This window comes from Streptomyces djakartensis (assembly GCF_014651075.1).
Lineage (GTDB): Bacteria > Actinomycetota > Actinomycetes > Streptomycetales > Streptomycetaceae > Streptomyces > Streptomyces djakartensis.
In genome coordinates this window covers 623,053-678,196 of sequence record NZ_BMWE01000001.1, presented here as the reverse complement: position 1 = coordinate 678,196, position 55,144 = coordinate 623,053, and the positions used below count along the sequence as shown (strand labels likewise).

Sequence of the window (55,144 nt, the reverse complement as noted above, 5' to 3'; positions counted from 1 at the left end):
GCGCCGTCAAGGTCCTCGACGGCTACCGCGACCCCCAGGGCAAGAAGGAACAGCTCGGCTTCAACGCCTTCTTCGTGCCGACCTTCGGCGGCGCCGCCAGCGGCACGATGCTGTCGCAGTTCCCGGCGCTGGACTCCCCGGTGCTCGCGCTGTCCGCCTACCACGGCGACCTGGGGGCCGACTCGGGCATCCCGCAGAGCGTGTACCAGATGGACAAGACCAACATGAAGGAGTTCAAGGACTCCCAGGGCAAGCTGTTCAAGAAGCTGCTGCGGCCCGGCGAGACCATGACGCTCCCGAACGGCGCCGGTTCGGTCACCTTCGGCAAGGACGTCAAGGAGTGGGCCGGCTTCCAGGTCGTCCAGGAGCCCGGCGGCGGCTGGGCCCTCACCGGGGCGATCGCCGCCATCGGCGGTCTCGCCGCCTCCCTGTTCATCCAGCGCCGCCGCGTCTGGGTGCGCGCGGTCAAGGGCGCCGACGGCGTCACCGTCGTCGAGATGGCGGGCCTCGGCCGCAGCGAGTCCGCCAAGGTGCCCGAGGAGCTCGGCGAACTCGCCGGGACGCTCTACGACCGGACACCGGCCGCGCCCGACGCCGACGGTCCCGCAGATTCGCCCGACCCCGACCCCGACCCCGACCAGGAGCCGGGCCACGACACCCCCGTACCCGCCGAAGGGGCTGAGCAGCAGTGACTCTCGCCGCCGCCACCAACGAAAACCTCGCGAACATCAGCAACGTGCTGATCTACTCCGCGATGGCCGTCTACACCCTGGCGTTCTTCGCGTACATCGCCGAATGGCTCTTCGGCAGCCGCAGCAAGGTCGCCAGGACCGCCGCCGCGCTCACCGCCGGGCCGGCCGGGGCGAAGCAGGCGCCCGCCGTCACCGCGAACCAGGCCGGCGGCACCGCCGTCCTGGAGCGGCCCAAGGTCACCGTGCGGGCGTCGGCCGGTCGGCGGGACGTGCCGGACGGGCCCGGGGCGCACGGCGGCGACGCGCAGGGCGACCTGTACGGCCGTATCGCCGTCTCCCTCACGGTCCTCGCCTTCCTGGTCGAGTCCGGTGGTGTGCTGGCCCGTGCCCTGTCGGTGGAGCGGGCGCCGTGGGGCAACATGTACGAGTTCAACATCACGTTCTCCACGGTCGCCGTCGGTGTGTACCTCCTGCTGCTGGCGCTGCGCAAGAACGTCCGCTGGCTCGGCCTGTTCCTGATCACCACGGTCCTGCTGGACCTCGGCCTCGCGGTCACCGTCCTCTACACGGCCAGCGACCAGCTGGTCCCCGCCCTGCACTCGTACTGGCTGTACATCCACGTCTCGACCGCGATCTTCTGCGGCGCGGTCTTCTACGTCGGCGCGGTCTCCACCGTCCTGTACCTCTTCAAGGACTCCTACGAGAACAAGCTCGCCACCGGCGGCCGTCCCGGCACCTTCGCCACCTCCGTCCTGGAGCGGCTGCCGTCGTCGGCCTCCCTCGACAAGTTCTCCTACCGCGTCAACGCCGCCGTCTTCCCGCTGTGGACGTTCACGATCATCGCGGGCGCCATCTGGGCCGGTGACGCCTGGGGCCGCTACTGGGGCTGGGACCCGAAGGAGACCTGGTCGTTCATCACCTGGGTCGCCTACGCCGGCTACCTGCACGCCCGCGCCACGGCCGGCTGGAAGGGCCGCAAGGCCGCCTACCTGGCCCTCCTCGCCTTCGGCTGCTGGCTGTTCAACTACTACGGCGTGAACATCTTCGTCTCCGGCAAGCACTCGTACGCGGGCGTGTGACCGGGGCACGGACAGCATGGATCCGGCTCACCCGAACCTCGCCCCAAGCCGGCGCCTCGGCGTCGGCGGCCGCCGCGCCGGCTTCCGAGGCGCCCCCTCCCCGCACCTCACCTGATCTCCTCCTGCCGTGCCGACAGGACCATCGACAGCAGATCGGCCACCCCCTCCTCCTCGTTGCTGGGGAGGATCAGGTCGGCGCACCGGCGCACCGACGGGTGGGCGTTGGCGACCGCAGCGGCGAGGCCGGCCGCGCGCAGCATCGGCAAGTCGTTGGGCATGTCGCCGACCGCGGCAACAGCGGCGACCCGTATCGCGTGGTGGTCGGCCAGCCAGCGCAGAGCCGCCCCCTTGTCCACGCCGGTCGGCGCGACCTCCAGGAAGTAGGGCGTGGACCAGGTCGCGAGGACGCCGTCGCCGGGGTGGACCAGACGACGCGCCAGCGACGGTCCCACCAGGTCGGGGTGCACGGCCAGAATCTTGAGCACGCCGTCGCCCGGGATCGGCACCTCGGCGACGTCCGGAACGCACGCGTGCTGCCAGCAGTCCGGTACCAGCTTCTCGAATCCCCGTTCCAGGAAAAGTCCGTGCAAGGTGTCCACTCCGAGCACCACGCCGGGCAGCCGGGCGCGCAATCGGGCGAGGGCCGTGCGGGCCCGGCGGCGGGAGAAGCCCCGGCAGCGCAGCGGCTTCCCGGTCGCGACCTCCGCCACGACTGCTCCGTTGCTGCACACCACCAAGCCGTCCGTGCCGATGTCACGGCAGACGGACAGCGCGTCGCGCAGGGGACGGCCGGTCACACACACCACTGGGACGCCGCATCGCGCCGCTTCGGTGAGCGCGGCGTGGGTCAGAGGTCCGACGGCGCCCCGCTCATTGAGCAGTGTGCCGTCGAGATCGGTGCAGACCAGACGGATGCGGTCCGGCGCGCTCACGGTGTGGACCGCCTGGCCGATACGGGAGTTCCGCGGACCGGCGCCCGCACCTTGAGACGCACGGGCCGGTCCTGGTGCAGCCACACCTCGACCCAGCCCTCGCGGACAAGGCGCTGCCGCGCGGGCGCCGCGATCAGCGCGATCCAGACCCAGTTGCTGTCGGGGTCCAGGAGCCAGGGGATCGTGCCCGGCGGTGCGGCGGGCGCGCCTTCCTCGCCGCGCCGGGCCGGCGGCACCATGCCCACCAGGATCGAAGGGACGTCGAAGACGTCCAGGGAGACCGGGCGTCCGCTGATGTCCAGGGAGATCCACAGGCGGGAGGCGAAGCCGATCTGCACTCCGCCGCTCGCCGAGAACGGCGCGTCGGACACGTTGCCGACGGCGGAGATCAACCCCACTGCGAGGTCCCAACTCGTGTCAACGGTGCTCTCTGCGGTGACCGCGTCCAACTGCTTGTTCTGCTCGGTCATGCCTCTCCTTCGCCACATCGGTGTGCGGACGTCCCAAGGCGGACGGACGACAAGGCCGTGCGTTCGTACGCGTTGCGAAGCGGCTTCGTAAGGTGCCGCGCGCTGTCAGACGGCCTGAAGCCGGTCCAGCCCGGACACCGCCGGGCGGGCGGGGATGCGGGCGGGCCGGAGTTCGAGCTCGCCGACGACAGTGTCATCCGGCGCCTCCAGCGCCCAGCGCACGGCCTGTGCCACTGACGAGGTGGCCATCTTCATCGGTGAGTCGTCACCAGGTAAGTTGGCGATGGCCCCCGGGCTGATCAGGGTGGTGCAGACGCCGTGCACTCGTTCCTCCAGCAGCAGCACCTCGGCGAGTGCCTTGAGCGATGCCTTCGTCATGCAGTAGGCGGCCCCGCCTTCGAAGAAGCGGCTGCCCGCGTGGCTGCCCATCAGGACGATTCGGCCCCCGCCGCGGCGCAGGTGCGGCAAAGCCGACTGCACCAGTGCCAGCACCGACGTGAGATTGACGTCGACCGCCTCCCGCCAGTCGTCAAGGGGGAGCGAGGCGACGTCGCCGAGGGCGCGTACGACTCCGCCGGTCACCACTGCGTCCAGGCCGCCGGCGGCCTTGGCGACCCGGTCGACGGCGAGGCCGACCTGCTCGGGATGTCGCAGGTCGCAGATGACCTCGTGCATCCAGGGCAGTCGTGCGGGTGTCCGGGAGAGGGCGTGAACACGCCACCCAGAGGCATGCAGCTCCTCGGCCACCGCCCGGCCGGTGCCGCGGTTGGCCCCGGTCAGCAGCACGACGGGATCATCCGTGTGGGGCGCGCGGGCGTCCTTCCTCGTCGCGCCGATGTCGTCCGCGGCCGCGCTCATCCCCGTATCCTGCGCACCAGGTCCGTCCAGGCACGCACCACTGTGCTCTCGTCGGCGCCCTGCCGGAACAGGTCCTTGTCCAGTGGATTGCCGGCCTCGTCACGCAGCCGCATGCAGTCAGGCGACACTTCGGAATTGACGACGGGTCCACCGTCCGCGCCGACACCCACCACCAGGCAGAAGTCCCACAGGTCGAGCGGCGCCAGCCAAGACCGCAGCGCGTCGTTGCACTGGAGCGCGCACTCGCGGAAGGCCGTGACGTCCACGCCCGCCGCGCGGAGGTAGTCCTCGCCGATCGGCTGATCCTCAGGATCGATCCGGTAGTCGAACTTCACCACCGGGGGCTGGAACCGGTGACCCTCAGGGAAGAGCCCGGGGTACTTACGCACGGTGGAACCGGTGGCGACGTTCTTCACGATGACCTCGAACGGCGGTGCCGGCACGTAGTCCGCCCGGTAGGAGATGGAGTCGAGCCGTTCCCTGAAGACTGTTCTCACGCCCTTGCCGGCGAGACGTTCGGCCGCTGCCTCGTAGAAGTCGAGGCGGAGCGCCGCGGTCTGCGGCATCAGGGCGTCCCGGTCGTACGTGAAGCTGCGCAGGCTCGGTATCAATTCGACATCGCAGGTACCGTCGCCGTTCATCCAGAGTTTCTTACTCCGGCCCTCGACATCGGGCAGACGTGTGCGCTTCGTCATCTCCGCATCTCCTTTTACGGTTCTGTCGATTGAGCGGGGAATTTACCTCATCGGACAGGCCGCTTCCCATGGTGTCTGCGGAAATGTACGCAGCCTGTACGGGGCTTGTACGTGGCCGAGGCAATATGGCGGAGGCACATCGCGGAACGTTGTCTTCCCTTAGGAGGGAACGTCGGAATGGCGCAGGGCCAGAGTGCGCAGCACAGCAACACTGAAATACCTGACGAGCTACGAGGAAAGACCCCCGGCCGGCATTACGGGACGGCCGGGACGAAGCTTCTGTTCGAGGATGACAGCACTCGGGTGTGGCTGCTTGAGCTGCAGCCGGGCGAAGCCAGCGAATGGCACGAGCATCCCTGGGACTACGTATTCGTTGTCGACCACCCCGGTCAGGTGCGGCTGGAGTACGAGGACGGCGAAATAGAGGACCAGGATGACTTCATCGGCGAGGTGGTGCACCGTCGGCGTGGAAAGCCGCACCGGTTGGTGAACCGAGGTGACCGTTTCTACCGGAACGTGGTCATCGAATTCCTCGGGCAGGCTCCGCCGGCGAAGTGGCCGCCCGCCGACACGAAGTGAACGCACCGCCGGCTGGAGCGTGTCCCCACGGACCGCCGAACCGGCCGGAGAAGACGACAGCGAAGTCGATCCCACAGCAGGAGGCCCAGCATGACCAGCATCGCTCAGTGGCTCGAAGAGAACGTGACGACCGACAAGCGAGCCCTGGACTGGTATCAGGAGGAGGAGTGCGAGCCCCGCATCGTCCGTGCCTACCGCGAGCTGCTCAGCGGTTACGACATCGACACGTCGAAGATCCTCAAGACGACCGTCGAGATTGAAGGTGAGCATGCGGGCGTGGTCCGGGTGCACGACATCAACTACTTCTCCATCTGCGCCCACCACTTCCTGCCGTTCTTCGGAAAGATAGCCATCTCGTACGTCCCCGGCGACCGCATCCTCGGCCTCGGCAAGTTCCCGAGGCTCGTGCAGGCGTACAGCAGGCGGTTCCAGATCCAGGAGCACCTGGTGAAGGAGATCGCCGAGGAGATCATGAGCTCCGGGGGTGCTCGCGCCGCGAGGGTCGTCTCCAACGGACGGCACATGTGCATGTGCAGCCGTGGCCCGTCCGATCAGACCGTGATCACCGACACCTCCTACGTCACCGGTGACAAGGATCTGTTCATCCGCTACGGCCTGGACGTCTGACGACCCGTCCCCGCCACGGGCACCGCGCGGCAGACATGCCACAGGGCTGTCTGCCGCGCGGCCGAGTACGGCGTCCGTCCCGGCCGGCGACTGTGTGAGGAGAGGCGATGCGGCTCGACTTCCTGCCCCCGCGAGCACTGACCGACGGGGCCGTGCACCACTACTGTCTCCAGTGCCACGAGGACGCGGTTAAGTGGCGCACCACGGACGGCCGGCGGCACTGTGTGTGCGGTGCCTGCGGAGCGGTGCGGGACCGAGCGCTGGTACTCGACCCGGCGGTCACCTGGTGGACGGATGAGGACGGCGAGTACTGGCACGCTACGGCGGGCGTCTTCGTGCGGGACCCGCGCGGACGCTTCCTCTTCTTCGACCGGACGGCGTTTCCTTTCGGCCTGACGATCCCGGCCGGACACGTGGATCGGGGCGAGGCGCCGCACCTGGCCGCGGCGCGCGAACTGGAAGAGGAGACCGGACTGGCCGCGCGCCCATTGAGGTTCGTCGGCCGAACACCCATCCTGGGCGATGGGTGCCGCCGGGGTGCCGACGCTCATGTGTGGCAGGTCTACCACTGTGAGGCAGGCGACGGCGGCGAGGCCGCGGTGCGCCTCGGCCCGGAGGGTGCCACCGCCGTCTGGCTCACCCCGGCAGAGGCGTTGAAGCGCCCCCTCACTCTCGCTGTGCGTAAGGTCCTTGGCACGCACATGCATGAACTCGCCACTTTCTGACAGGGGCCGACGAGCGCCAGTTCTTTGACCAGCATTCTTGCGGTCAGAGGGGTGCGACCGGTGGCCGGTCTCTCACGGGCCCCACTCCACCGACGGACCAACGCGCCTACGATTGCCCGGAGTTCGATCAAGCCCGGAGGCGTCCTGAGCCGTCTGGGTGAGCGGGGAAAGGTTCCTTCGGTGACTATCGACGAACCAACGCGAGCAGGTCGGCGGGAGTGGATGGGACTCGCAGTCCTTGCGCTGCCGACGATCCTCATCGGTCTCGACATGTCCGTGCTGCACTTGGCCGCCCCTGAGCTCAGCGAGAGTCTGAGGCCGAGCAGCGCGCAGTTGCTCTGGATCGTCGACATCTACGGGTTCCTGGTCGCGTCGTTCCTCGCCACCATGGGGACTCTCGGGGATCGGATCGGCCGGCGGAAACTGCTGCTCATCGGCGCCGCAGCGTTCGCCGCCGCGTCGCTGCTCGCCGCCTATGCGACCGGAGCGGCGATGTTGATCGCGGCGCGGGCCCTCCTGGGTATCGCGGGTGCGACCCTCATGCCGTCCACCTTGTCGCTGATCAGCAATATATTCCGCGATCCGAACCAGCGACGGTTCGCCATCGCGGTGTGGATGACCAACTTCAGCGTCGGCGGGATGATCGGCCCAATTGTCGGCGGCGTGCTTCTGGAGCACTTCTGGTGGGGGTCGGTGTTCCTGGTCGGTGTGCCGGTGGGAGTGATCCTCCTGATCGTCGGCCCCGTACTGCTGCCCGAGTACCGCGATCCCCAGCCGGGCCGGTTGGACCCGCTCAGCGTCGTCCTGTCCATCGTGACGGTGCTGCCGGTTGTCTACGGCTTCAAGCAGGTGGCGCAGGACGGTGTCCGCGCGACGTCGCTGCTGGCCGTCGCCCTCGGAGTGGTTTTCGGAGGCGTCTTCGTACGCCGCCAGTTGCGGATCACCAACCCCATGCTCGACCTGCGGCTCTTCAGCCGGCCCGGATTCTCGGTGGCGCTCGGGGGCCAGACGATGGGTCTCTTCGTCGTGACCGGGACACAATTCCTGGTCCTCCAGTACTTTCAGCTCGTTCTGGGGCTCTCCCCCCTCGCCGCCGGTCTGTGGGCGCTGCCCGCGATGGTGGCGGGGGTGGTGGGCACCCTCCTCGCGCCGGCCGCTGCCGCCAAGCTGCATCCCGGCAGGGTCATGGCGGGCGGCTTCGCGCTCGCCGTGCCCGGGCTCTTACTGATCAGCCTGGCGGGCCCGGTCTCCGGCTTCGCGCTCACCGTCATCGGCTTCGCCGTCCTTTCCTTCGGGGTCCAGGCGGCACTCGCCCTCACCAACGACGTCATCATCAGCAGTGCGCCTCCGGAACGCGCGGGCAACGCCTCGGGCCTTGGGGAGACGGGCGCCGAACTCGGCAACGCACTGGGCGTGGCAGCGTTCGGCTCGGTGGCCACCGCGTTCTACGGAGCACGGATGATCGGCGACGCCCTGCCTGAGGGCGTCCGGCCAGAGCTGGCCGATCTCGCCCGGTCCACGCTTGCGGGCGCCACCGAGGCCGCCGGCCGCCTGCCGGACGCGGTCGGCGACGAGATGCTCGCGACCGCCCGGGCCGCCTTCACCGGCGGCATGCACGCGTCGGCGCTGTGCGGCGTCGGCATCCTGGTGCTGCTGACGCTGGCCAGCCTGAACCTGGCGCGCCGGTCCCTCGACGACGCTGCGGGAACGGCGAAGGACGTCACGGGGACGGAGCCGGACAAGACGGCGAAGCGGGACGAAGTGAACGGGGACCCTCCGGTGGAGGCGGGGACCGGCAGAGGGGCTCCGCCCGGCCGCCGTTCCCCCGACTGACCGCCGGACAGCGGAAGAACCGCAGTCGCCCCGACCGCCCGGCCACGCCGCTACCGCGAATTACGCACTGGTGCAATACGGCGCGATGGAACCGGTCCGGCTTCGGAGGGCTCTCTTCGGCATGCCTGTCAGCGCCCGAAAGGAAGTAGATAACTGCATCTACGATCCTTCGGGATGAGATCGTCATTGTTTAAGTCGGGAGGGTGTGGAGATGTATTCTCGGGTGCCGCTGTACAGCGGGACACCCGTGCAAGAAGAGTGATGGAGGCTGCTATGAGGTTCAGTGTCCTCGGCCCGCTGGAAGTGTCTTCCGACGACGGAATTCCTCTGAGACTCGGTGGTTTGAGACAGCGAGTCGTACTGGCCACGCTTCTGATAAATGCGAATCACTTGGTGGCAGTGCCCCATCTAGTGGAAGCCGTGTGGTGCGAAAAGCCTCCGCCCTCGGCGGCCGTCAACATCCGAGGATATATCAGCGCGTTACGCCGATTACTCCGAGATGGTGAGAACGACGAGGGCCATGTACAGCCGCGGCTTGCCACGCTGACGGGCGGATACCTGCTGCGCGCGGGCACGTCCGAGCTGGATTTCTCCTTGTTCATGAACCGATTACGGCAGGGCGAGCGGGAGATTGCAGCGGGACAGGTCGAAAAGGCTGCCCAGAGCCTCCAGTCCGCCCTGGACCTCTGGCGCGGGAATCCGCTCGAAGGGCTCCCCGTGCCGCTGACCGTCCATGCCGAGCTGGAACGCATGACGGAACTTCGACTGCTTACCGTGGAACGCGCCGCCCAGGCGCGACTCGATCTGGGACAGGCGGACGCTCTCGTACCGGAGCTGTCCACTCTCACCAGACAGCACCCGTTCCGAGAACGGCTGTGGGAGCTGCTGATCGTCGCCTTGCACCGGACGGGACGCCAGGCGGACGCCCTCGCCGCATACGCACGGGTGAGGCGAATGCTCGTCGAGGAGCTGGGGATCGACCCGAGCGACCGGCTGAAACGGCTGGAGCAGCAGATTCTCCGCGGCAACCCCAGTCTGGACACCCTCGCGACGGCGGCCAACCCACCAGTCGTATCAGGACCGCCCCAGTGGCACGCCTCCCATCGCACGGTCCGCCGTGTCAGGGTGCCGTCCGGGGCCCCCGGCTGCCCCGACTGGGCATGCGGCCCGGAGCTACTGGAGCGCTGCAGGCCATGAGCCTCGTCGCGGAGCCGGGGAGTCGCGCCGCTGGCGCGGTGACCCGTCGATCGAGGCTGCTGCGCATCCCCGTTGGAGGCAAACGCTTCAGGCCGTGCATCGAGGACGTCATCGAGGAGCGTCTGGAGGACCTCGGCGAGTAGCGCGGGCGAGGTACCGCGTGGCAGGGCCGGTTCGACGCCCCACTCGACCTGGCCGGGCGGGGCGTCGTGCCGTGCCGCTCAGAGCTGACGAGCCGTGCCCGCCACGATGTCCCGCAGCCGCTCGACGTACAGCCGCATGTTCTTCTGGGCGATGTCGGTGTCCGGGTAGCGGGCGGCGAACCACAGGCCTTCGTGGAGGCGGGTGATCCAGGCGCAGACCTGGTCGCCGTAGGACACCCGGAGCAGCCCGTACGCCGTCCGGTCCGTCCAGTCCTGAGAGCCGGGGATGGCGCGCGTGTCGACGAACGACACGATCGAGTACAGGTCGGGGGAGGTGGGGCGGAAGTCGGCGCCGAGCAGGTGCAGGACGCGGGCGAGGGGGATGCGGGCCAGCCTGCGGTTGGCCTGGAGGGCGGCGCGTACGGTGCGCAGGGCGCTCGGGAAGTCGGACGCCTCGGACAGCGGAACCTCGATCGGGGCGCCGCCCACGTACCAGCCGACCGACTGCGACCACTGGGACTTCACCCGGGTGTGGAACGGCACGACCGTGCGGTAGACGGACTCGCCGCCGACCTCGTGGACGAAGAGGGCGGTGGCGGCCAGAACACCGACCAGGCTCCCGCCGTACGGGCGGCAGTACGACTCGAACGCGGCGGCGGCGTCCGCGTCCACCATCATCTCGCGCATGAACTTCTGCGTGGGCAGCCCGCCGCCGGGTTCCAGGCCCAGATCCACGGGGAAGGCCGGCAGCCGTCCGTCGCAGCGCTGGATGAACTCCCGCCAGCGGGCGACGATCTCGTGGTCCGCGTCGATGCGGTCCGCGTCCGCGCGCTCGGCCTCGCAGAAGTCGACGTAGCTGCTCACCGGCTCCGGCCCCACGGCGCCGCCCGCGACCGCGGCCCGGTACAGCTCGTGGATCTCGGCGGGGATGCGGTGGATGGAGTAGGCGTCGACGTTGCTGTGGTCGAAGGCCATGTACACGCTGGTGCAGTCGTCCCGGACGACCGCCGTGTAGATGAGGTTGGGCCAGCGCAGGGCGTCCGCCGTGGTGTCGAAACGGTCCTGCAGGTGCTGGGCCAGGGCCGCCGCGTCGGTGAAGTCGCCGACGTCCTCGCGGTGCAGCCAGACGGCGTCCGGGTCGAGCGTGAAGCGGCGGATCGAGTCGCCGGGCCCGCCCGCCCAGCGGAAGCCGCTGCGCAGCGTCTCGTGCCGCAGCGTCCAGCCGCGCAGCGCCTCGCCCAGCGCGTCCAGGTCGGCCCGCCCCGGGATGTCGAACGCCGCGCCCAGCCAGGTCGGCACGAACAGACCGTCCTCGCGCACGGACCGGGCCGTCCGGATGTGTGACTCCTGGATGTACGCCGGTGGTCTGGAGTCCTCCGGCAGGGCCTTCGCCGTCGCGACGGTCGCCGGACTGAGTGTCCACTCGAAGAGGCGCCCAGGTCGGACCTCGCAGCGCTGGATATCAGTCATTCGCACAGGACGTCTCCGTTCGCAGGTGGGATAGACCCGACCAAACGAATGGCGGACCCTGCCACCGGCGACGCCGGGTGTCGCCGCAATTCAATGGAACGGATGGCTTCTCGAACGGAAATACGGGCCCGGCGGAGTGCTCAGGTGACGCCGATGTCCTCGTTCCACAGCGCCGGGTGGCTCGCGGTGAAGTCCCGCATCAGGGCGACGCACTCACCGTCGTCCAGCACCACCACCTCCACACCGTGTTCCGCCAGCCAGTCGTGGCCGCCGTGGAAGGTGACCGCCTCGCCGATCACCACACGGGAGATGCCGAACTGCCGGACCAGCCCGGAGCAGTACCAGCAGGGGGACAGGGTCGTCACCATCGTGGTGCCCCGGTACGAGCGTTGCCGGCCCGCCGCCCGGAAGGCCGCCGTCTCCGCGTGCAGGCTGGGATCGCCGTCCTGGACGCGCCGGTTGCGGCCACGGCCCAGCAGGGTGCCGTCGGCGCCGTAGAGGGCGGCACCGACCGGGATACCGCCCTCGGCGAGACCCGCGCGGGCCTCCTCGACGGCGGCGGCGAGCCATACGCGTGCCTGTGCCTGATCCATGACCTCATGCATGACCGGGCCCGGGCTCTTCGTAACCTGAGCCACTGCTTGAGCCGTTGCCTGAGCCGATACCTGCGCCGATGTCCGCCGCGCCTGCGGCATCGAGCCGCTCCAGGTAGGCGTGGAGGGCACCCGCGCCCTCGATCATGGCCCTGCCGCGGGCCGTCAGGGCCGCACCGCGCGCCGCGATCGCCGCCCGCAGGGCAGCGCTGCCGCCCTCCCGGCGCAGCCCCTCCAGAACCGGCCTGATCTGGTCGAACAGATAGTGACTGCGGCGCAGGATCTGCACCAGCCGGGCGTCGCGCACATCGGCGGGCCCGTAGACCCGGTAGCCCGTGCCCCGCTCGCGCCCCGGCGTGAGCAGCCCGGCCCCCTCCCACACCCGCAGCGCGGACGTCCGTACACCCAGCAGCGCCGCCACCTCCCCGATGCGCAGGCCGCCGGAGCGGGGCAGCGGGGCGGGCGGCTCGGCCGCCAGGAGCTCCAGGGCCTCGCTCGCGGCCCGCAGGGACACCCGCTCCTCGTGCAGGGCGGCGTGCGCCGCGTCGACCAGCGCGAGCGCGCCCGGGACGTCACCGCCGTGCAGCGCCCGCATGACCGGCGCCGCCGTCACCGGCCCGTACCCCCGCAGCAGTGTCCGGTACGCCAGCAGCGCACCGCGGTGCAGATCGGTGTAGGCGCGGTAGCCGGACGCGGTCCGCGCCGCCGGCGGCAGCAGGCCGGCGTCCTCGTAGTTGCGGATCTGCTGCGTCGAGACCCCGGCCAGGCGGGCCAGGTCGACGGGGCGGAGGCGGCGTGCGTCGGTCATCGATTTGAAGGTTACGGCGCAGCAGGAGCAGGACGCGCCTCAAAAGTCTCAACACAGCACTTAAATGGAAGACTTGAAGGAATGGACAACTGCATCCGGGTCACCGGCGCCCGACTCCACAACCTCCGCGACGTCTCCCTCTCCCTGCCGAAGAACAAGCTGGTCGTGCTGACCGGCCTGTCCGGCTCGGGCAAGTCCACACTCGCCTTCGACACCCTCCACCAGGAGGGCCAGCGGCAGTACCTCGAGTCGCTGGGCATGGTCACCGGCTGGACCAGCAAACCCGCCGTCGACTCGATCACCGGCCTGTCCCCGTCCATCAGCGTCGACCAGCACCTCACCAACCGCAGCCCGCGCTCCACGGTCGGCACGGTCACCGAGGTCTTCACCTACCTGCGGCTGCTCTGGTCCCGCATCGGGACACGGCCGTGCCCGGACTGCGGCAAGAGCATCCCGCCGTCGTACGCGAACGCCGCCGAGGCCGCCGACGTCGACGAGGACGCCGAGGGCGAGCAACGGCCCTGCCCGCACTGCGGCTGCCTGGTGCCCGAACTGGTCATGGGCTGCTTCTCGTTCAACAAGCCCGCCGGAGCCTGCCCCGCCTGCACCGGCCTCGGTGAGGTCATCCGCCCCGACATACGGCGCCTGGTCGACGGCACGAAGTCGGTCGCCGAGGGCGCGGTACGCGGCTGGAACGCGAAGTACACCGAGTGGAGCCTCCCCCAACTGCGCGCCGCCGCACAGCACTACGGATTCGCCTTCGACACCGGCCGGCCGGTCGGCGACCTGAGCGATCAGGAGCGCGACCTGCTGCTGCACGGCGTCGAAAGCCCCGAGTTCCGGCGGCACTTCCCCGGCACCGAACCGCCGAAGACCGTGTCGGCGGGCCGCTTCGAAGGGGTCGCGACAGCACTGCTGCGCCGCTACGACGACCGCGCCGACGACCCCGAGTACCGCGAACGCGCCGAACAGCAGGGCCTGGTGAAGCAGCTCTGCGAGGAGTGTGGCGGGGCCCGGCTGCGGCCGGAGAGCCGGGCGGTGACCGTGCACGGCCTCACCATCGTCGAGGCCACGCGGCTCCCGCTGACCGACCTCGGCACCTGGCTCGCCGGTCTGCGCGAGCGGTCCGACGAGGACGAGTGGCTGCTCGTGGAACCGGTCGCCGCCGACCTGGAGGAACGGGTACGGCGCCTGACGGACGTCGGGGTCGGCTACCTCACCCTCGGGCAGGCCACCCCCAGCCTCTCCGCCGGCGAGACCCAACGTCTCCGGCTGGCCGCCCTGCTCGGCTCCGGACTGACCGGCGTGCTCTACGTCCTGGACGAGCCGACCATCGGCCTGCACCCCCGCGACACCGCCCGCCTCGTCGGCGTCCTGCGCCGCCTGCGGGACCTCGGCAACACCGTGCTGGTCGTCGAACACGACCTCGACGTGCTGCGCGCCGCCGACCACGTCGTCGACGTCGGCCCCGGCGCGGGCCGGGACGGCGGCCGGATCGTCGCCGCCGGCACTCCCGAGGAGGTCGCCCAGACCGAGGGCTCGGTCACCGGCGCGTACCTCTCCGGCCGCCTGTCCGCGCCGAGTTCACGCCGACGCGGCGACAGTGACCAGGCGGTGGTGATCCGAGGGGCCAGGGCCCACAACCTCAAGGACCTGACCGTGCGGATCCCGCTGCGCCGCCTGGTGACGGTCACCGGCCCGTCCGGCTCGGGCAAGTCGACGCTGCTGCTGGACACCCTCGGCCGGGCCGCCCGCCGCCACTTCCACCGCGCCGGAGACCCGCCCGCCGAGCACGACGGCATCGACGGCTGGGAGCACCTGTCCAAGGCCGTCCTCATAGACCAGGAGCCGGTCAGCCGCGTGCCGCGCTCCAACGCGGCCACCTACTCGGACGTCTTCACCCCCATCCGCGAGGTCTTCGCCGCCCGCAGCCGCGGCGCCTTCACCGCCGGCCACTTCTCCTTCAACGTGCCCGGCGGACGCTGCGAACGCTGCGAGGGCGCGGGCGTCCTCACCGTCCGCATGCACTTCCTCCCGGCGGTCGAGGTGCGCTGCCCGACGTGCAGGGGCCGCCGCTTCCGGCCGGAAGTCCTGTCGGTCCGGCACGAGGGCCACGACATCGCCGAGGTGCTGCAGGCGACGGTGGACGAGGCCCTGACCGTCTTCGCGGACGTCCCGGCGGTCGCCACCCGGCTGCGCCGCATGGCGGACGTCGGCCTCGGCTACCTCCCGCTCGGCCAGCCCGCCACCACCCTCTCCGGCGGCGAGGCCCAGCGCCTGAAGCTCGCGAAGGAACTGGGACGGCGGACGACCGGCCGTGTCCTGTACCTCCTCGACGAACCGACCACGGGTCTGCACTCCGCCGACACCGCCCGCCTCCTCGACGTCCTCCAGCGCCTGGTCGACGCCGGGCACTCGGTCGTCACCATCGAGCACAACACGGATGTCGCCCGGGCCTCGGACTGGCTGATCGACCTGGGGCCGGAGGGCGGCGCGGGCGGGGGCCGGGTCGTGGCGGAGGGGACGCCGGAGGACGTGGCGGCCATGGGGGCGTCCGGTTCCTCTCTGACGGGTGGGTTCCTGACCGGGTGACGTGCGCAGTGCTCTCGGGCCGCCCGCTTCTTTGCCAGTGTCGTGCTTCCACGGCCTGCGTCAAGGGCGCTGCACTCCGCTGCGCTGCGTTCCGCGTCGCCTTCGGCGATGGCCCTGCGGGCCACCCTTGACCCAGTCCGCTCCAGCACGCGAGAGAAGCGAGCGGGCGGCCCGGGGAAAGCGGGGTCCCAGGTTCCTTGCCCCCTTAGGCCGGCTGCGTGGCCGCCCGGCGATCGGGGGCGCGGTCGCACCTCGCCAGCACACCGGGTGGGCTCAGCGGCCATCCGTGGGTGGGTGGTGTGGCGGCGCCCCCCTGCCGCGTTGGGTGGGTGGGGGCACGCCGGGTGGGATCGGCGGCCTTCGGTGGGTTGGTGGGCTTGGCGGTTATCGGTGGGTTGGTGGGGCCGCTTTGCGGGGTTCGTTGGTGGTGTGGGGTGCTGATGGGGTCGGGAAGTGGCGTGGGAGTGGGGAATTGGAGCATTTGTGCCACGGGCTCTCTCCCTGACCTGCGCTTTCGCACCGGCCCTTGGCACAAACGCTCCACTTGCTGCTCCGGACCCCCGAATCACCCCGTGCCCGTGCCCGTGCCCGTTTCCGTGAGACGAGCCGTGCCGAGCCGACGCACCCACCGATCACGGTAGGCCGAACTCCCACCCACGGTTCGCCGCCAAGCCCACCCGGCGTGCTGGCGAGGCGCGACCGCGCCCCTCCTCGCCGAGCGGCTACGCAGCCGACCGAAGGGGGCGACGTGCCTTGGCCACCCGTTCCTCCCCGGCCGCTCGCTCGCTTCTCTTCCCGTGCTGGAGCGGACTGGGTCAAGGGTGGCCCGCAGGGCCATCGCCGAAGGCGACGCGGAACGCAGCGCAGCGGAGTGCAGCGCCCTTGAGGCAGGCCGTGGAAGCACGACACTGGCAAAGAAGCGAGTGGCCCCGACAGTCACTTCGTCGTCCTCGTCTTCTTCGTCAGTGGTGCCTCTCCAGCACGGCGTAGTCGGCGAAACTGCGCCGGTAGCGCAGGTGGTGGGTCTCCTGGGTGTGCCTGCGCTGCCACTCCTCGACCTCGCCGGGTGACCGGCACGGCCCCGACGTCGCCCCGCAGTCCGCCTCCTCGCCCGAGACGCAGTACGCCTGGTACTCGGGCAGCGCGGACGCGTCCTGCACGATCGAGTACGGCACGTACCGGAAGACCCGGCGTCCCGCCGACTCCCCGCCGTGCTCCTCCCGTTGGTGCTTGCGCAGCAGAACGTTCGCGTCCGTCACGGCACTCGCGTCGAACGCCGCCCGCGCCCTGTCCCGCCGGACCGACAGCTCCTCGCACGCCGCGCACCCCCGCACCGGCAGCGGGGGCCGGGCGGGATCGGCAGACAGCCCCTCCCTGGAGCGGTCGTTGACGGCCCGTACGCCCGCACTGAGCCGCTCGTCCAGGGTCGCCGGCCGGATCCTCTCCGGGTCCGCCTGCCACTCCCGGCCACCGCCGACCGGGCGCAGCATCACATGCGGGCCGGTTCTGTCCCGATACTCGCCGACCCTGTTCGTCTGCGGGTCGTAGACGAGCGTTCCCGGTTCCATTTCGCGCACCTCCGTAACTCTGTGTGCATAGAGCGTTGCGCACCGGAACGGCACGGTTCAATGCTTTGCGTGTGACACCGGTGCACTGTCACGGAGGGGGATGCCGTGAGCCGACGGAACGGCGGGGCGGAGTCGGGAGCGAGCACGGCGGCCGTGTTCGGCGAGGTGCTGCGGCACTTCCGCGAGGCGGCACTGCTGACGCAGGAGGGGTTGGCGAGGCAGATTCCGTGCGACCGTTCGCACGTGGCGCGAGTGGAGGCGGGCACGCGCGTGCCGCAGGACTCCTTCGCGAAGGCGTGCGACGAGCTTCTGGGCACGGGTGGGGTGTTGGCACGGTTGTGGGGGCGGATCGACTGGTATCCGCAGGTGGAGCATCCGGATTGGTTCCGGCGGCGGGCCGAGATGGATGAGGAGGCCGTGAGCCTGCGGGAGTACCAAGAGCGTCTGGTTCCGGGGTTGTTGCAAACAGGTGATTACGTCCGTGCGCTGTTCGCACGCGTTGCCAGCGGCGACGAAGTCGAGGAGCGGGCTCGCGCCCGACTGAGTCGGCAGCGGCGGTTTCTGGCTGAGGATGGACCCCTGTACATCGCCATCCTGGACGAGAGCTGCCTGCGCAACGTGGTCGGTGGGCCGGGAATCATGCGGGACCAGTGTGCCCACTTGCTCACTGTCGCAAGGCGCCCCAACATCCGTCTTCAAGTCGCTCCAGCAAGCTTCTCGGAACTGCTCCGGCCCAACGTCTCCATGTCGCTGATCGAGCTGCCGGACGGGCATCGGTGGGTGTATTCGGAGTCGTTGGACCGAGGCCACTTCAGCGACGATCCGGCCGTCTTCAGAAGGCATAGCCACGCCTATGATGTGCTCAGGGCAGACGCTCTGTCGGTCCGCGAGTCGGTCGCCCTGATCAGCGACGCGATGGAGGGGTACGAGCAGCATGAACAGGCACGAACTCTGCGCGGCGAACTGGATCAAGAGCAGCCACAGCGGCGAAAACGGCGGCAACTGCGTGGAAATCGCCCCCGATTTCCCCGCCGCCGTCCCCATCCGCGACAGCAAGACCCCTGACGGACCGGTCCTGGTCGTGACCCGGTCCGCCTGGTCCTCGTTCCTCACAGCCCTGCGCTGACCTACTGCCCGCCCCGCATCCGCCGATCTGCCCTCAGAGGCTGCGGGCCGTGATGTCGCCCTGCGCGGTGGTCGCGTGGATCGTGAGGGCGGCGTCGGCGCCGTCGGAGTTCTTGAGGGTGTTGCTGATGCGGCCGTAGCCGGTGCCGGCGTTCAGGGAGGCGGAGACGCCGGGAGCGGCGCCGATCGTGATGTCGCCCTGCTCGACGCGCAGCGTGACCGTGCCGCGTACGGCCTCGGTGACCGTGATGCCGCCCCGTTGGGTGCTGATCTCCGCGGGGCCGGTGAGGCGGCCGACTGAGATGTCGCAGTCATGGCCGGTGAGGCGGGCACTCGCGGCCTCGTCGAGCTTGACCGAGCGGTAGCCGCCCTCGAAGGCGACCTCGCCGAGCCGTCCGACGCCACGCAGTTCGGCCGCGTGCGTCTTCGCCTCGATGTGGGAACCGGCCGGCAGCTGGACCGTCACCTCGACGGATCCGACGTCTCCGAGGATCCGGTTCTTCGCCTCCGGTGCCTTGACCCGCAGGACGCCGTCGCCGTAGGTGACCTCGATCTGCTCCGCCGTTTTCATGTCGCGGCTCTTGGTGGCGTCCGTGGGCCGGACCTCGACCGTGCTGTCGGTGCGGTCGGCGGCGATGACCTGGATGCGTCCGGCGGGGATGTCGAGGACGGCGGTCACCTGGGCGGGGGTGTCGAACTTCTGCATCGTGCGCTCCTTGGGCTCGTTGTTTCCGATGTTTCCGATGACAGAAACGCTACGTTGCGTTCGAGAGTGCGGCAACTAGTTCGTTGCATGTATCGGGAATAAGTGCAGTTCAAAGCTGAGAAATCATTGCAATGGATGGAAAGCTAACGCAATGAAGGCCAGCTAAAGCGTTGCAATGGGCTGCAAGTGAACGCTATGCTGCGGGCATCAAGGACGACGAAGGAGACCGCGATGCCGGGAGGCAGGCTCACCCAGCAGGAGCGCCAGCAGATCGCACTGGGGCTGGCCGACGGCCTGGCCTACGCGGAGATCGCCAGGCGTCTGGACCGCCCGACCTCGACGATCACACGCGAGGTCATGCGCAACGGCGGCCCCGTCTCCTACCGCGCGGATCTCGCCCACCGCGCCACCGAACGCCGCGCGCACCGTCGCAAGCAGGCCACGCCCCGGGCGTCCACCGCGACACCCCCGCAGCCACACGGGCGCGACCCCCAAGCGGTGCGCGACTACGAGGAGTTGTTCACCACCGTCTTCATGGCTCAAGGCCTGCCCAAGATGACAGCCAGGGTGCTGACCTGCCTGTACACCACCGACGAGGGGAGTGTGACCGCGTCAGAACTCGTCCGGCGTCTCCAGGTCAGCCCGGCGTCCGTGTCCAAGGCGATCGCGTTCCTGGAGAGTCAGGGCCTGGTCCGCCGGGAACGCGGCGAAGGCCGCCGCGAGCGCTACACCGTCGACGACGACGTCATGTACCAGTCCACGATGGCCGCCGCCCGCTCCACCGCCCAGCTCGGCGAGATCGCGCGGCAGGGCGTCGGCGTTCTCGGCCCCGGCACACCGGCCGCCCACCGCCTCGAGAACATCGCCCGGTTCCTCGACTACGTCTCCGAGAGCATCACCCGCGCCATGGAACAGGCCCGCGACATCCTCCACACCAAACCCGAACCGAACCTCGAACCCGAACCGGCGTCAGAGCGCACTGAGGAGCCATAGCGCTACCTCAGGGCGGCCACCTCAGGGCTCGTCCCGGTTCGGGTCGTCGTCCTTCTTCTTGTCCTCGTCGAGCTTCTTGTCCCCACCGAGCTTCTTGTCCTCGTCGAGGGACTTCAGGAAGTCGGGGTTGTCGTCGGGCGCGACCCACTGCCGGGAGCGGCCGCCCCTGACGCCGGACCAGCCGTCGGCGGCGGGGCTGCGCTTCTTGCCGGCGATGAGCCAGGAGATCGAGCCGACGAGCGGGAACACCAGGACGAGGAGCGCCCACAGCGGCTTGGGCATGTGACGGACGTCGTCGTCCTGGGTGCTGATGCAGTCGATGAACGCGTACACGCTCAGCGCCAGTGGCACGAGGAACATCAGTACCCGGAGCATGCTGCCTCTCAGCGAAAGCGGTGGGCGGTTCCAGGCCAGGGTAGCCGCTCGGGGATACTGGACCGCATGGCTTACGACGATCTTCGCTCCCTGCTCAGGGCGCTGGAGCGCGAGGGCGACCTCAAGCGCATCAAGGCCGAGGTCGACCCGTATCTGGAGGTCGGGGAGATCGTCGACCGGGTCCAGAAGGCCGGCGGCCCCGCCCTGCTCTTCGAGAACGTACGCGGGTCGGCCATGCCGCTCGCGATGAACGTGTTCGGAACCGACCGGCGTCTGCTGAAGGCGCTGGGCCTGAAGTCGTACGGCGAGATCTCGGAGAAGATCGGCGGGCTGCTGAAGCCCGAACTGCCGCACGGGTTCGTCGGCGTGCGCGAGGCCTTCGGCAAGCTCGGCTCGATGACCCATGTACCGCCGAGGAAGGTGAAGGACGGCCCCGTCCAGGAGGTCGTGCTCACCGGCGACGACGTCGACCTGGAGCAACTGCCCGCCCTGTTCACCTGGCCGAAGGACGGCGGCTCCTTCTTCAACCTGGGGCTCACGCACACCAAGGACCCCGAGACGGGCATCCGCAACCTCGGGCTGTACCGGCTGCAGCGGCACGACAAGCGCACCATCGGCATGCACTGGCAGATCCACAAGGACAGCCGGAACCACTATCAGGTGGCGGCCCGGCGCGGGGAGCGGCTGCCCGTCGCGATCGCCTTCGGATGCCCGCCGGCCGTGACGTACGCCTCCACCGCGCCGTTGCCGGGCGACATCGACGAGTACATGTTCGCCGGGTTCCTCGCGGGCAAGCGGATCGAGATGGTCGACTGCAAGACCGTGCCGCTGCAGGTGCCCGCGCAGGCCGAGGTCGTGATCGAGGGCTGGCTGGAGCCGGGGGAGATGCTGCCGGAGGGGCCGTTCGGCGACCACACCGGTTTCTACACGCCGCAGGAGCCGTTCCCCGCGCTGAAGATCGACTGCGTGACGATGCGGAAGCGGCCGCTGCTCCAGTCGATCGTCGTCGGCCGCCCCCCGACGGAGGACGGCCCCCTGGGCCGGGCCACGGAGCGCTTCTTCCTCCCCCTGCTGAAGATCATCGTGCCGGACATCGTGGACTACCACCTGCCGGAGGCGGGCGGCTTCCACAACTGCGCGATCGTCTCGATCGACAAGAAGTACCCGAAGCACGCGCAGAAGGTCATGCACGCCATCTGGGGCGCGCACATGATGTCGCTGACCAAGCTGATCGTGGTCGTCGACTCCGACTGCGACGTGCACGATCTGCACGAGGTCGCCTGGCGGGCGCTGGGCAACACGGACTACGCCCGCGACCTCAGCATCGTCGAAGGGCCCGTGGACCACCTCGACCACGCTTCCTACCAGCAGTTCTGGGGCGGCAAGGCCGGAATCGACGCGACGAAGAAGTGGCCCGAGGAGGGCTACACGCGTGACGGCGGCTGGCCCGACATGGTGGAGTCCGATCCGGAGACGGCGGCGAAGGTGGACCGCCGCTGGAAGGAGTACGGGCTGTGACCTCCGCTTCCGCGGCCATTCCGCAGCCGGGACGCACCAAGGCCTTCCTGCGCCTGGTGATGATCGAGCACTCGGTCTTCGCTCTGCCCTTCGCCTACATCGCCTCGCTCACCGCGATGTACCAGTGGGACAGGAACGTCCACTGGGGACGGCTGCTGCTGGTCACCGTCTGCATGGTGGGCTTGCGGACCTTCGCGATGGCGGTCAACCGGATCATCGACCGGGAGATCGACGCGCGGAACCCGCGTACCGCGCACCGCGAGCTGGTGACCGGCGCGATGTCGGTGAAGCACGCCTGGACGGGTGCGCTGATCGCCCTGGCCGTCTTCCTCGGCGCGGCGGCCCTGCTGAACCCGCTGTGCCTGGCGCTGGCTCCCGTCGCGGTGATCCCGATGGTCGTCTATCCGTACGGCAAGCGGTTCACGAACTTCCCGCAGGCCATCCTGGGCCTGGCCCAGGCGATGGGCCCGGTGGGCGGCTGGCTGGCGGTCTCCGGCTCCTGGTCCTGGGAGGCGGTGATCCTCGGTCTGGCGGTGGGCGTCTGGATCGGCGGCTTCGACCTGATCTACGCCTGCCAGGACGTCGAGACCGACCGTGAGATCGGCGTCATGTCCGTCCCGGCGCGCTTCGGCGTCCCGGCGGCGATCTGGGGAGCGCGGGTCTGCCACGCGGTGACGACCGCCCTGTTCGTCTGGTACGCCCTGGCCACCGGCGCCGGCGCCTTCTTCTGGCTGGGCCTGCTGATCGTCGCGGGTGCCTTCCTGTACGAGCACACCATCGTCCGCCCGCACGACCTGTCCCGGGTCAACAGGGCGTTCTTCAGCGTCAACGGCTTCATCGGGATCGCCCTGTTCGGGTGCGCGCTGCTGGACCTGCTGGTGCGCGGACTCACCGTGTGAGCGCGGGCGCGGTGGCGTGGCGGCGGAACACGAACGCCGCCGCCACGCCCGCCACCAGTCCCAGCAGATGCCCCTGCCAGCTGACGCCCGACTGGGTCGGGGCGAGGCCCGCCAGTATCGAGCCGCCCCAGACCGCGGCGACCAGGACGCCGGCCACGACGCCCAGGGGGCGGTGCTCGACGAAGCCGGTCACCAGCAGGAAGCCGAAGAGGCCGAAGATCAGGCCGGAGGCGCCCGCGGTGTTGGTGTGCGCCGGGGATACGAGCCAGACGCCCAGGCCGTCCACGACGACGATCAGCGCGCACACCAGCAGGAAACGGCGCAGCCCCGCGAGCGCGGCCAGGAAGCCGAGGACCAGCAACGGCACCGTGTTCGCGGCCAGATGGGCGAAGCCGAAATGGATGAACGCCGACGGGACGACGTCGACCAGCTCGGACGGGACACGCGGGGTGACGCCGAAGCCGTCCAGCGCGTGGCCGGTCAGGACATCCACCAGCTCCAGCAGCCACAGCAGCGCGACCCAGACGAGCATCAGCTTGCCCGCGGCCAGCGCACGGTCACCTCTCGACCACCCGGCTTCCGGACCCGGCATGTCGGCCCCCAGTGCTCGCTCGTCCTCTCCGTGCAACGGCCCGCCCCCCTGGACCGGTTCCCACCCTGCGACGCCCGATAGGCTCAGTGTTGTGAACCCAGCCAAGCCAGGCGAGACGCCGCGTGCGCCTTGGATCGTAGGGGTGTCCGGCGCCTCCGGCACCCCCTATGCCGCTGCCGTGCTGCGGGCCCTCCTCGCCGCGGGCGAGAGCGTCGACCTCGTGGTGTCCCGGGCCTCCCGGCTCACCCTGCTCGACGAGACCGGGATCTCCTTCCGGGACGCCCACTGGCGTGACGACCTGCGCGAATGGCTGTCCCGGGGCGCCGACGGCAAGCCGGGCACCTTCTCCGTGGACGTCGACGCCGTACGCCACTGGAGCGCCGGCGACCTGGCCGCCGGACCGTCCTCGGGGTCGTACCCCGCCAAGGGCATGCTGATCGTGCCCGCCTCGACCGCGAGCGTGGCCGGAGTGGCGCTCGGGTTGTCGAAGGACCTGTTGCAGCGCGCGGCGAGCGTGACCCTGAAGGAGGGGCGCAAGCTGGTCGTGGCCGTACGCGAGACCCCGCTGAACGGCCAGACCCTGCGGCATCTGGTCACTCTCGACGACGCGGGCGCGACCGTCGTACCGGCCTCACCCGCCTTCTACGCGGGCGCGACGCACATCCAGGACCTGGTGGACTTCGTCGCCGGACGCGTACTCGACGCGGCGGGCGTGCCGCACGGGCTCTACCGCCGCTGGCAGGGGGAGCTCGGCGGCGGGCAGGACCGCGCCGGCTGAACCACCCCCTCCGGACCTCACCACAACCACAGACCTACTTCAGCGGAAGGCTTCGATCGCAATGGACGCGGTGGACAGGCAGCTCATCCAGGCCCTGAGGGAGAACGGCCGGGCCTCCTACGCGGAGCTGGGGCGCCTTGTCGGCCTGTCGGGACCCAGTGTCACCGACCGCATCAACCGGCTGGAGGCGGCCGGGGTCATCACCGGCTACCGGGCCACCGTCGACGCCGCCTCGCTGGGCCTCGGCGTCATCGCCCTGATCGGCATCTCGCTCTCCGACGCCGCCGACCACGAGGACGTGGCGCAGCGCCTGAGGGACCTGTCGGAGATCGAGGACTGCTGGTTCATCGCGGGCGACGACTCGTACATGCTCAAGGTGCGGGCGACGGACGTGGACGGCCTGGAGAAGATCATCCGGCGGCTCAGCGGGACGAAGGGCGTCTCCCGGACGCGTACCACCATCGTGCTCTCCACGAAGTGGGAGAACCGGGTCGGGGAACTGCCCGAAGAAGAGTAGCCGTACGGTTGGGACGTCGTCGTAGAAAGGTGTGGGCATGGATCTCGGGCTCAAGCGCGAGCTGGAGGAGAAGGTCAGGGCGGGCGTCCGCCTGAGCCGTGAGGACGGCATCGCGCTGTACGAGTCGGACGACCTGGCCTGGCTCGGCGGCCTGGCACACGAGGTGCGCACGCGCAAGAACGGCGACGTCGTGCACTTCAACGTCAACCGTCACCTCAACATGACCAACGTGTGCACGGCCTCCTGCGCGTACTGCTCCTTCCAGCGCAAGCCGGGGGAGAAGGACGCGTACACGATGCGCATCGAGGAGGCCGTGAAGCTCGCCAAGGCGATGGAGCCGGAGAACCTCACCGAGCTGCACATCGTCAACGGCCTGCACCCGAACCTGCCGTGGCGGTACTACCCGCGTTCGCTGCGGGAGCTGAAGGCCGCGCTGCCGAACGTCTCGCTGAAGGCCTTCACGGCCACCGAGATCCACCACTTCGAGACCATCTCCGGGATGAGCGCGTCCGAGATCCTGGACGAGCTGATCGACGCCGGTCTGGAGTCCCTCACCGGCGGTGGCGCGGAGATCTTCGACTGGGAGGTCCGGCAGCACATCGTGGACCACCGCACCCACTGGGAGGACTGGTCCCGGATCCACCGGCTCGCGCACGAGAAGGGCCTGAAGACTCCGTCCACCATGCTGTACGGGCACATCGAGGAGCCCCGGCACCGGGTGGACCACGTGCTGCGGCTGCGTGAGCTCCAGGACGAGACCGGGGGGTTCCAGGTCTTCATCCCGCTGCGGTACCAGCACGACTTCGTCGACATGCGGGACGGCAAGGTCCGCAACCGGTTGCAGGCGCGGACGCAGATGGCGACGGGGGCGGAGGCGCTGAAGACCTTCGCGGTGTCGCGGCTGCTGTTCGACAACGTGCCGCACGTGAAGGTCTTCTGGGTGATGCACGGTGTGCAGACGGCGCAGCTCGCGCTGCAGCATGGTGCGGACGACATGGACGGGTCCGTGGTCGAGTACAAGATCACACATGATGCGGACGACTTCGGGACGCCGAACAAGCTGACGCGTGAGGATCTGCTGGACCTGATCCGCGATGCGGGGTTCCGGCCGGTGGAGCGGAACACTCGGTACGAGATCATTCGGGAGTATGACGGGCCTGACCCGGAGCGTCGGGAGTCGCCGCAGCCGATGCGGGTGTGACTCCGTCGGTTCCGGGGTCTTCGGTTCCGGGGTGTGCCGGTTCGGTCTCGGGTGCGGGCCGTAGGTGGTGCTCGCGCAGTTCCCCGCGCCCCTGGGGCGTGATCCGGCTGCCTGTGGAAGGGCCGGGCGCGCCCCGCGGCGGAGCCGCATATCGGCAGGGTCCCGCGCCCCTGGGGTGGGTACCCGGAGGGCATGGTCAGGACCGAGGCGCCTGAGGACGCCTATACCGCTGAACCCTTCGTTCCTGGTCGCGGTGGGCTTCCCGCCCTGCGCAGGGCCGCCGCCGAGTGCCGGGGCTGCCCCCTGCACCGGGACGCCACCCAGACCGTCTTCGGTGCCGGGGACGAGGACGCCCGGGTGATGCTCGTGGGTGAGCAGCCCGGCGATCAGGAGGACCGGCAGGGGAAGCCGTTCGTCGGGCCCGCCGGACGGTTGCTGGACAGGGCGCTGGAGGAAGCCGGCATCGACCCCGCCGAGGCCTATGTCACCAATGCCGTGAAGCACTTCAAGTTCACCCAGGCCGAGCCGCGCAAGCGGCGGATCCACAAGGCGCCGAACCTGCGGGAGATGACCGCCTGCGGGCCCTGGCTGGCCGCGGAGCTCGCGGTCGTGGAGCCGGAGTTGATCGTGGTGCTCGGTGCCACCGCCGGGAAGGCCCTGCTCGGCTCGTCCTTCCGGGTGACGCAGGTGCGCGGAACGGTGCTGGAGGAGGAGATCCACGGGCGGCCGGAGCGGCTGGTGCCGACCGTGCACCCGTCGTCGGTGCTGCGGGCCGATGACCGGGAGGCGGCGTACCGAGGGCTGCTCTCGGATCTGAGAGTGGCGGCGCAGGCACTGGGGTAATAACTACAATCCATCCATGCCCCTTACCTTCACGCTCGATCCCGCCGTCACCCCCGAGCTTCGAGACGGCCTGCTCGACCTGTGGGCCGACGTCTCCAACGCCGGCGGAGCCGTCGGCTTCGTGCCGCCGGTGGCGCGGGAGGACATCCGGCCCTCGCTGCTGAAGCACTTCGCCGCGATGGCGGAGGGCGACGTCAGGCTGCTGGTCGGGCGCGACGAGGAGGGGCGGGTCGCGGCGACCGCGTTCCTGACCCGCAACACACATCGCCTGATGACGCACTGGGTCTGGCTGTACACGGTGATGGTGCACCCGCGTCACCAGGGGAAGGGCTACGGCCGTGATCTGCTGGCCGCGGCGGCGGACGCGGCCCGGGGGCTGGAGGGCATCGAGGCGATCCGGCTGACCTGCCGGGGCGGGCTCGGGCTGGAGCGGTTCTACGAGTCGTGCGGCTACAAGGAGGTCGGCCGGATCCCGGGCGCCATCCGGGTGGCGCCGGATGACGACCGGGACGACGTGATCATGCTGCTGCCGCTGCGCTGACCCCCGTGCAAGATCGGCCGCCCGGCGTGCTTCACTGAACGCTGGCCCCTTTTGGAATCGGAAGAGTGGATTGAGATGCTCCGCTACACGCTGATGCGCCTCGGGATCTTCGTGGGCTGCCTCGTGGTGGTCTGGGGCGCCGTCTACTCCGGCCTCGCCCCCCGGGGTCTGGGTGACAGCAACGGCCTGTGGATCGTGCTGCTCGCCCTGCTGCTCTCCGCGCCGATCAGCTTCGTCGTGCTGCGGGCGGAACGGGACCGGGCGTCCGAGCAGATCGTGCGCCGGGTCGACCGGTTCAAGGCCGGCATGGAGGTCAGTCGCAGCCAGGAGGACGTCGAGGACACGGCCGGCGACACGTCCCGGACGCAGGGTCAGACCTCGTAAGGCCCCTCACAGGCGTTCAGCGCCCCGTTTCCGTACATGTGCGGAAACGGGGCGCTTTGCCTTGCATGGGTGCTTGCGTGTTTCCGCCTGTCAAAGCCAGGCTTTGGGGTCCTCAAAGTTCAGGTGTTAAGGTTCTTGTCATGAAGTCGGCAGTCGCGTCCCCTCCGCCCCTGAGCGTTCTGCTCGTGGCGCGCCTGCACGTGGATCTCTGTCGGTGCGCGTCCGCTGCCTGTCGTCCCTGACGTATCGCACAACCCCGTCGTCACCCACGTCAGTCCCCCCTACGCGTCCCCCAACGGAGTCAGTCCGTGTCCTCACACACGAAGTCCTTCAAGGTGCCCTTCTGGGCCCAGATACTCGCCGGTCTCGTCCTGGGCGTGCTGCTCGGCTGGCTCGCCCGCAGCCAGGACCTGTCCTGGCTGGTCACGACCCTGGAGAAGGTCGGCGACACCTTCATCGGCCTGCTGAAGCTCGCCGTCGCCCCGCTCGTCTTCTTCGCGATCCTGGTCTCGATCACCAACCTGCGGAAGGTCAACAACGCGGCCCGGCTGGCCTCGCGCACCCTCCTCTGGTTCATGATCACGTCGCTGATAGCGGTGAGCATCGGTCTCGTCATCGGCCTGCTCACCAACCCGGGCGCCGGTACCGGCCTCACGCCCAAGGACGGCGCCAAGCCCGAGGACACCGGCTCCTGGATCGACTTCCTGACCGGCATCGTGCCGACCGACGTCATCACGCCGTTCACCCAGCTGAACGTCCTGCAGATCGTCTTCATGGCCGCCGTCGCCGGTATCGCCGCCCTCCAGCTGGGCGAGCGGGCCCAGCCGATCCTCAACCTGAGCGAGTCCGTCCTGGAGCTGCTCCAGAAGGCGCTGTGGTGGGTCATCCGGCTCGCCCCGCTCGGCACCGTCGGCCTCATCGGCAACGCCATCGCCACCTACGGCTGGGACCTCATCGGCAAGTACGCGACGTTCACCGTCGACATCTACGTCGGCTGCGCGATCGTCCTGTTCGTGGTCTACCCGGCCCTCCTCGCCACCGTCGCCAAGGCCAACCCGATCCAGTTCTTCAAGGGCGCCTGGCCCGCCATCCAGCTGGCCTTCGTCTCCCGCTCGTCCGTGGGCACCATGCCGCTGACGCAGAAGGTCACCGAGCGGCTCGGCGTGCCGAAGGAGTACGCGTCCTTCGCGGTGCCGTTCGGCGCCACGACCAAGATGGACGGCTGCGCCGCGATCTACCCCGCGATCGCCGCGATCTTCGTCGCCCAGATATTCGGCATCCAGCTGGGCGTCGGCGACTACCTGCTGATCGCGTTCGTCTCGGTGGTCGGTTCCGCCGCCACGGCCGGTCTGACCGGCGCGACGGTCATGCTGACCCTCACCCTCTCCACCCTCGGCCTGCCGATGGAGGGCGTCGGTCTGCTGCTCGCGATCGACCCGATCCTCGACATGATGCGCACCGCGACCAACGTGGCGGGCCAGGCGCTCGTCCCGGTCCTGGTCTCGGCCCGGGAGAACCTGCTCGACCGCGACGCCTACGCCACGGCCGACGGCTCCTCCCTGGAGGAGCCGCTCGACGAGCCGAGCGACAGGAACGAGCCGGTCACCGCGGCTGTCTGACGGAGCGCCGGGGGCACTGCCTGCTACTTCGGAACCTCACCGAAGAGCAAGCGGTGCCCCCGCCGTGTCCCCGTACACGACGCTGACGCTGTGCTGTGGCAAGGCCGCGGCCCCAGCCCGACCGCAGCGGGCCGGGCTGTCGGGATTCCGCCACATCCCCCGGTGTCCGGGAAAGGCCCCGCGGTGACGGCCCGCTCGGACCGTACGCTAAGCCGCATGGGTGCCGTGAAGACCAAGCGGATGCCGCGCGCGGTCCGTGAACAGCAGATGCTGGACGCCGCCGTGCGGATCTTCGGCCGGCGGGGGTACATGGCCGCGTCGATGGACGAGATCGCCGAACTCGCGGGCGTGTCCAAGCCGTTGGTCTACCTGTACCTGAACTCCAAGGAAGACCTCTTCACCGCCTGCATCCGCCGTGAGGCCAAGGCGCTCGTCGAGGCGGTACGGGCCGGTGTCCGGCCCGGTCTGCCCGCCGACCGGCAACTCTGGGAAGGGCTCGGGGCGTTCTTCGCGCACACCGGGCGCAACCCGGACGCCTGGGCGGTCCTGCACCTCCAGGCCCGAACGCACGGCGAGCCGTTCGCCGCCGAGGTCACCGCGATGCGCGAGGAGATCGTCGCGTTCGTGACGCAGCTGATCCTGGCCGGGGCCCGCGAGCAAGCTCTCGGCTGCGCTCGGGCAGGGAGGTACCCCCATGACCCCGACCTGCCGGAGCGGGAGGTCGCCGGGCTCGCCGAGGCCCTGGTCGGCGCCGCCGAGTCGCTCGCCGCGTGGGCCAACGCCGCTCCGGGCGTCACGGCCCGGCAGGCCGCGGCGACCCTGATGAACTTCGCGTGGGCGGGGTTGGGGGACCTGATCGCCGGGCGGCCGTGGTCGCCGCCGGAGGGGGAGCGAGTGGGGGCGTAGGGCGGGAGGGCCCCGGGGAGCGGGACCCTCCCGCCCTGCGGAGGCCGATGAGGCCCGTCGCCGGCGACCGGGGAACCGGTCGGCGCGTCATGGTGTCGGCTCCCGGCTCGTCGCCCCGCACGCGACATGTCGGCGGCACCCCGCCAGTCCGTCAGGCCGGGAACACACTCCCGGCCACATGCAGGCGGTTCCCCCGGCCCCGCAGCTCGAACCGGCCGTCGCCGGCCCCGTACGTCACCGACCCCGGCAACAGGACCGGCGCTCGGAACTCCGCCCGGACGCGGCAGGATTCCGGGGCGCCGTGTGCGGCGAGGCAGCGGGCCAGCGTCCACATGCCGTGGGCGATGGCCCGGGGAAAGCCGAACAGGCGGGCGGTGAGCGGGTGGAGGTGGATCGGGTTGCGGTCGCCCGACGCCGCCGCGTAGCGCCGTCCGGCGTCCTCGGCGAGCCGCCACTCGGCGACGGCGGGCAGTGGCTTCGCTGCGTCCTTCCCGTGGGCGCCGGCGGGTCGCCGCGTGCGGTGCCGGGCGAGGTACGTGCTGCTCGACTCCCATACGAGCTCGCCGCCTTCGCGCATCTCGGTGACGACCGTCGCCTCCGTGCCGCGCCGGTGCGGTGCCAACCCCTCGACATGAGTGGTGAGTTGATAGGAGCCGGTGGCCGGGATCCCCCGGTGCCGGACGACCGTGATCGACGTGTGGACCAGGCCCAGCAGCGGCAGCGGGAAGTCACGGCCGCTCATCAGCCGCATGGCCAGGGGGAATCCCAGCACGTGCGGGTAGGTCAGCGGCAGCGCGTCCTCCCCGGTCGGGAATCCGCAGACCCGCTCGTACGCCGACAGCCGTGCGAGGTCGACGCGCAGACCGGGCAGGACCAGCCGGGTGCGCGGGAACTCCGCGTCGGCGGAGGGCCGTTTGAAGGGGGACAGCAGGGCCCCGCGGGCGAGCAGCGGGAGCAGGGGAGGGCGCTGGGTGAGGACGAGAGGGGCGTCGGCCATGGGCAACTCCCAGCTTCGACGGCGGCCTGGTGAAGGGGCGCACTTCTTACCCCGAAGTCAGGTTACCGGGGGTAATGCCGCGTCGCGGCCCCTGTGGCCCCACCGAACCTGAAGGAACCTCACTTGATCCCCGAGAATGCACAGGCCCGGCTCCGGACCATCCCCGAACCCGCACATACTCCCCACGTGCGGGCCGTACGATCCGGTTCCTACCGCGAGTAACCCCTTTCTGCGGGTTCAGCCGGTTGAGCGCCTCGGCGTGCGAGGCACGTACGTCAGGCAGCAAGCAGTTCTCCACTGCACGCCCCAGGAGCAGCCCGTGTCCCCTGTCCCTTCCCCCTCCGCCTACGGCGACCCGTACGGCGGACCGGTCCTGGTCGAGCCCGAGACGCGGCGGCTGGACGGGGTCGTGCGGGAGGCGTCCGTACCGCCGCTGGCGGCGCCGTGGACCCACGGGTCGCTCGCCGACCTGCCCTTCGACAACGCGAGCGCGGACCCGGACGCCGTGGCGCTCAGCCGCAAGGACGCCGACGGCCACTGGAGCGACGTCACGGCGGCCGAGTTCGCGGGGCAGGTGCTGGCCGTGGCGAAGGGGCTGATCGCCGAGGGTCTGACACCGGGCGACCGGGTCGCCGTGATGGCCCGCACGATCTACGAGTGGACGGTCCTGGACTTCGCGGCCTGGTCGGCCGGGCTGGTCACCGTCCCGATCTACCCCACCTCCTCCGTCTTCCAGGCCCGCTGGATCCTCCAGGACTCCGGCGCGGTCGCGCTGATCACCGAGACCGCCGGGCAGGCCGCCGCGCTCGGCCCGGAACGCGAACGCCTGCCCGACCTCAAGCACCTGTGGATCGTGGAGAAGGGACACCTGGACCGGCTCGTCGAAGCCGGTGCGCACCTGCCCGACCAGGAGGTCGAGGTGCGGCGCGGCATGTCGGGCCCCGACACGCTCGCCACCCTCATCTACACCTCCGGCACCACGGGCCGCCCCAAGGGCTGCGTCCTCACCCACGGCAACTTCTTCGCCGAGGTGGACAACGCGATCGAGCTGCTCTACCCCGTCTTCCGGGCGAAGACCAGCGAAGAGGCCTCGGTCCTGCTGTTCCTGCCCATGTCCCACGTCTTCGGCCGCATGGTGGCCATCGCCTGCGTCCGCGCCCGCGTACGGCTGGGCCACGCCCCGAGCATCAAGGCGACCGACCTGCTGCCGGACCTGGCGAGCTTCCGGCCGACCTGTCTGCTGGCCATCCCGTACATGCTGGAGAAGGTGTTCAACGCGGCCCGCGCCAAGGCCGAAGCGGGCGGCCGCGTGGCGTCGTTCGACCGTGCCGTGTCGGTCGCGCAGCGCTACGCAGAGGCGGTGGAGGCCCAGCAGACCGGCACCGGATCCGGCCCCTCCCACGCCCTCAAGGCCGCCCGCCTCTTCTACGACCCGCTGGTCTACCGCCGTATCCGCACCGCCATGGGCGGCAGGGTCCGCTACGCGATCTGCGGCGGTTCACCGCTGGGCCGGCGCCTCGCCGCGTTCTACGCCGGCGCCGGCATCGAGATCTTCGAGGGCTACGGCCTGACGGAGACGACCGCCGCGGCGACCGTCACCCCACCCCTCAAGCCCCGCCTCGGCACGGTCGGCTGGCCACTGCCCGGCACCCGCGTCCGGATCGCCGCCGACGGCGAGATCCTCGTCGCCGGCGACCACGTGCTGCGCGGCTACTGGGACCCCCAGGCCGGCGGTGTCGTCCCCGCCGCCCCCGACGGCTGGCTCGCCACCGGAGACCTCGGCGAACTGGACGACGAGGGCTACCTCACGATCACCGGCCGCAAGAAGGAACTCCTCATCACCGCGGGCGGCAAGAGCGTCGCCCCGGCACCGCTGGAGAACTGGCTGCGCTCCCACCCCCTGATCTCCCAGTGCCTCGTCCTGGGCGACGGCCGCCCCTACGTCGCCGCCCTCATCACCCTCGACCCGGACGGCGTCACCCACTGGCGCCAGATGAACGGCAAACACCCCGTGCCGCCGAAGCTCCTCGTCGACGACGAGGAACTCCGCTCCGTCCTCCAGCGCGCCGTCGACGAGGCCAACAAGCTGGTCTCCCGCCCCGAGTCCATCCGCCGCTTCGCGATCCTCCCCGAGGACTTCACCGAGGAGGCAGGCCACCTGACCCCGTCGATGAAGCTCCGCCGCCAGGCCGTGATGCGCGCGTTCGCCGCGGAAGTGGAGGGGCTGTACACCCGATGAGTCACTTTTGCCATCTCTTCACACGTGCTGCTTGACGACACACGGTGTCTCCCCGTTGGCTTTCAGCCACCTCCTCGTCGCGATGCTCCCCCTCGGAAGGCACCACCAGTGATAGCGCGCACCACCCGCCGGACCGCTCCCCGTCCCCTCTGCATAGCTCTGGCGGTCTCGGTATCGGCCCTGTCCCTCGCCGCGTGCGGCGGCGGAAGTGACGACTCCGCGGTGAAGAAGGGCAACGACATCACGGTGGGTCTGCTGCTGCCCGACCGGGACACGGCACGCTTCGAGAAGTTCGACTACCCGCTGATCAAGCGTGAGGTCGCCTCCCTCACCGAGAACCAGGGCGAGGTCCGCTACGCCAACGCCGAGGCGAGCGTCACCAGACAGAGCGAGCAGTTCCAGAAGATGATCGACGACAAGGTCGACGTCATCCTGGTCGACGCGCTCAACTCCAAGACGATCGCGACGGACGTACGGAAGGCCAAGGACGCCGGCATCCCGGTCATCGCCTACGACCGGCTCGCCGAAGGCCCCATCGACGCGTACGTCTCGCACGACAACGAACTCGTCGGACAGGTGCAGGGCCGCGCCATCACGGGCGAACTCGGCGACAAGGCCAAGAACAGCAAGGTCGTCATGATGAACGGCGACCCCGGCGACCCCAACACGGCACGGTTCAAGGACGGCGCGCTGAGCGAACTCCAGGGCCAGGTGGACATCGTCGAGCAGTACGACACCACGGAGTGGAAGCCCTCCGTCGCCAAGGCGAACATGAAGAAGGCGATCAAGGCCGTCGGGCTGAACGACATCGCCGCCGTGTACTCCGCCAACGACGGCATGGCGGGCGCCGTCATCGAGGCGCTCGAGGAGGCCGGTGCCACGAGGATTCCGCCGGTGACCGGGCAGGACGCCAACCTGGACGCCGTGCAGCGGGTCGTGGCGGGGAAGCAGTACATGACGGTGTACAAGTCCTTCCTGCTGGAGGCCACGAACGCCGCGAAGATCGCGGTGGCCAAGGTGCAGGACCGCTCGATCGAGTTCGCCGCACTGACCCGGGACACCGTCGACAGCCCCACGAAGAAGAACATCCCGGCGATGCTGGTGCCGGTGGTCGCCCTCACCAAGGACAACATCAAGGAGACGGTGATCACGGACGGCGTCTACACCGTCAAGGACATCTGCACCCCGCAGTACAAGGCGGACTGCGCGGCGATCGGGCTCGAGTAGGCCGTCGTCGAGCCTCATCCTCATCGGGGGCGGGTGAGCCTGCGGACCACCACTGCCAGGATGTCGCCGCGTTGGACGAATCCGGTGTGGCGGGAGTCGTGGCTGTGAGCGGCGTTGTCGCCGAGGAGCACGAACCGGTCCTGCGGTACCGGCTTCCCGGCCCTGGCGGCAAGGGCGGGTCCCAGACCCGCGGGAACCGGGTCGCCGGGGCCTGCCACGACGCGCTTGATCATCCAGCCATGGGCACCGGGTGGCCTACTGGCCGGCCGGGTAGCCTCTCCGCGCGTCACCAGGGCTCCCGGCGGATCACCGGAGGGCGGTCGCCACGCTGCGACGACGACGCCGCCTCTGCCGATGTCAGGGACCCCGTTGCGGCTGAGCCGCCGAACCAGCACCCGGTCGCCGTTGCGATAGGCGCGTTCCATGCTGACACCGGCGACGGTGATCACTGCGAAGCGGCGCCGCGCCAGAAGTACGCCCCCCAGACAGCCGAATGCTGGCGGTGGCCGGCTCCCACGGCACCATCCAGATATGGGACATCACCTCACCACTGCCCCGCCGCTCCGCCGTATCCGGCACTGGTGACGCGGTCCTGGCTCTCGCGTTCAGCCGAGATGGCACCACCCTCAAAACCCTGGGCACACACACGCCGTTGCGAACACATACCGTCAGCCCCGGGCCTGGAGCCGCGCGGGTCTGCCAACGAGTCGGCCGGAGCCTCTCCCGAGAGGACTGGCAGGCTTATCTCCCCAAGCTGCCCTACCGGCGGATCTGCTGACCGATCTGCCGGACGCATGCCATGTCGAGAGGATGCCGGCCGACCGCCGAGACCCTGCCGGGCCGTGTCCGCCTCCCGTGACCGGATCCGAACTCGCCGCACCGGCACGGCTCTTGACTTCGCGAGGCCCGCGCGCGACATTCCCCACCCCTTCGCGTTCCTCTCGGGCTGGAGCGGCCATGACCACGAGCAGCAACTCAGCGGCGGCTTCCAAAGCCCCGTCCCGAAGACGAGTGCTGGCCGGTGCCGCGGGTGCCGGACTCGCGGTCGCCGCCGGGGTCCAGCAGGGTGCCCGCGCCGCCGACCTGCCCCCGCTCGGCACGTACGACGTCGTCGTCATCGGGTCCGGCGCGGCCGGGATGACGGCCGCGCTGACCGCCGCCGGGCAGGGGCTGAGCTGTGTGGTCGTGGAGAAGGCACCGACCTTTGGCGGCTCCACGGCCCGCTCCGGCGCCGGGATCTGGATCCCGAACAACCCGGTGGTCCTCGCGGCCGGCGTCCCGGACACCCCCGCGAAGGCCGCCGCGTACCTCGCCGCCGTCGTCGGCCCGGACGTCCCCGCGGACCGGCAGCGCGCCTTTCTCACCCACGGCCCGGCGGTGATCTCCTACGTCATGGCCCGCAGTCCCCTGCGCTTCCGCTGGATGGAGGGGTACAGCGACTACTACCCCGAGCTGCCGGGCGGCCTCCCGAACGGCCGCTCCATCGAGCCCGACCAGCTCGACGGCCACCTCCTGGGCCCCGAGCTGGCCCGTCTGAACCCGCCGTACATGGACGTGCCCGCCGGCATGGTCGTCTTCAGCGCCGACTACAAGTGGATCGCCCTGGCCGCGGTCAACGCCAAGGGGGCGGCCGTGGCCGCGCGGTGTCTGGCCCGGGGCACGGCCGCGGCGCTGCGCGGCGAGAAGCCGCTCACCATGGGCCAGGCGCTGGCCGCCGGCCTGCGTGCGGGGCTGCGGTCCGCGGGCGTGCCGGTGTGGCTGAACACGCCCCTGACCGACCTGCACGTCGAGAAGGGCACGGTCACCGGAGCCGTCGTCACCCGGGACGGCGTCCCGGGCCTGCTCCGGGCCCGCCGGGGCGTGATCGTCGGTTCCGGCGGCTTCGAGCACAACGCGGCGATGCGGGCCCGCTTTCAGCGGCAGCCGATCGGCACGGACTGGACGGTCGGCGCGAAGGAGAACACCGGCGACGGCATCCGGGCCGGTGAGCGGCTCGGCGCGGCCCTCGACCTGATGGACGACGCCTGGTGGGGGCCGGCGATCCCGCTCCCGGGCGACCCGTACTTCTGCCTCGCCGAGCGGACCCTCCCGGGCGGCCTGCTGGTGAACGGCTCGGGCAGACGCTTCGTCAACGAGGCGGCCCCCTACAGCGACGTCGTCCACACCATGTACGACGTCCACGGCACGGAACCGGCCATCCCGTCCTGGCTGATCACCGACCAGAACTACCGCAACCGGTACCTCTTCAAGGACGTCCTGCCGGTCCTTCCCCTCCCTGACGCCTGGTACGACTCGGGCGCCGCGCACAAGGCCTGGACCCTGGACGCGCTGGCCACGTCGATCGGCGTCCCTGCGGCGGCTCTGCGCACCACGGTCGAGCGCTTCAACGCCCAGGCGCGGCAGGGCGAGGACCCCGACTTCCACCGGGGCGACAGCGCCTACGACCACTACTACACGGACCCGTCCGTCCTCCCGAACTCCTGCCTCGCCCCTCTCCGGCTGCCCCCCTACCACGCCTTCCGCATCGTCCCCGGCGACCTCGGCACGAAGGGCGGCATGCGCACGGACGCCAGGGCCCGCGTGCTGCGGGACGACGGCTCGGTGATCCCGGGCCTGTACGCCGCCGGCAACGCGAGCGCCGCCGTCATGGGCCACAGCTACGCCGGCGCGGGTTCGACCATCGGCCCGGCGATGACGTTCGGGTACGTCGCGGCGAAGGACATCGCGGGGACGCTGTAGGAGGACGGCGAGGACGGCGAGGGCGGCAGGGGCCGGCCGGCGGCCTGCGGACCTGTCCGCGCCAGGCGCCCGCCACGACGGCTCTTGACCTGGAGCGCGCTCCAGATCCGACAATCGGCGGCATGAACCCGACTGATCGTCAAATCGTCCTGGGAACCATGGACTTCGGCACCCGCGTCGACTCCGACGGGGCCTTCGCGATCCTCGATTCGTTCGTCGCCGGCGGTGGTGTCTGGCTCGACACCGCGAACTGCTACTCCTTCTGGGCCGACCCCAGTGGCGTCGGCGGCGCCAGCGAGCGCCTCATCGGCGCGTGGCTCCGGGCCCGTCCCGGCATGCGCGACTCGGTGCGGATCGCGACGAAGGTCCGCCAGAACCCGCTCGTTCCGCATTCCTGGCCGGAAAGCGCCGAAGGACTCTCCGCCCGCGCCGTCCACACCGGCGTGGCGCAGAGCCTGGAACGCCTGGGCGTCGATCACATCGATCTGCTCTGGGCCCACGCCGAGGACCGCACTGTGCCGCTGGAGGAGACGGTCGGTGCCTTCGGTGAGCTGGTCTCGAAGGGAGTGGCCCGGCGGATCGGGGCGGCGAACCATGCCGCCTGGCGCGTCGAGCGCGCCCGGTCACTCGCGCGGGAGCAGCGCGTGGAACCGTGGACGGCCCTGCAACTGCGCCACTCACTCGTCCAGCCCCGCCCGCTCACCCCCCTCGCGGAGGCCGGCCACCGCATGCTCGCCGCCGAGGACCTGGACCTCGCGCGCGCGGAGGGGCTTGCCGTCTGGTCGTACAGCTCCCTGATCTGGGGTTCCTACGAGCGCGTGGACAAGCCGCTGCCGCCCACCTACGAGCACCCCGGGACCGCCCGGGTGCTCGCGGTCCTGGACGATGTCGCCGGCGAGCTCTCGGCCACGAGGAACCAGGTCGTCCTGGCCTGGCTGATGCGGCAGGGGATCGATCCCATCGTCGGCGCGAGCCGGGTGGAGCAGATCGAGCAGGCACTCGCCGCACGCCGGGTGCGGCTCAGCGACGAGCACCTGGCGCGCTTCGCCGAAGCGCGGTAGCGCCATGAACCGAGGGGGCTCCATGATCACCCTGACCCCGGCGGCGGCCGCCGACCGCGCCGGTGTGTCCATCGACACGCTGCGCTACTACGAGCGCGAGGGCCTCATCGGCCCGATCCGGCGCTCCGCCGGCGGGCGCAGGGAGTACACCGAGGACGACCTCTTCTGGATCGGCATGGTCACGTGCTTCCGCGACGCCGGCCTCGGCATCGCGGACCTGCGGGGGTTCGTCGCCATCCTGCGTGCCGAGCACTCCCCGCAGGAGCGGGTCGTCTTCCTCCGCGAGCGCCGTGCCGCCCTGGAGCAGCGAGTGGCGGCACTGTGCCGGGCCATGGAGGTTCTCGACGAGAAGATCGCTTACTACAGCTGAGCGTGGGGAGCCCCGAGTGTGAAACGCGCCAGCGGTACAAAAACGGCTAGGAGGCTGCCTCGGGCCGCTTGCGGGCCACCAGGAACGCCTGGGCGGTCGGCTCGCCGAGTGCCTCGTCCGGCTCGCGGACGCATCGCGCGCGCAGGGCGAGACCGGTGGCTTCCAGCAGGGGGATGATCCGCTCCGGCCGGCGGCGCCGGAAGTCGAGTGCGACCTGGTGGCCGAAGGCCTCCTCGTAGCGGCGGCTGGGCTCGTCACCGGCCTGGAAGGCGACGAGCAGGTGGCCCCCGGTGCGCAGGACGCGGGCGAACTCGGCGAAGACCCCGGGCAGCCGGTCGTCCGGGGTGTGGATGGTCGAGTACCAGGACACGACCCCGTCGAGCGAGCTGTCGGGCAGGTCCAGGTCCAGCATCGAGCCCTGCTCGAACCGCAGGCCGGGGTTCTGGCGCCGGGCGACGGTGAGCATGGATTCCGACAGATCGAGGCCGAACACCGACAGCCCCCGGGACGCCAGGTACGCCGTCAGCCTCCCGGGCCCGCACCCCAGGTCGGCGACCTCGCCCCCCTCGCCCACCAGCGCGGCGAAACCGTCCACCAGACCCCGGTCCAGCGGCCTGGCCGCGAGGTGGTCGCCGAAGTGGGCGTCGTAGTCCTCGGCCACGGTGTCGTAGAAGGTGCGGGTCTCGGTCAGGAAGTCGGCGCCGGTCATGGCACGGGACCCTACTGCGGGGACTCGTCTCCCCGGCTGTTTCCGCACTGCCCCTCGCTCCGGCCCTGTCCGGCCCCCATTCCGGCCCCGAGCCCGGCCCCGATCGCCGTCCCGAATCCGAGACCCAGAGCCAGACCCAAACCGAGGTTGTCGAAGACGGTCATACCGAGCACGAGCCCTACGGCCGTGCCGAGCGACAGCCCGACGGACAGGCCGGCCGCCAGGCGTCTGTCGGCGGGCGCCCCGCCGCCGTCCTCACTGTTCTCCAGGTCTTTCCGCATCCGCCCATCGTCGCACGGGCGGAATTCGGCGAGAATTCACTGGACGACATGGCCGGGAAAAGGCAGGAGCCCCGCCGCCTGACGGCGGGGGGCTCCTTGGGTACTACTGATCAGACCGGCGTGACGTTCTCAGCCTGCGGACCCTTCGGGCCCTGCGTGACGTCGAAAGACACCTGCTGGTTCTCCTCGAGCGAACGGAAGCCGCTCGCGTTGATCGCGGAGTAGTGGACGAAGACGTCGGGACCGCCGCCCTCCTGGGCGATGAAACCAAAGCCCTTTTCGGCGTTGAACCACTTCACGGTTCCGGTAGCCATAAGCCCTCCTTGGGCTCAAAAAGGGTTGCCCTGCTCCAGAACCAGCAAGTGTGAAGATTTGAATTCTGCACAACTGCATACGTCTGAGAATGACGAGAGCCCGCGGTCACATGCTCCGCAGGCTCTGTACTGCAAGGGAAACCAAACTGCAACTTGCGATGAGCCTAGCACGCGGGCACCGGAAAGCAATAGGGGTCAAGATCACGTCACCCGAATGTTTGAACATCCTCCGCCGACTGGCCGTGAAGGCGCCCGCCGCGCCTCACGGGCCGACCGCGGGGCCGGGCGAGGGTCGGTAGGCCATGAGGGCTAGCCTCACGATGTGGACAATCCTCGCACCCGGCCGCGCGTCGGCCACATCCAGTTCCTGAACTGCCTGCCCCTCTACTGGGGGCTCGCCAGAACGGGCACGCTCCTCGACTTCGAGCTGACGAAGGACACCCCCGAGAAGCTCAGCGAGAAGCTGGTGCAGGGCGAACTCGACATCGCGCCGATCACCCTGGTCGAGTTCCTCAAGCACGCCGACCGGCTGGTCGCCTTTCCCGACATCGCCGTCGGCTGTGACGGCCCGGTGATGTCCTGCGTGATCGTCTCGCAGGTCCCGCTGGACCGGCTGGACGGCGCCCGGGTCGCCCTCGGGTCGACCTCCCGCACCTCCGTCCGCCTCGCCCAGCTGCTCCTCGCCGAGCGCTACGGCGTACGGCCCGACTACTACACGTGCCCGCCGGACCTCAGCCTGATGATGCGGGAGGCCGAGGCGGCCGTCCTCATCGGGGACGCGGCGCTGCGCGCGAACATGCTCGACGGGCCCCGCTTCGGCCTGGCCGTGCACGACCTGGGCCGGCTGTGGAAGGAGTGGACCGGGCTGCCGTTCGTCTTCGCGGTCTGGGCGGCGCGCCGCGACTACCTGGAGCGTGAGCCGGTCCTCACACGCAAGGTGCACGAGGCCTTCCTCGCCTCCCGCAACCTCTCCCTCGAAGAGGTCGGCAAGGTCGCCGAGCAGGCCGCCCGCTGGGAGGACTTCGACGAGGAGACCCTCGCCCAGTACTTCACGACGCTCGACTTCCGTTTCGGCGGACCGCAGCTGGAGGCGGTCGCCGAGTTCGCGCGGCGGGTCGGCCCGACGACCGGCTTCCCCGCGGACGTGAAGGTGGAGCTGCTGCAGCCGTAACCACCCTGCCCTGTGAAGCTCGCCGTTCCGCCCGTACGGCCGAGACTTCGAAACTACACTCGCGCCCCATGCGCAACTCCCGCAGCATGTGCACCACGGTGGCGCCCCGTTCGCACGGACGGGCCGGCGAAGGTCTCCGCAGAAGACGGCCCGCGCCGGTCGCGGGAGCCGGTACCCGGCCGGAGCCAGGGGGCGGTGACGTCCCCTGACCTCCCCCACATCCCCCCACACCCGGCCCCGCCGCAGCAAAGGGCGCCACAAACAGTCCCGGGACCCCCGCGCCCACTGGCTGCTGCTCGCCCTCACCCTTCCCCTCGTCTTCGCCTTCCTGATCTTCGAGGGCTGGACCCAGCACGAGGTCGACGCCGCGAAGACGCGGACGCCCTGCGTCTCGCCCGTGCCGGAGGCCGTCGCCGAGGGCGGGCCCGTGATCGGGATCAACCGGGGCGGGATCAGCACCGGTTCGATGCCCGCCCGGACCGTCGCGCTCACCTTCGACGGCGGGCCCGATCCCGTGTGGACCCCGCGGCTGCTGGACCTGCTGAAGGCCAACCGGGCGCGTGCCACGTTCTTCGTGCACGGGGCCCAGGCCGCCCGCCACCCGGAGCTGATGCGGCGTATTCGTGCCGAGGGGCATGAGATCGGTTCCAACACGTACACCGGGGCCGTGCTGGGGGAGTCGTCCGCGCCCCGCTTCCAGGCCGAGCTCGAGCTGACCCAGAGCGCCCTCGCCGGGACCACCGGGCAGCGTACGAACCTGCTGCGGATGCCGCGCACCACCACCCCCGACACCCTGTGCGGCCGCGAGTGGCGGGCGGCGCGGCGGGCCACCGGGTACGGGTACGTGCTCGTCGCCGCCGACAAGGGGACGCGGAAGCCGGCGCAGGGGCTCGTGCGGCAGCTGAGCCAGACGGAGAGCGCGTATCTCGAGGCGCGCAGGCTGCTGAAGAACCGGAGCGTCGAGCGGTTCACCACCGTCTCCGAAGGGCTCGGGCTCATCCCGAACGCGCCGCCGTCGCTCGTGGAGCGGTGGCTGGGGCGGGGGCTGATCTGGGTCACCGGCGCAGGGCAGGTCTTCTCCACCGCCATGATCTGGATTCTGGGCGTGGCGGGAGGGCTGGGCGTGCTGCGGCTGCTGCTGCTCGCCATGTTCGCCCGGGCCCACGTGCGCCGGCTGGAGCGGTTCCGGACCGGGGCGCCCTGGATGCGGGACACGTCCGGACCCGTGACCGTGCTGGTCCCCGCGTACAACGAGGAGGCCGGGATCGGGTCCACCCTGCGGTCGCTGCTCGATTCCGGCCATCGCGAGCTGCAGATCGTCGTCATCGACGACGGATCGACCGACCGGACCGCCGACATCGCCCGGAACACGGGTGATCCCCGGGTCGAGGTCGTACGGCAGCCCAACTCGGGCAAGGCCGCCGCCCTCAACCGGGGTCTCGCCCACGCCCGCCATGACATCGTCGTGATGGTCGACGCCGACACCGTGTTCGAGCCGGACGCCGTCGAGCGGATCGTCGAGCCGCTCGCGCATCCGGCCGTCGGAGCGGTCAGCGGAAACACCAAGGTCGGCAACCGGCGCACTCTGCTGGGCCGTTGGCAGCACCTCGAGTACGTCTTCGGCTTCAACCTCGACCGGCGCATGTTCGAGGTGCTGGAGTGCATGCCCACCGTGCCGGGGGCGATCGGGGCCTTCCGCCGGGACGCGGTGATCGGGGTCGGCGGGGTCAGCGAGGACACCCTCGCCGAGGACACCGACCTGACGATGGCGCTGTGGCGGGCCGGCTGGCGGGTGCTGTACGAGGAGTCCGCCGTCGCCTGGACCGAAGTGCCCAGCAGCGTCAGGCAGTTGTGGCGGCAGCGGTACCGGTGGTGCTACGGCACGCTCCAGGCGATGTGGAAGCACCGCGGGGCCCTCCTCAGCACCGGGCCCGCCGGGCGGTTCGGGCGGCGCGGTCTGACGTACCTCGCGCTCTTCCAGGTCGCCCTGCCGCTGCTCGCGCCCGTCATCGACGTCTACGCCCTGTACGGGGTGCTGTTCCGGGACCCGTGGGAGTCGGCCGCGGTGTGGTTCGCGTTCCTCGGTGTGCAGATCGTCTGCTCCGGCTACGCGCTCAGACTCGACGGGGAGCCGGTGCGGGCCCTGTGGTCGATGCCGTTCCAGATCGTCGTCTACCGGCAGTTGATGTATCTCGTCGTGATCCAGTCGCTGGTCGCGCTGCTGCTGGGGAGCCGGCTCAGGTGGCAGCGGATGAAGCGGTCGGGGACGGCCGCTGAACAGATCGGCGGGCCCGTCCCGTATAGGAGTGTGCCGATGCGCTGACCCGAGAGCCCCCCACAGCACCTTCGAGGCGCCGATGAGCGACTGGACCGACCGTCCGCCCCGTACCGCACCCCCGCCTTCTATCCGCACCGCCCCCCTGCCCGGCATGTCCTCGCCCGCCGCGCCCGGCCGTTACGACAGCGGCGGCCACGAGCGCGGCCGGCGGGGCGGCGGGCCGGGCGGCAGCAGGAGTCCGCGGCGTCGAGCCGGCAAGGGCCGCCGGCTGGTGCGGACGGGGGCCGTGCTGACGACCGCCCTGCTGCTCGCCGGCGCCGGTACGTACGTGTGGGCCGGCACCCGGCTGAACCAGGAGGTCGACCTCGGCGCGCTCGGCGGCCGGGCGCGGGCGGGGGAAGGCACCACCTACCTGGTCGTCGGTTCCGACAGCCGTGAGGGGCTGTCGGAGCAGGATCGGAAGGACCTGAACACCGGATCCACCGACGGCCGCCGTACCGACTCGGTGATCCTGCTGCACACCGGGGCGAACGGCACCACCATGCTCAGCCTGCCGCGCGACTCCTGGGTGACCCTCCCGCCCTACGTCGACCCCGGCACCGGCCGCAGCTACCGGGCCGCGCCGGACAAACTGAACGCGGCGTACTCGCTGGGCGGCCCCGACCTGCTCGTGCGGACCGTCGAGCGCAACACCGGTGTGCGCGTCGACCACTACGCGGAGATCGGGTTCGCCGGGTTCGTGGGAGTCGTGGACGCCGTCGGCGGCGTCGACATGTGCCTGGACAGGCCCGTACGGGACAAGGACTCCGGCGCGAACCTGCCCGCAGGCTGCCAGAACCTGGACGGCGCCGAGGCCCTGGCCTTCGTGCGGCAGCGCAAGCAGGAAGCCGAGGGCGACCTGGCGCGCACCCGCAACCAGCAGAGATTCCTCGCCGCCCTCGCCCGCAAGGCGGCCACCCCGTCCACCCTCGCGGACCCGTCCAAGTCCTTCCCGACCGCGAGCGCCGGACTCGACACGCTGATCGTGGACGAGGACACGGAGCTGCCCGACCTCATGTCGCTGTTCGAGGCGTTGCGGAAGGCCGCGTCGGGCCGGGGCCGGCGGTTGAACGTGCCCGTCGCCGACCCGGATCTGCGCACCTCCAAGGGCAGCGCGGTGAAGTGGGACGACCGGCGGGCCCGTGCGCTGTTCACGGCCTTGCGGGAAGACCGGCCGATCGGCTGACGGCGAATCCGGCGGGATATCGGACGGGCACCTGGAGGAATTACCAGCGGATCTGCACACCGTTCACCGTGCGGCCGTGAGAAACCGGGGAAGGGGCGGGGCGACGGACGCAGGCCGCGTCGCACATTGCACTCATGTACCGTGCAACGGCGGAACTTGTGAAGGTGGCGCGTGCTTCGGTGACCGAATGTTCACGCATGTGAATTTGGTCGCCTGAATTCAGGGCGCGGCAATGCCGGTGACTGGCCGTCCGTTCTCCTGGCGTGCTTTGATCGGTCGCGCTTGAGCACTTTCGAATTTTGATACGAAGGGAACCGCCCTCCATGGCCTTCACCCCGCAGATCCAGACCGCCCAGATGTCCGACGCCGAGCTGGACACCGTCGCCGGCGGCCAGGCGGGCGGCGCAGCGGGTGCCGGTGCCGCAGCCGGCCTCTACGTCGAGACGACGGCCGCGGGCGTCACCGCCGGCCTGGGCGGTGGCGCGGGCCTCGCCGTGTCGCCGCAGGGTGTCGCGGCGGACCTGCACCTCAACGCCGCTGTCGCGCACTGACGAACGCGAACCGAGGGCCCCGGATCCGCTGGATCCGGGGCCTTTCGCGTCGGCCGGACGTGGACCGTTCACAAATCTCGTAGGCTCGGCGGCACGCCTCTTCTCCACAACCCGCCCCACTCCGCACCGGATACGACCCCAGGACACCCGCCATGCCACGACGCCGCGCATCGAGCTCGTCGACGATGGCCCAAGTGGGATGAGCACCTCGTCACTGGCCGTCGCCGCCGCGCTGTGGGGCGCGGCGGCGGGCGCGTTCCTGCCGCGCGCGGCCTACCGGTTCTCGGCCCCCTCGGGGGAGCCGTGGCACCAGCGGTGCCCCGGCGGCCATGCCATCGAGGGCTGGCTGGGACGGGCCTCCTGCCCGGAGTGCGAGAAGGCCGGGTACGGGCCGCGAACGACACCACTGGTGATCGCCACCGCCCTGGTCTGCGCCGCCCTCGCCGCCGCCACCGGTACCCGGCCCGAGCTGGGCGTGTGGCTGCTGCTCGCACCCGTCGGGGTGCTGCTGACGGTCGTCGACTTCCGGGTGCGGCGGCTGCCCGACCCGCTCACCCTCCCGTTCGCCGGAGCCGCACTCGCCCTGCTCGGCCTCACCGCGCTCGTGCCGGAGCACGCGGGGCAGTGGACGACCGCCCTGCTCGGCTCGCTCGCGCTGGGCGGCGGCTACTTCGCGCTGTTCCTCATCAACCCCGCGGGAATGGGCTTCGGCGACGTCAAGCTCGCCCTGGGCACGGGAGCGGTACTCGGCTGGTACGGCTGGCCGACCGTGATGCTCGGCACGTTCGCCGGGTTCCTGCTGGGCGCGCTGTACGGCGGCGCCCTCGTCGTCGCCCGGCGGGCCGACCGCAAGACGGCGATCGCCTTCGGGCCGTTCCTGATCACGGGCGCCTTCCTGGGACTGCTGGCCGGGGCCCTGACGGCCTGACGTCCAGCGGTCCGTAGGGCTGGCGTACGCTGGCCTGGTCCGTCCACAACCCTTACGAAAGGGACGCCCGGTGACCGAGAAGGCCGACCTTCAGCCCATCCTCGACCGTGCAGCCGCCGGTGGGCGGATCACCCCCGAAGAGGCGCTCGCGCTGTACCGGGACGCCCCGCTGCACGCGCTGGGCGCGGCCGCCGACGCCGTACGCCGCCGTCGCTACGCGGGCACCGAGCACATCGCGACGTACATCATCGAACGGAACATCAACTACACGAACGTCTGCGTCACGGCCTGCCGTTTCTGCGCCTTCTACGCCGCCCCCAAGGACACCGCCAAGGGCTGGACGCGCGACCTGGACGACATCCTGCGCCGGTGCGCCGAGACGGTCGAGCTGGGCGGCACCCAGATCATGTTCCAGGGCGGGCACCACCCGGACTACGGCGTCGAGTACTACGAGAAGCACTTCTCCGCCATCAAGAAGGCCTTCCCGGAGCTGGTCATCCACAGCCTGGGGGCGTCCGAGGTCGAGCACATGGCCCGGATCTCCAAGGTGAGCGTGGAGGAGGCCATCCAGCGCATCCACGCCGCCGGGCTCGACTCCTTCGCCGGCGCCGGTGCCGAACTGCTCCCCGAGCGGCCCCGCAAGGCCATCGCCCCGCTGAAGGAGTCCGGCGAGCGCTGGCTGGAGATCATGGAGATCGCGCACAACCTGGGCGTGGAGTCGACGTCCACCATGCTCATGGGCACCGGCGAGACCAACGCCGAGCGCATCGAGCACCTGCGGATGATCCGGGACGTGCAGGACCGCACGGGCGGCTTCCGCGCCTTCATCCCGTACACCTACCAGCCCGAGAACAACCACCTGAAGGGCCGGACGCAGGCGACGATCTTCGAGTACCTGCGGATGATCGCCATCGCGCGGCTGTTCATGGACAACATCGCCCACATCCAGGGCTCGTGGCTGACCACGGGCAAGGAGATCGGGCAGCTCTCCCTGCACTACGGCGCCGACGACCTCGGCTCGATCATGCTGGAGGAGAACGTCGTCTCCTCCGCCGGAGCCAAGCACCGGTCCAACCGGCTGGAGATCATCGACCTGATCCGGAAGGCCGGCCGGGTGCCCGCGCAGCGGTCGACCACGTACGAGCACCTCGTCGTCCACGACGACCCGGCGATGGACCCCGCCGACGACCGCGTGGTCTCGCACCTCTCGTCCACGGCCATCGAGGGCGGCACGGCTCACCCCGAGCTGAAGCTGCTCGCCCCCAACTGAGCCCCGAGCCGATTCCCCTACTGATCAGCCCTCAACCGATCGGCGGCGCAGAAGAGTTGGAGACCATTCACACGGCCGACGCGGTCCGCGTCACCTGGGACTCCGAGCCCGTCAAGGGTGGCGCGGTGGTCGTCGGACGGGACCGGATCGGCGCCGTCGGGAAACTCGCCGACGTGCGCGAGGCGTTCCCGAAGGCACGGGTGCGTCGCTGGCCCGGCACGCTCGGCCCCGCCCGCGTCCACGAAGGCCCGCTCCCGGACGCCCCGAGCCCCCGCGAACGCGTCCACGCGGTGCTGAAACTCGGCGCGGTGGCGGTCCTGGAGGAGTACGTCGACTCGGCGGAACTCCGGTCCGCCGCCGACCGCAACGACGTCGTCGTCCTGCCGCGTGCGCGGCACACCGCGATCGTCCCGACCGGCCGCGCCGACCTCGCCGTCTACGACGCGGCGGGGGAGTGCGTCGCGACGGTGTGCGCGGGGCGGCTCGTGCACCGGCGGCGCTGAAGCCGGCCTCCCCCGGCACCGGGTCAGCCCGCGAACTCCCGCGCGAACGCCCCGGAACTCTGCCTCACCCCGCTGCAGTCGGTAGCCGCCCGGTCGGTGGCCGTGCCGTCCGGGCACTGCCGGTCCCGCGCCGCCGACCACATCGACACCCACCCGATGCCCTTCTCCTCGGCGAACGCACGGACCTCGGCCGCGTCGGCGAGCGTGAAGGTCTCGCCGTCGACGTCGTTGACGCCGATCATCGAGGTGAGCGCCATGCCCCGCCAGGCCTCCGCGTCCGACGTGCCGAAGACCTTCCGCAGCTGCTTGTGCGCGGCCTTCGCTGCCGCGAGGGCGTAGCCGCCCATGTCGCCGTCGTAGGACTTGCCGTAGTTCATCGTCATCAGGTTGACCGTGGCGACCCGTACGGCGTTGTCGTTGGCGGAGTGCAGCAGCGCCAGGCTGTCCTTGCCCATGCCGTGGGGCATCACCGGGAGGGTGAACGAGACCTCCAGACCGGTGCGTTCCTTCTGGAGCAGGGCGATCGCCTTCGAACGCACGCCGACGGAGGCGGAGTCGGCGAGTTCGTCACCCTCGACGTCGAAGTCGGCCCGGGTGGCACCGGCCGCGTCGAGGGCCTCGCCGTAGGCCGCCGCCAGTTCCGGCGCGCTGTCGCAGGCCGCCGCGAGCTCCTTGCCGGAGGCACCGCCGAAGGAGACCCGGACCTGGCCGCCGTCCGCCTTGAGCTTCGCGATACGGGACTTCACCGCCGGATCACCGATGTCACGGGTGCCGTCCCAGCGCGGGGTGCACCCGTCACCGCCGGCCAGCACGAAGGCCAGGTTGTACGTCGTGGGGGAGCCGGCGGTGTCGGTGCCGGCGGCATCCGTGGCGCTGACGTACGGGGCGTACGAGGTGCCGGGCCCGTCGGGGCGCGAGGTGCTCGGCGGGGCCGGCGCCGAGGGCGCCGGGCGGGCCGCCTCGCCCTGTCCGGAGCACGCCGTGGTGGCGAGGGCGATCAGACAGCCCAGCCCGGCCGCCGCCGGCTTCCGGTGACTGCGCATCGCGCACGCTCCCGTTCTCGTGAGGTCAGGCCATGGGCCCCTAGTACGCGCCCCGGCGGCGAACGTTTCACGATGGGTTTCTCGCAGGAGTACCGATTTCAGGGCATAGAGGAAATTCTAGTGTCCGGGCCGATCGTTCCGGCCGGGCCCTCCGCGCGGCGGCCGTACTGCAACAATGGCCCCGTGACCCGCGCATCCCTGGACAAGCAGCCGCACGAAGTCGCCTCGATGTTCGACGACGTGGCGGAACGGTACGACCTGACCAACGACGTGCTGTCCCTCGGCCAGGACCGGCGATGGCGCAAGGAGGTCGCCAAGGCGGTCGACGCGCGCCCCGCGCAGAAGGTGCTCGACCTGGCGGCGGGCACCGGCACCTCCTCACTGCCCTTCGCCCGGACCGGCGCCTACGTCGTCCCCTGCGACTTCTCCCAGGGGATGCTCCAGGTCGGCAAGGAGCGGCAGCCCTGGCTCCCCTACACCGCCGGGGACGCTACACGGCTCCCCTTCAGGGACGACACCTTCGACGCCGTCACCATCTCCTTCGGGCTGCGCAACGTGCAGGACACGGACGCCGCCCTGCGCGAGATGCACCGGGTGACCCGGCCCGGCGGGCGGATCGTGATCTGCGAGTTCTCGCACCCGACGTGGGCGCCCTTCCGCACCGTGTACACCGAGTACCTGATGCGCGCCCTGCCGCCGGTCGCCCGGGCCGTGTCCTCCAACCCCGACGCCTACGTCTACCTCGCCGAGTCCATCCGCGCCTGGCCCGACCAGCCCGCGCTCGCCCAGCGGCTGGGCAAGGCCGGCTGGTCGCGGGTGGCCTGGCGCAACCTGAGCGGCGGGATCGTCGCCCTGCACCGGGGCTTCAAGAACTGACCCTCACGGGGAACCGGTGACCATGTACGGGTCGCCCGGCTCGTCCAGCTCCCGCCGGAGTCCGCCCCGGGGCGGGCGCGGGATCCGCGGCTCGTGCACGCCTCCGCCGCCCTCGCCGGGGCCGAAGTCGAACCACACGTACACCATCGAGTCGCGCGGCACCTCGGCTCCGGGGCGCGGGTACTGGCGTACGACGTAGTCGACGACGGCGAGATGGAAGTCGGGCCGGTCCGGTGCGCTGAGCGACAGGCCCCGCGTCCGGGCCGCCTCACGCGCGTCCACGGCCATCAGGCCGACCAGATGCGGCACTCGCACTTCGGGTGTTTTGCGGGACATGTGCACAGATGTCACCCCCAGCGGTACGGGAAGGGTAACTCCCGTTACGCGCCACCCGGAAGCGACGGGCGTCCTTCTGTGACACTCGGCCACGCGATGTGAAGGGACGGTCGCGCTCCCGGGGGCGGCCCTTCAGCCGGGCGGCGGATGCGGCTGAATAGACTGCGCATGACCAGTGCCGGCCGGCACCAGATTCCGAACCTTGGGGAGATCCCGCCGTGACCGACGTGACCGAGCCCCTCTCCGAGAACACCGCCGATGTGATCGTCGTGGGCGCGGGGCCGGCCGGCTCCACGACCGCCTACCACCTCGCCAAGGCGGGACTCGACGTCCTCCTCCTGGAGAAGACCGCGTTCCCGCGCGAGAAGGTCTGCGGCGACGGCCTCACCCCGCGTGCCGTCAAGCAGCTGGTGGCGATGGGCATCGACATCTCGGAAGAGGCCGGCTGGCTGCGCAACAAAGGCCTCAGGATCATCGGCGGAGGGGTGCGGCTCCAGCTCGACTGGCCGGATCTCGCCTCCTTCCCCGACTACGGCCTCGTCCGCAAGCGCGACGACTTCGACGAGCAGCTCGCCCGGCAGGCCCAGAAGGCGGGCGCCCGGCTGCACGAGCGCTGCAACGTGGGCGCGCCCATCGTCGACGACCGCACGGGCCGCATCACCGGCGTGCGCGCCAAGCTCGGCGAGGACAAGCGCGAGGTCACCTTCCACGCGCCGCTCGTGGTGGCCGCCGACGGCAACTCCACCCGCCTGTCCCTCGCCATGGGCCTGCACCGCCGTGAGGACCGCCCGATGGGCGTCGCGGTGCGGACGTACTTCACCAGCCCGCGCCACGACGACGACTACCTGGAGTCCTGGCTGGAACTGTGGGACCGCCGCGGCGCCGAGGACCGTCTGCTGCCCGGCTACGGCTGGATCTTCGGCATGGGCGACGGCACCTCGAACGTCGGCCTCGGCGTGCTCAACACCTCCGACTCCTTCAAGGAACTGGACTGGCGCGAGGTCCTGAAGGCCTGGTGCGCCTCCATGCCGGAGGACTGGGGCTACACCCCGGACAACATGACCGGCCCCATCCGCGGCGCCGCCCTGCCCATGGCCTTCAACCGCCAGCCGCACTACACCAAGGGGCTGTTGCTGGTGGGCGACGCCGGCGGACTGGTGAACCCCTTCAACGGCGAGGGCATCGCCTACGCCATGGAGTCCGGCCAGATCGCCGCCGACGTCATCGTCCAGGCGCACGCGCGGTCGACGCCGGCCGGCCGCGAGCTGGCCCTGCAGCGCTACCCGCGCGTCCTCAAGGACACCTACGGCGGCTACTACACGCTCGGCCGGGCCTTCGTGAAGCTCATCGGCAACCCGAAGGTCATGCAGATCGCCACCCAGCGCGGACTCACGCACCCGCTGCTGATGAAGTTCACGCTGAAGCTCCTCGCGAACCTCACGGACCCGACCGGCGGCGACGCGATGGACCGGATCATCAACGGCCTGAGCAAGGTGGCGCCGAAGGCCTGATCAGGCGGCGCCGGGCACCCTCGACGCCGGCCCGCCGGCCACTTCGACGCCGGCGGGCCGGCCACAGAAAAGCCCCAGAAGCCACTGAGGGCACCTGCGGCCGGCTCGGGCGTCCCAGGGGGCCTGCCGCGCCCGGCCGGGCCTGGAGAAGCGCCGCCAGGGCGTCGGGAGAGGCACGCGGAAGACGGGAGGGCCGCTGCCCCGGGAGAGGCAGCGGCCCTCAAGACCGGTCCCGTGAGATCAGAGGACGCGCACCGCGCCGTCCGCCGGGTAGCCCGACAGGTCCTGGATGACGACGCCCTTGGACGGGTTGGCCGCGTCCAGGTACTGGCCGTCGCCGATGTAGACACCCACGTGGTAGGCGGAGCCCTTGCCACCCCAGTAGAGGATGTCGCCGACCTGGAGGTTGGAGAGCGAGACGTCCGTGCCGGCCATCGACTGGTCCTGGGAGACACGCGGCAGGTCCACACCAACCTGCTTGTACGCGGCCTGCACCAGCGAGGAGCAGTCCCAGGCGTTGGGACCGGTGGCGCCCATGACGTACGCGTCGCCCACCTGAGCCTTGAGGAAGGCGATGACGGTCGCGACGCTGCCGCTGGAAGGCGCCGACACCGACGTGGAGGCGGAAGCGGAGGTGGAGGCGGACAGCGTGGCGCGCTCGGCGCTGCGGGCGGCGCGCTCGGCGGCGGCCTTGCGGGCGGCCTCGGCGGCCTTCTTCTTGGCCTCCGCCTTCTTCTTCGCCTCGGCGAGGTCCTTCTTGGCCTCCGCGGCCGCCTTGGCGGCGGCGGCGTCACGCTCGGCGCGCAGTTCGTAGTTCGCTGCCGCCTGCTGCGTGGCGGCCGCGGACTGGGCGACCTGAGCGGACAGGTCGGCCGTCAGGGTGGGCAGTTCGATGGTCTGCGTCACCGGCTCGGCGGCGCTCGCCGAAGCCGACGCGCCCGCCGCTGCCATGCTGAGAACGCCACCGGCGACTCCGGCGCGCAGGGCGATCGTGGAGGTCGCGCTGCGGCGGGGTTTCCGGTGGCTGCGTATGTGAGCGGTGTGGGACATGGGAACAACCGGTACCAGGGGCTCCTTCATATCTTCAAGAAACGTGTGCTGCGCCACAGTTGTTCAAACGGGACCCCAAAACCCCCGCTCGAGGCTCTTCATTGACGCCGTAACGGACATTGCGGGCGCGCTGTGACCGGCCTGTGATCACGGCCTTTGATCAATACGCCCGAATTGCCCCGCACCTACCATCGGTTGGCTTGATTGGCCAAGCCCCGTTCTCATGGATCTTTCACGGGTGTGGCGGAGGTCACGGAACGGCGGCCCCGCCGACCACCTCGGGCGGCGTGGATCACGACCGGATCACGACCTCGCGAAGATCGTGAACGAATGCACGCGTCCACACCCCGCTCCGCATGCCCTCTGACGTGTGAACGCGCCAATATCAAGAGATCCGGTCCGCCGCCAATTTGCATGCACGGGAACCTTCTTGATATTGAGACGCACCCTCCTGCCTGCGGCGACGGGCCAAAATGTCACCTCTCGTGATCACTCGGACGCTTCGCGTGTGAAGATCACCGCTCATCCGACTTCATGATCGATCGTCAGGTGGTGGAGATCACAAAGCTTGTGCAATACCCCGTGTCGCAGATCACAGAGCGTCGGGCATAAGATGCACGCGGTTGGGCTTGTGACCTGCTTCACATGTTCCCGATCTTCGCCGGGGCGGGCGGGGTTCGAGGGACTGAGGGGGCGGGTGTGAGCCCGATGCAAACCGCCAGCAGTCAGTGCCGACTGAGAGGAGCGAGGAGCGGTGAACGCTTATGCGCCCATCCTCGTACTGGGAGCCCTCGGGGCAGGCTTTGCGATCTTCTCCGTGGTCATGGCCACGTTGATCGGGCCCAAGCGGTACAACCGGGCCAAGCTCGAGGCCTACGAGTGCGGCATCGAGCCGACCCCCACGCCGGCCGGTGGCGGGCGCTTCCCCATCAAGTACTACCTGACGGCGATGCTCTTCATCGTCTTCGACATCGAGATCGTCTTCCTCTACCCCTGGGCCGTCACCTTCGACGCCCTGGGGATCTTCGGGCTCGTGGAGATGCTGCTCTTCGTGCTCACCGTCTTCGTCGCGTACGCGTACGTATGGCGGCGCGGCGGCCTGGAATGGGACTGAGGGGCCACACGTCATGGGACTCGAAGAAAAGCTGCCGAGCGGCTTCCTGCTGACCACCGTCGAGCAGGCCGCGGGCTGGGTGCGCAAGTCGTCCGTCTTCCCGGCCACGTTCGGCCTCGCCTGCTGTGCCATCGAGATGATGACCACCGGCGCCGGACGCTATGACCTGGCACGCTTCGGCATGGAGGTCTTCCGGGGCTCGCCGCGCCAGGCGGACCTGATGATCGTCGCCGGGCGGGTCAGCCAGAAGATGGCGCCGGTGCTCCGGCAGGTCTACGACCAGATGCCGAATCCCAAGTGGGTGATCTCCATGGGGGTCTGCGCCTCCTCGGGCGGCATGTTCAACAACTACGCGATCGTCCAGGGCGTCGACCACGTCGTGCCGGTCGACATCTATCTGCCCGGCTGCCCGCCACGGCCGGAGATGCTGATGGACGCCATCCTCAAGCTCCACCAGAAGATCCAGTCCTCCAAGCTCGGCGTGAACGCCGAGGAAGCGGCCCGCGAGGCGGAGGAGGCGGCGCTCAAGGCCCTGCCCACGATCGAGATGAAGGGGCTGCTGCGATGAGCGACGCGAACGGCAACGACGTCAACCCCGAGAAGGACCTCTCCGCGGAGAACCTCCCGGGCCGGCGCGGCCAGGGCGGCGAGGAGATCCGCGTCCAGCGCGGCATGTTCGGCGCGAACAACGGCGGCGACACCTCCGGCTACGGAGGCCTGGTCCGCTCGGTCCGGCTCCCGGGACCGGCGACCCGCCCCTACGGCGGCTGGTTCGACGAGGTCGCCGACGAACTGGAGGGGGCCCTGGAGGAACAGGGCCTGCTCCCGGACAACGCCATCGAGAAGACGGTCGTCGACCGCGACGAACTGACCTTCCACATCGAGCGCGAGCACCTGGTCCGCGTCGCCCGCACGCTGCGCGACGACCCGGCCCTGCGCTTCGAGCTGTGCACCGGCGTCAGCGGCGTCCACTACCCGCACGACAAGGGCCGCGAGCTGCACGCCGTCTACCACCTGCGCTCGATCACCCACAACCGGCTGATCCGCCTGGAGGTCAGCGCCCCGGACAGCGACCCGCACATCCCGTCGCTGTTCTCGGTGTATCCGACGAACGACTGGCACGAGCGGGAGACGTACGACTTCTTCGGCATCGTCTTCGACGGCCACCCGGCCCTGACCCGGATCATGATGCCGGACGACTGGCAGGGCTTTCCGCAGCGCAAGGACTACCCCCTCGGCGGCATCCCCGTCGAGTACAAGGGCGCCCAGATCCCGGCTCCGGACCAGCGGAGGTCGTACTCATGAGCACATCGCACGCCTCCCCCCGGGAGACCACCGAAGGCACCGTCTACACGGTCACGGGCGGCGACTGGGACGAGGTCGTCGAGTCCGCGGCCCGCGCCGACGACGAGCGCATCGTCGTCAACATGGGGCCGCAGCACCCGTCCACGCACGGCGTGCTCCGCCTGATCCTGGAGATCGAGGGCGAGACC

58 protein-coding genes (2 of these 58 running past the window's edge) are annotated in these 55,144 nt (G+C 70.3%); 39 read left to right on the top strand and 19 right to left on the bottom strand.

From position 1 onward, the window contains the following. Together resB and ccsB are read left to right on the top strand one after the other, a co-directional pair. A protein-coding gene (resB, locus tag IE212_RS03165; RefSeq protein WP_190196078.1) for a cytochrome c biogenesis protein ResB crosses the window boundary here: on the top strand, positions 1-692 show its final stretch. 1,066 nt of this gene lie to the left of the window's left edge; the window shows 692 of its 1,758 coding nt (coding positions 1,067-1,758); its start codon lies off the left edge, out of view; the stop codon is at positions 690-692. Then, positions 689-1,771 carry a c-type cytochrome biogenesis protein CcsB gene (ccsB, locus tag IE212_RS03160; RefSeq protein ID WP_190196077.1) on the top strand — a complete coding sequence of 361 codons (1,083 nt, stop codon included), beginning with the start codon at positions 689-691 and terminating at the stop codon, positions 1,769-1,771. The genes resB and ccsB overlap by 4 nt, the downstream gene beginning before the upstream one ends. 107 nt (positions 1,772-1,878) lie before the next feature. On the opposite strand, the gene IE212_RS03155 is transcribed toward ccsB, so the two are convergent. From IE212_RS03155 to IE212_RS03140, 4 genes are all read right to left on the bottom strand, one after another. Then, positions 1,879-2,703: an HAD family hydrolase gene (locus tag IE212_RS03155; RefSeq protein WP_190196076.1), complete on the bottom strand. Its 825-nt coding sequence runs from the start codon at positions 2,701-2,703 to the stop codon at positions 1,879-1,881. Beyond that, entirely contained in the window at positions 2,700-3,173 is a 474-nt protein-coding gene (locus IE212_RS03150) for a hypothetical protein (RefSeq protein WP_190196075.1), read from the bottom strand. Before IE212_RS03150 ends, IE212_RS03155 begins: the two co-directional genes overlap by 4 nt. Before the next feature lie 105 nt (positions 3,174-3,278). Further along, positions 3,279-4,031, bottom strand: coding sequence for an SDR family NAD(P)-dependent oxidoreductase (locus IE212_RS03145; RefSeq protein ID WP_190196074.1), 753 nt, complete (start codon positions 4,029-4,031; stop codon positions 3,279-3,281). Further along, positions 4,028-4,726 (bottom strand): phosphoribosylaminoimidazolesuccinocarboxamide synthase, encoded by a 699-nt coding sequence (locus IE212_RS03140; RefSeq protein ID WP_190196073.1) that lies wholly within the window; start codon positions 4,724-4,726, stop codon positions 4,028-4,030. The genes IE212_RS03145 and IE212_RS03140 overlap by 4 nt, the downstream gene beginning before the upstream one ends. Positions 4,727-4,903: 177 nt before the next feature. Between IE212_RS03140 and IE212_RS03135 the strand changes: the two genes are divergently transcribed. The 5 genes from IE212_RS03135 to IE212_RS03115 all read left to right on the top strand — a co-directional run bounded on the left by IE212_RS03135 (position 4,904) and on the right by IE212_RS03115 (position 9,687). Beyond that, on the top strand, positions 4,904-5,305 hold the full coding sequence (locus IE212_RS03135; protein ID WP_190196072.1) for a cupin domain-containing protein: 402 nt from the start codon (positions 4,904-4,906) through the stop codon (positions 5,303-5,305). Positions 5,306-5,395: 90 nt separating this feature from the next. Continuing rightward, on the top strand, positions 5,396-5,932 hold the full coding sequence (gene folE / locus IE212_RS03130) for a GTP cyclohydrolase I (protein WP_190196071.1): 537 nt from the start codon (positions 5,396-5,398) through the stop codon (positions 5,930-5,932). Between the two features lie 107 nt (positions 5,933-6,039). Further along, the gene (locus tag IE212_RS03125) at positions 6,040-6,657 is read left to right on the top strand and encodes an NUDIX hydrolase (protein WP_190196070.1); all 618 of its coding nucleotides are present in this window, start codon (positions 6,040-6,042) and stop codon (positions 6,655-6,657) included. Positions 6,658-6,879: 222 nt separating this feature from the next. After that, entirely contained in the window at positions 6,880-8,490 is a 1,611-nt protein-coding gene (locus IE212_RS03120; RefSeq protein ID WP_190196069.1) for an MFS transporter, read from the top strand. Between the two features lie 273 nt (positions 8,491-8,763). Beyond that, positions 8,764-9,687, top strand: coding sequence for an AfsR/SARP family transcriptional regulator (locus IE212_RS03115; protein ID WP_190196068.1), 924 nt, complete (start codon positions 8,764-8,766; stop codon positions 9,685-9,687). A gap of 221 nt (positions 9,688-9,908) precedes the next feature. Here the strand turns inward: IE212_RS03115 and IE212_RS03110 are convergent, their stop codons facing one another. From IE212_RS03110 to IE212_RS03100, 3 genes are all read right to left on the bottom strand, one after another. Next, a complete protein-coding gene (locus tag IE212_RS03110; RefSeq protein ID WP_190196067.1) occupies positions 9,909-11,306 on the bottom strand; it encodes a condensation domain-containing protein in 1,398 nt (465 codons plus the stop codon). Between the two features lie 134 nt (positions 11,307-11,440). Then, positions 11,441-11,893 carry a nucleoside deaminase gene (locus tag IE212_RS03105; protein WP_190196066.1) on the bottom strand — a complete coding sequence of 151 codons (453 nt, stop codon included), beginning with the start codon at positions 11,891-11,893 and terminating at the stop codon, positions 11,441-11,443. Between the two features lie 4 nt (positions 11,894-11,897). Beyond that, positions 11,898-12,701, bottom strand: coding sequence for a MerR family transcriptional regulator (locus tag IE212_RS03100; RefSeq protein ID WP_190196065.1), 804 nt, complete (start codon positions 12,699-12,701; stop codon positions 11,898-11,900). 81 nt (positions 12,702-12,782) lie between these two features. Between IE212_RS03100 and uvrA the strand changes: the two genes are divergently transcribed. Then, entirely contained in the window at positions 12,783-15,293 is a 2,511-nt protein-coding gene (gene uvrA, locus IE212_RS03095; RefSeq protein ID WP_190196064.1) for an excinuclease ABC subunit UvrA, read from the top strand. 962 nt (positions 15,294-16,255) lie between these two features. On the opposite strand, the gene IE212_RS35510 is transcribed toward uvrA, so the two are convergent. Next, positions 16,256-16,861 carry a DUF7848 domain-containing protein gene (locus tag IE212_RS35510; RefSeq protein WP_190196063.1) on the bottom strand — a complete coding sequence of 202 codons (606 nt, stop codon included), beginning with the start codon at positions 16,859-16,861 and terminating at the stop codon, positions 16,256-16,258. A gap of 105 nt (positions 16,862-16,966) precedes the next feature. Here IE212_RS35510 and IE212_RS03085 point away from each other — a divergent pair, with 105 nt between their 5' ends. Then, positions 16,967-17,926 carry a helix-turn-helix domain-containing protein gene (locus tag IE212_RS03085; protein WP_190196062.1) on the top strand — a complete coding sequence of 320 codons (960 nt, stop codon included), beginning with the start codon at positions 16,967-16,969 and terminating at the stop codon, positions 17,924-17,926. Beyond that, positions 17,874-17,987: a DUF397 domain-containing protein gene (locus IE212_RS34775; RefSeq protein ID WP_229864017.1), complete on the top strand. Its 114-nt coding sequence runs from the start codon at positions 17,874-17,876 to the stop codon at positions 17,985-17,987. The genes IE212_RS03085 and IE212_RS34775 overlap by 53 nt, the downstream gene beginning before the upstream one ends. 33 nt (positions 17,988-18,020) lie before the next feature. Here the strand turns inward: IE212_RS34775 and IE212_RS03080 are convergent, their stop codons facing one another. Next, positions 18,021-18,692: a DUF4097 family beta strand repeat-containing protein gene (locus IE212_RS03080; protein WP_190196061.1), complete on the bottom strand. Its 672-nt coding sequence runs from the start codon at positions 18,690-18,692 to the stop codon at positions 18,021-18,023. A 231-nt stretch (positions 18,693-18,923) separates the two neighbouring features. On the opposite strand from IE212_RS03080, the gene IE212_RS03075 reads away from it, so the two are divergent. Next, the gene (locus tag IE212_RS03075; protein WP_190196060.1) at positions 18,924-19,685 is read left to right on the top strand and encodes a helix-turn-helix domain-containing protein; all 762 of its coding nucleotides are present in this window, start codon (positions 18,924-18,926) and stop codon (positions 19,683-19,685) included. Positions 19,686-19,706: 21 nt separating this feature from the next. Here the strand turns inward: IE212_RS03075 and IE212_RS03070 are convergent, their stop codons facing one another. Then, a complete protein-coding gene (locus IE212_RS03070) occupies positions 19,707-20,060 on the bottom strand; it encodes a PLD nuclease N-terminal domain-containing protein (protein ID WP_190196059.1) in 354 nt (117 codons plus the stop codon). Positions 20,061-20,126: 66 nt separating this feature from the next. On the opposite strand from IE212_RS03070, the gene IE212_RS03065 reads away from it, so the two are divergent. Next, positions 20,127-21,578 (top strand): menaquinone biosynthesis decarboxylase, encoded by a 1,452-nt coding sequence (locus IE212_RS03065; protein ID WP_190196058.1) that lies wholly within the window; start codon positions 20,127-20,129, stop codon positions 21,576-21,578. Beyond that, positions 21,575-22,477, top strand: a complete 903-nt coding sequence (gene mqnP / locus IE212_RS03060; protein WP_190196057.1) for a menaquinone biosynthesis prenyltransferase MqnP — start codon at positions 21,575-21,577, stop codon at positions 22,475-22,477. The genes IE212_RS03065 and mqnP overlap by 4 nt, the downstream gene beginning before the upstream one ends. On the opposite strand, the gene IE212_RS03055 is transcribed toward mqnP, so the two are convergent. Further along, the gene (locus IE212_RS03055; RefSeq protein WP_190196056.1) at positions 22,467-23,069 is read right to left on the bottom strand and encodes a rhomboid family intramembrane serine protease; all 603 of its coding nucleotides are present in this window, start codon (positions 23,067-23,069) and stop codon (positions 22,467-22,469) included. The genes mqnP and IE212_RS03055 overlap by 11 nt on opposite strands. Positions 23,070-23,160: 91 nt before the next feature. Here IE212_RS03055 and IE212_RS03050 point away from each other — a divergent pair, with 91 nt between their 5' ends. The 8 genes from IE212_RS03050 to IE212_RS03015 all read left to right on the top strand — a co-directional run bounded on the left by IE212_RS03050 (position 23,161) and on the right by IE212_RS03015 (position 29,858). After that, positions 23,161-23,847, top strand: coding sequence for a UbiX family flavin prenyltransferase (locus tag IE212_RS03050; RefSeq protein WP_190196055.1), 687 nt, complete (start codon positions 23,161-23,163; stop codon positions 23,845-23,847). Positions 23,848-23,908: 61 nt separating this feature from the next. Further along, entirely contained in the window at positions 23,909-24,364 is a 456-nt protein-coding gene (locus IE212_RS03045; protein WP_003992162.1) for an Lrp/AsnC family transcriptional regulator, read from the top strand. A 37-nt stretch (positions 24,365-24,401) separates the two neighbouring features. Beyond that, positions 24,402-25,565 carry an aminofutalosine synthase MqnE gene (mqnE, locus tag IE212_RS03040; RefSeq protein ID WP_190196054.1) on the top strand — a complete coding sequence of 388 codons (1,164 nt, stop codon included), beginning with the start codon at positions 24,402-24,404 and terminating at the stop codon, positions 25,563-25,565. A gap of 192 nt (positions 25,566-25,757) precedes the next feature. Further along, on the top strand, positions 25,758-26,408 hold the full coding sequence (locus IE212_RS03035; RefSeq protein WP_190196053.1) for a UdgX family uracil-DNA binding protein: 651 nt from the start codon (positions 25,758-25,760) through the stop codon (positions 26,406-26,408). Between the two features lie 16 nt (positions 26,409-26,424). Further along, positions 26,425-26,949 (top strand): GNAT family N-acetyltransferase, encoded by a 525-nt coding sequence (locus IE212_RS03030; RefSeq protein ID WP_190196052.1) that lies wholly within the window; start codon positions 26,425-26,427, stop codon positions 26,947-26,949. Between the two features lie 75 nt (positions 26,950-27,024). After that, positions 27,025-27,333: a DUF4229 domain-containing protein gene (locus IE212_RS03025; protein WP_190196051.1), complete on the top strand. Its 309-nt coding sequence runs from the start codon at positions 27,025-27,027 to the stop codon at positions 27,331-27,333. A gap of 308 nt (positions 27,334-27,641) precedes the next feature. Next, a complete protein-coding gene (locus IE212_RS03020; RefSeq protein WP_190196050.1) occupies positions 27,642-28,952 on the top strand; it encodes a dicarboxylate/amino acid:cation symporter in 1,311 nt (436 codons plus the stop codon). A gap of 216 nt (positions 28,953-29,168) precedes the next feature. Further along, a complete protein-coding gene (locus IE212_RS03015) occupies positions 29,169-29,858 on the top strand; it encodes a TetR/AcrR family transcriptional regulator (RefSeq protein ID WP_190196049.1) in 690 nt (229 codons plus the stop codon). A gap of 151 nt (positions 29,859-30,009) precedes the next feature. Here the strand turns inward: IE212_RS03015 and IE212_RS03010 are convergent, their stop codons facing one another. Continuing rightward, entirely contained in the window at positions 30,010-30,855 is an 846-nt protein-coding gene (locus IE212_RS03010) for a MaoC/PaaZ C-terminal domain-containing protein (protein WP_190196048.1), read from the bottom strand. A gap of 319 nt (positions 30,856-31,174) precedes the next feature. Here IE212_RS03010 and IE212_RS03005 point away from each other — a divergent pair, with 319 nt between their 5' ends. Both IE212_RS03005 and IE212_RS03000 read left to right on the top strand, forming a co-directional pair. Then, complete coding sequence (locus IE212_RS03005; RefSeq protein WP_190196047.1) at positions 31,175-33,094, top strand: AMP-dependent synthetase/ligase; 1,920 nt, start codon at positions 31,175-31,177, stop codon at positions 33,092-33,094. 108 nt (positions 33,095-33,202) lie between these two features. Further along, entirely contained in the window at positions 33,203-34,321 is a 1,119-nt protein-coding gene (locus IE212_RS03000; RefSeq protein ID WP_190196046.1) for a sugar ABC transporter substrate-binding protein, read from the top strand. Positions 34,322-34,341: 20 nt separating this feature from the next. Here IE212_RS03000 and IE212_RS02995 read toward each other — a convergent pair whose 3' ends face one another. Then, positions 34,342-34,770: a S26 family signal peptidase gene (locus tag IE212_RS02995; protein WP_268250553.1), complete on the bottom strand. Its 429-nt coding sequence runs from the start codon at positions 34,768-34,770 to the stop codon at positions 34,342-34,344. A 508-nt stretch (positions 34,771-35,278) separates the two neighbouring features. Here IE212_RS02995 and kstD point away from each other — a divergent pair. From kstD to IE212_RS02980, 3 genes are all read left to right on the top strand, one after another. Then, complete coding sequence (kstD, locus tag IE212_RS02990) at positions 35,279-37,060, top strand: 3-oxosteroid 1-dehydrogenase (RefSeq protein WP_190196044.1); 1,782 nt, start codon at positions 35,279-35,281, stop codon at positions 37,058-37,060. 122 nt (positions 37,061-37,182) lie between these two features. Next, positions 37,183-38,121, top strand: a complete 939-nt coding sequence (locus IE212_RS02985; RefSeq protein WP_190196043.1) for an aldo/keto reductase — start codon at positions 37,183-37,185, stop codon at positions 38,119-38,121. A 22-nt stretch (positions 38,122-38,143) separates the two neighbouring features. Continuing rightward, the gene (locus IE212_RS02980; RefSeq protein ID WP_190196042.1) at positions 38,144-38,491 is read left to right on the top strand and encodes a MerR family transcriptional regulator; all 348 of its coding nucleotides are present in this window, start codon (positions 38,144-38,146) and stop codon (positions 38,489-38,491) included. Between the two features lie 46 nt (positions 38,492-38,537). Here IE212_RS02980 and IE212_RS02975 read toward each other — a convergent pair whose 3' ends face one another. From IE212_RS02975 to IE212_RS02965, 3 genes are all read right to left on the bottom strand, one after another. After that, positions 38,538-39,200, bottom strand: coding sequence for a class I SAM-dependent methyltransferase (locus IE212_RS02975; RefSeq protein ID WP_190196041.1), 663 nt, complete (start codon positions 39,198-39,200; stop codon positions 38,538-38,540). Positions 39,201-39,211: 11 nt separating this feature from the next. Then, complete coding sequence (locus IE212_RS02970; protein ID WP_190196040.1) at positions 39,212-39,481, bottom strand: glycine zipper domain-containing protein; 270 nt, start codon at positions 39,479-39,481, stop codon at positions 39,212-39,214. Positions 39,482-39,591: 110 nt separating this feature from the next. Beyond that, on the bottom strand, positions 39,592-39,795 hold the full coding sequence (locus IE212_RS02965) for a cold-shock protein (RefSeq protein WP_003992177.1): 204 nt from the start codon (positions 39,793-39,795) through the stop codon (positions 39,592-39,594). Positions 39,796-40,117: 322 nt separating this feature from the next. Between IE212_RS02965 and IE212_RS02960 the strand changes: the two genes are divergently transcribed. From IE212_RS02960 to IE212_RS02930, 7 genes are all read left to right on the top strand, one after another. Beyond that, positions 40,118-40,966, top strand: coding sequence for a menaquinone biosynthetic enzyme MqnA/MqnD family protein (locus tag IE212_RS02960; RefSeq protein ID WP_190196039.1), 849 nt, complete (start codon positions 40,118-40,120; stop codon positions 40,964-40,966). 289 nt (positions 40,967-41,255) lie between these two features. Continuing rightward, entirely contained in the window at positions 41,256-43,289 is a 2,034-nt protein-coding gene (locus IE212_RS02955; RefSeq protein ID WP_506005128.1) for a bifunctional polysaccharide deacetylase/glycosyltransferase family 2 protein, read from the top strand. Positions 43,290-43,323: 34 nt separating this feature from the next. Then, on the top strand, positions 43,324-44,469 hold the full coding sequence (locus tag IE212_RS02950) for an LCP family protein (protein WP_190196037.1): 1,146 nt from the start codon (positions 43,324-43,326) through the stop codon (positions 44,467-44,469). A gap of 323 nt (positions 44,470-44,792) precedes the next feature. After that, positions 44,793-45,020, top strand: coding sequence for a hypothetical protein (locus tag IE212_RS02945; protein ID WP_190196036.1), 228 nt, complete (start codon positions 44,793-44,795; stop codon positions 45,018-45,020). Between the two features lie 199 nt (positions 45,021-45,219). Further along, entirely contained in the window at positions 45,220-45,948 is a 729-nt protein-coding gene (locus IE212_RS02940) for a prepilin peptidase (protein ID WP_190196035.1), read from the top strand. 70 nt (positions 45,949-46,018) lie between these two features. Beyond that, positions 46,019-47,218: a cyclic dehypoxanthinyl futalosine synthase gene (gene mqnC, locus IE212_RS02935; protein WP_190196034.1), complete on the top strand. Its 1,200-nt coding sequence runs from the start codon at positions 46,019-46,021 to the stop codon at positions 47,216-47,218. 56 nt (positions 47,219-47,274) lie between these two features. Beyond that, a complete protein-coding gene (locus IE212_RS02930; protein ID WP_190196033.1) occupies positions 47,275-47,721 on the top strand; it encodes a hypothetical protein in 447 nt (148 codons plus the stop codon). A 23-nt stretch (positions 47,722-47,744) separates the two neighbouring features. Here IE212_RS02930 and IE212_RS02925 read toward each other — a convergent pair whose 3' ends face one another. Further along, positions 47,745-48,764: a chitinase gene (locus tag IE212_RS02925; protein WP_190196032.1), complete on the bottom strand. Its 1,020-nt coding sequence runs from the start codon at positions 48,762-48,764 to the stop codon at positions 47,745-47,747. A gap of 183 nt (positions 48,765-48,947) precedes the next feature. On the opposite strand from IE212_RS02925, the gene IE212_RS02920 reads away from it, so the two are divergent. Beyond that, entirely contained in the window at positions 48,948-49,640 is a 693-nt protein-coding gene (locus IE212_RS02920) for a demethylmenaquinone methyltransferase (RefSeq protein ID WP_190196031.1), read from the top strand. A gap of 3 nt (positions 49,641-49,643) precedes the next feature. Here the strand turns inward: IE212_RS02920 and IE212_RS02915 are convergent, their stop codons facing one another. Then, positions 49,644-49,976, bottom strand: coding sequence for a PASTA domain-containing protein (locus tag IE212_RS02915; protein WP_190196030.1), 333 nt, complete (start codon positions 49,974-49,976; stop codon positions 49,644-49,646). A gap of 227 nt (positions 49,977-50,203) precedes the next feature. Here IE212_RS02915 and IE212_RS02910 point away from each other — a divergent pair, with 227 nt between their 5' ends. Next, positions 50,204-51,487 (top strand): geranylgeranyl reductase family protein, encoded by a 1,284-nt coding sequence (locus IE212_RS02910; protein WP_506005127.1) that lies wholly within the window; start codon positions 50,204-50,206, stop codon positions 51,485-51,487. 240 nt (positions 51,488-51,727) lie between these two features. Here the strand turns inward: IE212_RS02910 and IE212_RS02905 are convergent, their stop codons facing one another. Beyond that, on the bottom strand, positions 51,728-52,567 hold the full coding sequence (locus IE212_RS02905; RefSeq protein ID WP_190196028.1) for a C40 family peptidase: 840 nt from the start codon (positions 52,565-52,567) through the stop codon (positions 51,728-51,730). A gap of 724 nt (positions 52,568-53,291) precedes the next feature. Here IE212_RS02905 and IE212_RS02900 point away from each other — a divergent pair. The 4 genes in view from IE212_RS02900 to IE212_RS02885 are tightly spaced (at most 13 nt apart) and all read left to right on the top strand, a layout consistent with a single transcriptional unit that may run on beyond the window. Further along, positions 53,292-53,651, top strand: a complete 360-nt coding sequence (locus tag IE212_RS02900; protein WP_003992243.1) for an NADH-quinone oxidoreductase subunit A — start codon at positions 53,292-53,294, stop codon at positions 53,649-53,651. 13 nt (positions 53,652-53,664) lie between these two features. Then, complete coding sequence (locus IE212_RS02895) at positions 53,665-54,219, top strand: NuoB/complex I 20 kDa subunit family protein (protein ID WP_006133126.1); 555 nt, start codon at positions 53,665-53,667, stop codon at positions 54,217-54,219. Beyond that, entirely contained in the window at positions 54,216-54,956 is a 741-nt protein-coding gene (locus IE212_RS02890; protein WP_190196027.1) for an NADH-quinone oxidoreductase subunit C, read from the top strand. The genes IE212_RS02895 and IE212_RS02890 overlap by 4 nt, the downstream gene beginning before the upstream one ends. Beyond that, positions 54,953-55,144, top strand: the beginning of a protein-coding gene (locus IE212_RS02885) for an NADH-quinone oxidoreductase subunit D (protein WP_190196026.1). 1,131 nt of this gene lie beyond the right edge of the window; only the first 192 of its 1,323 coding nucleotides appear in the window; the start codon lies at positions 54,953-54,955; the stop codon falls past the right edge of the window. The genes IE212_RS02890 and IE212_RS02885 overlap by 4 nt, the downstream gene beginning before the upstream one ends.

Excerpts from the sequence above, each read along its gene's own strand:
- IE212_RS03075 (WP_190196060.1), top strand. The coding sequence starts at position 18,924 with ATGCCGGGAGGCAGGCTCACCCAGCAGGAGCGCCAGCAGATCGCACTG.
- IE212_RS03135 (WP_190196072.1), top strand. The coding sequence starts at position 4,904 with ATGGCGCAGGGCCAGAGTGCGCAGCACAGCAACACTGAAATACCTGAC.
- IE212_RS03145 (WP_190196074.1), bottom strand. The coding sequence starts at position 4,031 with ATGAGCGCGGCCGCGGACGACATCGGCGCGACGAGGAAGGACGCCCGC.
- IE212_RS03045 (WP_003992162.1), top strand. The coding sequence starts at position 23,909 with ATGGACGCGGTGGACAGGCAGCTCATCCAGGCCCTGAGGGAGAACGGC.
- IE212_RS02915 (WP_190196030.1), bottom strand. The coding sequence starts at position 49,976 with ATGTCCCGCAAAACACCCGAAGTGCGAGTGCCGCATCTGGTCGGCCTG.
- IE212_RS03070 (WP_190196059.1), bottom strand. The coding sequence starts at position 20,060 with ATGCTCCGGGTACTGATGTTCCTCGTGCCACTGGCGCTGAGCGTGTAC.
- IE212_RS02950 (WP_190196037.1), top strand. The coding sequence starts at position 43,324 with ATGAGCGACTGGACCGACCGTCCGCCCCGTACCGCACCCCCGCCTTCT.
- IE212_RS03150 (WP_190196075.1), bottom strand. The coding sequence starts at position 3,173 with ATGACCGAGCAGAACAAGCAGTTGGACGCGGTCACCGCAGAGAGCACC.
- IE212_RS03105 (WP_190196066.1), bottom strand. The coding sequence starts at position 11,893 with ATGGATCAGGCACAGGCACGCGTATGGCTCGCCGCCGCCGTCGAGGAG.
- IE212_RS03100 (WP_190196065.1), bottom strand. The coding sequence starts at position 12,701 with ATGACCGACGCACGCCGCCTCCGCCCCGTCGACCTGGCCCGCCTGGCC.
- IE212_RS02925 (WP_190196032.1), bottom strand. The coding sequence starts at position 48,764 with ATGCGCAGTCACCGGAAGCCGGCGGCGGCCGGGCTGGGCTGTCTGATC.
- IE212_RS35510 (WP_190196063.1), bottom strand. The coding sequence starts at position 16,861 with ATGGAACCGGGAACGCTCGTCTACGACCCGCAGACGAACAGGGTCGGC.
- IE212_RS03120 (WP_190196069.1), top strand. The coding sequence starts at position 6,880 with ATGGGACTCGCAGTCCTTGCGCTGCCGACGATCCTCATCGGTCTCGAC.
- IE212_RS03140 (WP_190196073.1), bottom strand. The coding sequence starts at position 4,726 with ATGACGAAGCGCACACGTCTGCCCGATGTCGAGGGCCGGAGTAAGAAA.
- IE212_RS02890 (WP_190196027.1), top strand. The coding sequence starts at position 54,216 with ATGAGCGACGCGAACGGCAACGACGTCAACCCCGAGAAGGACCTCTCC.
- uvrA (WP_190196064.1), top strand. The coding sequence starts at position 12,783 with ATGGACAACTGCATCCGGGTCACCGGCGCCCGACTCCACAACCTCCGC.
- mqnE (WP_190196054.1), top strand. The coding sequence starts at position 24,402 with ATGGATCTCGGGCTCAAGCGCGAGCTGGAGGAGAAGGTCAGGGCGGGC.
- folE (WP_190196071.1), top strand. The coding sequence starts at position 5,396 with ATGACCAGCATCGCTCAGTGGCTCGAAGAGAACGTGACGACCGACAAG.
- IE212_RS02975 (WP_190196041.1), bottom strand. The coding sequence starts at position 39,200 with ATGACCGGCGCCGACTTCCTGACCGAGACCCGCACCTTCTACGACACC.
- IE212_RS03065 (WP_190196058.1), top strand. The coding sequence starts at position 20,127 with ATGGCTTACGACGATCTTCGCTCCCTGCTCAGGGCGCTGGAGCGCGAG.
- IE212_RS03115 (WP_190196068.1), top strand. The coding sequence starts at position 8,764 with ATGAGGTTCAGTGTCCTCGGCCCGCTGGAAGTGTCTTCCGACGACGGA.
- IE212_RS02980 (WP_190196042.1), top strand. The coding sequence starts at position 38,144 with ATGATCACCCTGACCCCGGCGGCGGCCGCCGACCGCGCCGGTGTGTCC.
- IE212_RS02945 (WP_190196036.1), top strand. The coding sequence starts at position 44,793 with ATGGCCTTCACCCCGCAGATCCAGACCGCCCAGATGTCCGACGCCGAG.
- IE212_RS03080 (WP_190196061.1), bottom strand. The coding sequence starts at position 18,692 with ATGCAGAAGTTCGACACCCCCGCCCAGGTGACCGCCGTCCTCGACATC.
- kstD (WP_190196044.1), top strand. The coding sequence starts at position 35,279 with ATGACCACGAGCAGCAACTCAGCGGCGGCTTCCAAAGCCCCGTCCCGA.
- IE212_RS03025 (WP_190196051.1), top strand. The coding sequence starts at position 27,025 with ATGCTCCGCTACACGCTGATGCGCCTCGGGATCTTCGTGGGCTGCCTC.
- IE212_RS03055 (WP_190196056.1), bottom strand. The coding sequence starts at position 23,069 with ATGCCGGGTCCGGAAGCCGGGTGGTCGAGAGGTGACCGTGCGCTGGCC.
- IE212_RS02965 (WP_003992177.1), bottom strand. The coding sequence starts at position 39,795 with ATGGCTACCGGAACCGTGAAGTGGTTCAACGCCGAAAAGGGCTTTGGT.
- IE212_RS02940 (WP_190196035.1), top strand. The coding sequence starts at position 45,220 with ATGAGCACCTCGTCACTGGCCGTCGCCGCCGCGCTGTGGGGCGCGGCG.
- IE212_RS03125 (WP_190196070.1), top strand. The coding sequence starts at position 6,040 with ATGCGGCTCGACTTCCTGCCCCCGCGAGCACTGACCGACGGGGCCGTG.
- IE212_RS03035 (WP_190196053.1), top strand. The coding sequence starts at position 25,758 with ATGGTCAGGACCGAGGCGCCTGAGGACGCCTATACCGCTGAACCCTTC.
- IE212_RS02905 (WP_190196028.1), bottom strand. The coding sequence starts at position 52,567 with ATGAAGGAGCCCCTGGTACCGGTTGTTCCCATGTCCCACACCGCTCAC.
- IE212_RS03030 (WP_190196052.1), top strand. The coding sequence starts at position 26,425 with ATGCCCCTTACCTTCACGCTCGATCCCGCCGTCACCCCCGAGCTTCGA.
- IE212_RS02895 (WP_006133126.1), top strand. The coding sequence starts at position 53,665 with ATGGGACTCGAAGAAAAGCTGCCGAGCGGCTTCCTGCTGACCACCGTC.
- IE212_RS02970 (WP_190196040.1), bottom strand. The coding sequence starts at position 39,481 with ATGCGGAAAGACCTGGAGAACAGTGAGGACGGCGGCGGGGCGCCCGCC.
- IE212_RS02985 (WP_190196043.1), top strand. The coding sequence starts at position 37,183 with ATGAACCCGACTGATCGTCAAATCGTCCTGGGAACCATGGACTTCGGC.
- IE212_RS03010 (WP_190196048.1), bottom strand. The coding sequence starts at position 30,855 with ATGGCCGACGCCCCTCTCGTCCTCACCCAGCGCCCTCCCCTGCTCCCG.
- IE212_RS03015 (WP_190196049.1), top strand. The coding sequence starts at position 29,169 with ATGGGTGCCGTGAAGACCAAGCGGATGCCGCGCGCGGTCCGTGAACAG.